At 61.8% G+C, this 57,671-nt stretch carries 48 protein-coding genes (1 of these 48 running past the window's edge); 16 read left to right on the top strand and 32 right to left on the bottom strand.

All coding sequences use genetic code 11. The annotated features are described in order from the left end of the window. Together AAGD32_08170 and AAGD32_08165 are read left to right on the top strand one after the other, a co-directional pair. On the top strand, positions 1-530 hold the final stretch of the coding sequence (locus AAGD32_08170) for a hypothetical protein (protein ID MEM8874223.1). Its footprint begins 862 nt before the window's first position; only the last 530 of its 1,392 coding nucleotides appear in the window; its start codon lies off the left edge, out of view; the stop codon is at positions 528-530. A 33-nt stretch (positions 531-563) separates the two neighbouring features. Further along, a complete protein-coding gene (locus tag AAGD32_08165) occupies positions 564-1,082 on the top strand; it encodes a hypothetical protein (protein MEM8874222.1) in 519 nt (172 codons plus the stop codon). 33 nt (positions 1,083-1,115) lie between these two features. Here the strand turns inward: AAGD32_08165 and AAGD32_08160 are convergent, their stop codons facing one another. The 3 genes from AAGD32_08160 to AAGD32_08150 all read right to left on the bottom strand — a co-directional run bounded on the left by AAGD32_08160 (position 1,116) and on the right by AAGD32_08150 (position 5,320). After that, positions 1,116-1,859 carry an SDR family oxidoreductase gene (locus AAGD32_08160; GenBank protein ID MEM8874221.1) on the bottom strand — a complete coding sequence of 248 codons (744 nt, stop codon included), beginning with the start codon at positions 1,857-1,859 and terminating at the stop codon, positions 1,116-1,118. Between the two features lie 2 nt (positions 1,860-1,861). Further along, positions 1,862-3,271: a DUF4038 domain-containing protein gene (locus AAGD32_08155; protein MEM8874220.1), complete on the bottom strand. Its 1,410-nt coding sequence runs from the start codon at positions 3,269-3,271 to the stop codon at positions 1,862-1,864. A gap of 99 nt (positions 3,272-3,370) precedes the next feature. After that, the gene (locus AAGD32_08150) at positions 3,371-5,320 is read right to left on the bottom strand and encodes a hypothetical protein (GenBank protein MEM8874219.1); all 1,950 of its coding nucleotides are present in this window, start codon (positions 5,318-5,320) and stop codon (positions 3,371-3,373) included. A 346-nt stretch (positions 5,321-5,666) separates the two neighbouring features. Here AAGD32_08150 and AAGD32_08145 point away from each other — a divergent pair, with 346 nt between their 5' ends. Genes AAGD32_08145 through AAGD32_08125 form a run of 5 tightly spaced genes read left to right on the top strand, consistent with a single transcriptional unit; the run spans position 5,667 to position 8,841 of the window. After that, complete coding sequence (locus tag AAGD32_08145) at positions 5,667-6,791, top strand: NAD(P)/FAD-dependent oxidoreductase (protein MEM8874218.1); 1,125 nt, start codon at positions 5,667-5,669, stop codon at positions 6,789-6,791. Next, the gene (locus AAGD32_08140; GenBank protein MEM8874217.1) at positions 6,788-7,021 is read left to right on the top strand and encodes a hypothetical protein; all 234 of its coding nucleotides are present in this window, start codon (positions 6,788-6,790) and stop codon (positions 7,019-7,021) included. The genes AAGD32_08145 and AAGD32_08140 overlap by 4 nt, the downstream gene beginning before the upstream one ends. A gap of 1 nt (position 7,022) precedes the next feature. Continuing rightward, complete coding sequence (locus tag AAGD32_08135; GenBank protein ID MEM8874216.1) at positions 7,023-7,610, top strand: hypothetical protein; 588 nt, start codon at positions 7,023-7,025, stop codon at positions 7,608-7,610. Continuing rightward, positions 7,610-8,467, top strand: coding sequence for a hypothetical protein (locus tag AAGD32_08130; protein ID MEM8874215.1), 858 nt, complete (start codon positions 7,610-7,612; stop codon positions 8,465-8,467). Before AAGD32_08135 ends, AAGD32_08130 begins: the two co-directional genes overlap by 1 nt. Further along, positions 8,464-8,841, top strand: a complete 378-nt coding sequence (locus AAGD32_08125; protein MEM8874214.1) for a transcriptional repressor — start codon at positions 8,464-8,466, stop codon at positions 8,839-8,841. The genes AAGD32_08130 and AAGD32_08125 overlap by 4 nt, the downstream gene beginning before the upstream one ends. Before the next feature lie 135 nt (positions 8,842-8,976). On the opposite strand, the gene AAGD32_08120 is transcribed toward AAGD32_08125, so the two are convergent. Further along, positions 8,977-9,888, bottom strand: coding sequence for a hypothetical protein (locus AAGD32_08120; protein ID MEM8874213.1), 912 nt, complete (start codon positions 9,886-9,888; stop codon positions 8,977-8,979). Positions 9,889-11,127: 1,239 nt separating this feature from the next. Beyond that, positions 11,128-12,147 (bottom strand): cobalamin-independent methionine synthase II family protein, encoded by a 1,020-nt coding sequence (locus AAGD32_08115; protein MEM8874212.1) that lies wholly within the window; start codon positions 12,145-12,147, stop codon positions 11,128-11,130. A 247-nt stretch (positions 12,148-12,394) separates the two neighbouring features. Between AAGD32_08115 and atpD the strand changes: the two genes are divergently transcribed. The 3 genes from atpD (at position 12,395) to AAGD32_08100 (ending at position 20,075) form a co-directional block, all read left to right on the top strand. Continuing rightward, positions 12,395-13,831, top strand: coding sequence for a F0F1 ATP synthase subunit beta (gene atpD / locus AAGD32_08110; protein MEM8874211.1), 1,437 nt, complete (start codon positions 12,395-12,397; stop codon positions 13,829-13,831). Between the two features lie 161 nt (positions 13,832-13,992). Beyond that, positions 13,993-17,451 (top strand): hypothetical protein, encoded by a 3,459-nt coding sequence (locus AAGD32_08105; protein ID MEM8874210.1) that lies wholly within the window; start codon positions 13,993-13,995, stop codon positions 17,449-17,451. Between the two features lie 230 nt (positions 17,452-17,681). Continuing rightward, on the top strand, positions 17,682-20,075 hold the full coding sequence (locus tag AAGD32_08100; GenBank protein MEM8874209.1) for a S8 family serine peptidase: 2,394 nt from the start codon (positions 17,682-17,684) through the stop codon (positions 20,073-20,075). 98 nt (positions 20,076-20,173) lie between these two features. Here AAGD32_08100 and AAGD32_08095 read toward each other — a convergent pair whose 3' ends face one another. The 11 genes from AAGD32_08095 to AAGD32_08045 form a co-directional block, all read right to left on the bottom strand. Beyond that, positions 20,174-22,462, bottom strand: coding sequence for a CARDB domain-containing protein (locus AAGD32_08095; GenBank protein ID MEM8874208.1), 2,289 nt, complete (start codon positions 22,460-22,462; stop codon positions 20,174-20,176). A gap of 100 nt (positions 22,463-22,562) precedes the next feature. Beyond that, positions 22,563-24,569 carry an ABC transporter ATP-binding protein gene (locus tag AAGD32_08090; GenBank protein ID MEM8874207.1) on the bottom strand — a complete coding sequence of 669 codons (2,007 nt, stop codon included), beginning with the start codon at positions 24,567-24,569 and terminating at the stop codon, positions 22,563-22,565. 125 nt (positions 24,570-24,694) lie between these two features. Further along, a complete protein-coding gene (locus AAGD32_08085; protein MEM8874206.1) occupies positions 24,695-25,312 on the bottom strand; it encodes a hypothetical protein in 618 nt (205 codons plus the stop codon). Between the two features lie 60 nt (positions 25,313-25,372). Then, positions 25,373-25,786 (bottom strand): DUF721 domain-containing protein, encoded by a 414-nt coding sequence (locus tag AAGD32_08080; protein MEM8874205.1) that lies wholly within the window; start codon positions 25,784-25,786, stop codon positions 25,373-25,375. Positions 25,787-25,856: 70 nt separating this feature from the next. Continuing rightward, entirely contained in the window at positions 25,857-26,978 is a 1,122-nt protein-coding gene (dnaN, locus tag AAGD32_08075) for a DNA polymerase III subunit beta (protein MEM8874204.1), read from the bottom strand. A gap of 455 nt (positions 26,979-27,433) precedes the next feature. After that, positions 27,434-29,629 carry a heavy metal translocating P-type ATPase gene (locus AAGD32_08070; protein MEM8874203.1) on the bottom strand — a complete coding sequence of 732 codons (2,196 nt, stop codon included), beginning with the start codon at positions 29,627-29,629 and terminating at the stop codon, positions 27,434-27,436. Positions 29,630-29,638: 9 nt separating this feature from the next. After that, a complete protein-coding gene (locus AAGD32_08065) occupies positions 29,639-29,782 on the bottom strand; it encodes a hypothetical protein (protein MEM8874202.1) in 144 nt (47 codons plus the stop codon). Positions 29,783-29,985: 203 nt separating this feature from the next. Next, on the bottom strand, positions 29,986-30,222 hold the full coding sequence (locus AAGD32_08060; GenBank protein MEM8874201.1) for a hypothetical protein: 237 nt from the start codon (positions 30,220-30,222) through the stop codon (positions 29,986-29,988). A gap of 19 nt (positions 30,223-30,241) precedes the next feature. After that, on the bottom strand, positions 30,242-30,511 hold the full coding sequence (locus AAGD32_08055; protein ID MEM8874200.1) for a 4Fe-4S binding protein: 270 nt from the start codon (positions 30,509-30,511) through the stop codon (positions 30,242-30,244). Between the two features lie 161 nt (positions 30,512-30,672). Then, a complete protein-coding gene (gene arfB / locus AAGD32_08050) occupies positions 30,673-31,116 on the bottom strand; it encodes an alternative ribosome rescue aminoacyl-tRNA hydrolase ArfB (GenBank protein ID MEM8874199.1) in 444 nt (147 codons plus the stop codon). 50 nt (positions 31,117-31,166) lie between these two features. Beyond that, positions 31,167-31,256: an SEC-C metal-binding domain-containing protein gene (locus AAGD32_08045; GenBank protein MEM8874198.1), complete on the bottom strand. Its 90-nt coding sequence runs from the start codon at positions 31,254-31,256 to the stop codon at positions 31,167-31,169. 230 nt (positions 31,257-31,486) lie between these two features. On the opposite strand from AAGD32_08045, the gene AAGD32_08040 reads away from it, so the two are divergent. Together AAGD32_08040 and AAGD32_08035 are read left to right on the top strand one after the other, a co-directional pair. Further along, entirely contained in the window at positions 31,487-32,044 is a 558-nt protein-coding gene (locus AAGD32_08040) for a sigma-70 family RNA polymerase sigma factor (GenBank protein MEM8874197.1), read from the top strand. Beyond that, complete coding sequence (locus AAGD32_08035; GenBank protein ID MEM8874196.1) at positions 32,041-32,532, top strand: transmembrane transport protein; 492 nt, start codon at positions 32,041-32,043, stop codon at positions 32,530-32,532. Before AAGD32_08040 ends, AAGD32_08035 begins: the two co-directional genes overlap by 4 nt. 437 nt (positions 32,533-32,969) lie before the next feature. Here the strand turns inward: AAGD32_08035 and AAGD32_08030 are convergent, their stop codons facing one another. The 5 genes from AAGD32_08030 to AAGD32_08010 form a co-directional block, all read right to left on the bottom strand. Beyond that, positions 32,970-34,034: a prepilin-type N-terminal cleavage/methylation domain-containing protein gene (locus AAGD32_08030; GenBank protein MEM8874195.1), complete on the bottom strand. Its 1,065-nt coding sequence runs from the start codon at positions 34,032-34,034 to the stop codon at positions 32,970-32,972. Positions 34,035-34,087: 53 nt separating this feature from the next. Then, positions 34,088-34,543 carry a hypothetical protein gene (locus AAGD32_08025; protein ID MEM8874194.1) on the bottom strand — a complete coding sequence of 152 codons (456 nt, stop codon included), beginning with the start codon at positions 34,541-34,543 and terminating at the stop codon, positions 34,088-34,090. Positions 34,544-34,709: 166 nt separating this feature from the next. After that, a complete protein-coding gene (locus AAGD32_08020; protein ID MEM8874193.1) occupies positions 34,710-35,399 on the bottom strand; it encodes a hypothetical protein in 690 nt (229 codons plus the stop codon). Between the two features lie 105 nt (positions 35,400-35,504). Then, a complete protein-coding gene (locus AAGD32_08015) occupies positions 35,505-36,575 on the bottom strand; it encodes a prepilin-type N-terminal cleavage/methylation domain-containing protein (GenBank protein ID MEM8874192.1) in 1,071 nt (356 codons plus the stop codon). Between the two features lie 77 nt (positions 36,576-36,652). Then, positions 36,653-37,090 carry a hypothetical protein gene (locus AAGD32_08010; protein ID MEM8874191.1) on the bottom strand — a complete coding sequence of 146 codons (438 nt, stop codon included), beginning with the start codon at positions 37,088-37,090 and terminating at the stop codon, positions 36,653-36,655. A gap of 204 nt (positions 37,091-37,294) precedes the next feature. Here AAGD32_08010 and crtI point away from each other — a divergent pair, with 204 nt between their 5' ends. Then, complete coding sequence (gene crtI / locus AAGD32_08005; protein ID MEM8874190.1) at positions 37,295-38,872, top strand: phytoene desaturase family protein; 1,578 nt, start codon at positions 37,295-37,297, stop codon at positions 38,870-38,872. A gap of 68 nt (positions 38,873-38,940) precedes the next feature. On the opposite strand, the gene AAGD32_08000 is transcribed toward crtI, so the two are convergent. The 7 genes from AAGD32_08000 to AAGD32_07970 all read right to left on the bottom strand — a co-directional run bounded on the left by AAGD32_08000 (position 38,941) and on the right by AAGD32_07970 (position 48,491). Further along, positions 38,941-39,516, bottom strand: coding sequence for a phosphoribosyl-AMP cyclohydrolase (locus AAGD32_08000; protein MEM8874189.1), 576 nt, complete (start codon positions 39,514-39,516; stop codon positions 38,941-38,943). A gap of 226 nt (positions 39,517-39,742) precedes the next feature. After that, positions 39,743-42,277 (bottom strand): DUF4132 domain-containing protein, encoded by a 2,535-nt coding sequence (locus AAGD32_07995; GenBank protein MEM8874188.1) that lies wholly within the window; start codon positions 42,275-42,277, stop codon positions 39,743-39,745. Positions 42,278-42,280: 3 nt separating this feature from the next. Continuing rightward, complete coding sequence (locus AAGD32_07990; protein ID MEM8874187.1) at positions 42,281-42,679, bottom strand: hypothetical protein; 399 nt, start codon at positions 42,677-42,679, stop codon at positions 42,281-42,283. A 41-nt stretch (positions 42,680-42,720) separates the two neighbouring features. After that, a complete protein-coding gene (locus tag AAGD32_07985; GenBank protein MEM8874186.1) occupies positions 42,721-44,499 on the bottom strand; it encodes a hypothetical protein in 1,779 nt (592 codons plus the stop codon). A gap of 97 nt (positions 44,500-44,596) precedes the next feature. Next, entirely contained in the window at positions 44,597-45,646 is a 1,050-nt protein-coding gene (gene thiE, locus AAGD32_07980; GenBank protein ID MEM8874185.1) for a thiamine phosphate synthase, read from the bottom strand. A 53-nt stretch (positions 45,647-45,699) separates the two neighbouring features. After that, positions 45,700-46,170, bottom strand: a complete 471-nt coding sequence (locus tag AAGD32_07975; protein MEM8874184.1) for a toll/interleukin-1 receptor domain-containing protein — start codon at positions 46,168-46,170, stop codon at positions 45,700-45,702. Between the two features lie 29 nt (positions 46,171-46,199). Continuing rightward, the gene (locus tag AAGD32_07970) at positions 46,200-48,491 is read right to left on the bottom strand and encodes a COR domain-containing protein (protein MEM8874183.1); all 2,292 of its coding nucleotides are present in this window, start codon (positions 48,489-48,491) and stop codon (positions 46,200-46,202) included. An 88-nt stretch (positions 48,492-48,579) separates the two neighbouring features. Here AAGD32_07970 and AAGD32_07965 point away from each other — a divergent pair, with 88 nt between their 5' ends. After that, entirely contained in the window at positions 48,580-49,644 is a 1,065-nt protein-coding gene (locus tag AAGD32_07965; GenBank protein MEM8874182.1) for a site-specific DNA-methyltransferase, read from the top strand. An 8-nt stretch (positions 49,645-49,652) separates the two neighbouring features. Here AAGD32_07965 and AAGD32_07960 read toward each other — a convergent pair whose 3' ends face one another. The 3 genes from AAGD32_07960 to AAGD32_07950 all read right to left on the bottom strand — a co-directional run bounded on the left by AAGD32_07960 (position 49,653) and on the right by AAGD32_07950 (position 52,822). After that, complete coding sequence (locus AAGD32_07960; protein MEM8874181.1) at positions 49,653-50,219, bottom strand: hypothetical protein; 567 nt, start codon at positions 50,217-50,219, stop codon at positions 49,653-49,655. A 63-nt stretch (positions 50,220-50,282) separates the two neighbouring features. After that, positions 50,283-51,215 carry a hypothetical protein gene (locus AAGD32_07955; GenBank protein ID MEM8874180.1) on the bottom strand — a complete coding sequence of 311 codons (933 nt, stop codon included), beginning with the start codon at positions 51,213-51,215 and terminating at the stop codon, positions 50,283-50,285. An 83-nt stretch (positions 51,216-51,298) separates the two neighbouring features. Continuing rightward, on the bottom strand, positions 51,299-52,822 hold the full coding sequence (locus AAGD32_07950) for an NADP-dependent isocitrate dehydrogenase (protein MEM8874179.1): 1,524 nt from the start codon (positions 52,820-52,822) through the stop codon (positions 51,299-51,301). Positions 52,823-52,890: 68 nt separating this feature from the next. Between AAGD32_07950 and AAGD32_07945 the strand changes: the two genes are divergently transcribed. Further along, positions 52,891-53,205: a winged helix-turn-helix domain-containing protein gene (locus AAGD32_07945; GenBank protein MEM8874178.1), complete on the top strand. Its 315-nt coding sequence runs from the start codon at positions 52,891-52,893 to the stop codon at positions 53,203-53,205. A 242-nt stretch (positions 53,206-53,447) separates the two neighbouring features. Next, complete coding sequence (locus AAGD32_07940; protein ID MEM8874177.1) at positions 53,448-55,790, top strand: hypothetical protein; 2,343 nt, start codon at positions 53,448-53,450, stop codon at positions 55,788-55,790. Positions 55,791-55,874: 84 nt separating this feature from the next. Here AAGD32_07940 and AAGD32_07935 read toward each other — a convergent pair. Beyond that, a partial coding sequence (locus tag AAGD32_07935) for a hypothetical protein (protein ID MEM8874176.1) occupies positions 55,875-57,671 on the bottom strand: 1,797 nt, incomplete at its 5' end.

Below are 57,671 nucleotides of genomic sequence, written 5' to 3'. Positions count from 1 at the left end.
AAACAATTGATAGCACCTTAGATTTTTTCGATATGGCCACAGGTGAACAGCTTGGCCGCGATGATGCCCTCCAACAAGATTTCTTCCTAAACCAACCTGATTTCGATCCTGTTTCGGTGTGGAGCGATGGACCGGAAATTGACACTGGTTGGGATCCGATTCGAACAGCAGATAGACCCACTGCCACAATACGGCAAGATGGAAGCCGAGGACGAGTTGTGGACACCCACCGATTCGGTGTTCCTTTTGTTCAAGCCCTGTTTGCGGGTGGCGTACAAGCTGTGTACGCTAATCTTGCAGCTGTGACACGAAAAATGGTGTTTACCGCTGGCAAATGGGATCCTGCCACCGAAGAGTTTGTTGATGGAAAATTCACCGAGCACTCTTGGCAGTACAGATTCAGCAACTTCGATTCAGAATGGCTGGTCAACGACGATCCACCCAGACCTGAGCACATCGCTAAAGCCGCGATCTCGTTGAAAGGCCCCGGGAAAATTGTAAATGTTCAAGGTGTCCAGAACTGGCCCTAATTGCATTTTCGCAGAAGCGCGAGGACCAATCTAATGATCAACCTGTTGTTCTTAGCAATAAGTTTGTGTACGCCCTCTGATGTGGTGATATCTTTTGAAACCTCCGGTCCAAGGCCTCTCATTCACGTGTTGATCCTAAATTACGCACACCCCAACAAAGATGACACTGTGTGCGTATTTGGCGATGTCCGTCGTTCACCCCATCCAAGCTCAAAATTATTAAGACAACATCAGAACAAGCCACCCATCGAAGGCCGATCAGTTCATGGTCTTACAACGATAGCTTTCTACTATTGCTCCGAAGATGTTGAATTTCTTAATGCGATTGACCTGCGAGCAACCGGTGAGCTAACTGGTGTTCACAACATTAGCGCTGGCAACATCGCATACTTACGTCTCCCGGCTTTCCCGGACCAAGAACCGATGGGCCGTGGAACAACACAAATGATCAGAGCTAATCCCGATGGCTCTATCAAGGTAACACAGGTGTGGTGCCTGTCGTTAGCAAAAGAAAAGATACTCGGATATGCCCGTTCGTTGGTTGGTGTTTGAAGGGACCGCGGCACAAGTTGATTTCCGCTATCTTTACACGGGCCGCAGCGTCGCCATGCCGCCGTCGATGATGAGGGTGGTTCCGGTGACGTTGCGGTTGTTGGGATCGGCGAGGTAGGCCACCGCAGTGGCGATCTCGGTGGGGGTGATCATGCGGCCGGTCGGTTGGCGGGCTTCGAGGCTTCGGCGGTGGGCGGCCGGGTCGTCGACGCGGGCGATCAGCTCGGCCATGAACGGCGTGTCGACCGTCGCGGGGCTGACCGCGTTGACGCGGATGTTCTCGGGAAGCAGGTCGACCGCGAGTGCCGCGGTGAGGGATTGCACCGCGCCCTTGCTGGCGGAGTAGACGGCGCGTTGTGGGATGCCGTTGGTCGCGCTGCAGGAACTCATCAGCACGATCGACGCCGCGTCGGACTCGCGCAGCCACGGCAGCGCGGCGCGGACCACGCGGAACTGGCCGAAGACATTCACATCGAACGTACGTTGCCAGTCGGCCTCGTCGTTGTCCTCGATGGTGCCGACGAGGCTCACGCCAGCGTTGCCGACGAGCAGGTCGAGTCGGCCGTGTTGCTTGGCGAAAGCGTCGATCGCGGCGCGGACCTGTTCGCCGTCACGCACGTCCGCAATGAGCGGCGCGCATCCGTCGGGCACATCCGCGCCGACGTCGAGCGCGCCGACGGTCATGCCCCGGTCGCGCAGGTCTTCGGCGATCGCTCGCCCGATCCCGGACGCGGCACCGGTGACAATCGCGATGCGTTGGCTGTTCGTTTCGCTCATGGTCAGATCGCGTCGATGATGATGAAGCTGTCGAGGTCGGTCCGCGGCACGTAGAACAGCATGCCATCTTCAACCCGCGTCGCATAGGTCGCGCCGGTGTCTTCGACCCTGGGCATGTCGAAGTCGAACGTGTCGACAACGTCGCCGCTGGCGGGGTCATGGGCGGTGAGGCGTAGGTGCTTCGACGCGAGGCCGGAGACGTCGAGGTAGAGCAGCTGCCGCACGGGCATGTAGACGTAGAGGTACGAACCGTTCGTACACCTCGCGACGCGGATGTGGCTGACCGGGTCGGTGTTTTCCTGCGCGGCGAACGGGATGCCCACGCCCATTGGGTCGGCCCAGGCGGGTTGCTGGGTGTAACTCCGCAGCAGTTCCTGCGCCGGTGTGCGTGTGAAGTAGCTGCGCGAAAGCAACGTGTCCTTGAGCAGCTTCAACTGTCCGCTGCCCGGCTCGCCGAGCGCGACGTCCCACGTCATCATCGACTCCCCCTCGGCGCCGTGCACCTTGTCACCCTTGCGATGCACCTGCCGTATCGGCTCGCAGCCGTAGGTGTGCCCCGCCGCCCCGGCCAGCACGCTTCGGTAGTACGCCTTGCGCACGTCGTACGCGCTGAAGACCACGTCCATCTTCGGCTGCAACCCGTGCCATGCAGTCAGGAACATCGGGATGCGTTCGTAGTTTGCCTCGAGGTCGATCACCGGCTTGGTCGGCCGCTCGGCATGCAGCCGCTCGATGTGCAGGTAGTTGGGGAAGTTCGGCTTGAAGTGGCTCGACTGGATCGCGTTGAAGTCGAGCCACGGCTCGCTGTGGAAGATCGCCGATGAGCTTTGTCCTTCGGGGTGGAAACTGATCAGGTGATCGGCGCTACGCCCGCTGCGGATGCCGTCGGCCATCGCGCGGATCGTGTCGGCCTCGGCCTGCGTGCGGACCGGGCTGTCGCCGCCGAGAATCCAGATGACGTTCTCGCACTCGCCCAGCGCGTCCGACAAGCCGCAGCAGTACTCACGCGCCGATGCTCGGTCCATGATCACCGGCCCGGCCGAGTTCGAGTGCTCGTTCCACTTGTCCCCCCACGTCGGCAAGAGCCCCATCGTCAGCCCGTACTCCGCGGCGATCTTGGTCACGCGCACGACATGCGCGACCCAGTCCGGATTGAGCCGAACCGCCCGCATGTCGTCATCGCTCGCGAACGGCTTAACCCCCGCGACGTTCGCCGTGTTCGGCTTGAAGAGATCCCGAAACACACACGCCTGTACGACGGTGAAACCCTTCGAACTTCGGTCGACAAAGAGCTTGCGTGCATCGTCCTCGGTAAGCTTGTTGAACAACAACCACGCCGTGTCAGCAAGGTAGAAAAACGGGGAGCCACCATCGCACAAAAAGTGACTCCCTTGATTAACGCACAATCGCATGCCCAAACAATAGCACAACGAAAGTTGTGCGGTCCATCTGGTCATGCGACCGTGCGTATCAAATCCGATGGACCTGATCAGAGATTTTCCGCGACGCCGTTAAGATAGAAAGTCAACAAGCTCTTCGGCTTCGAGTTGATCATCAGAAAACAAGCTGATCTCAACTGGCGATGGGCTAGGCAAAAATGGGGTTTGAGAGACGAACGCCGCTGCTTCTGTTCCTTCAAATCGAAATTTGAAGTTATCTAAAGCAGCATACACGCCATACCCGCCGGGTAAAGGGTTATCACCTTGCTGGAAGTTGACTTCAATCTTATCTACTAAAATCTGAGATGCTGGCGGAATCAAATACAACTGGGGATCAAGCTTACTATTCGGTGCAACTGCAAGAGCGTCCAACGATACTGGCTGCCCCCCGACAGGAAAGATTGTAATAACGGCATCAGCATATGCGTTGGGATTGTACCGATTACCGAGCAAATCAAATGATTCAAGTATGAAAGGAACATCATCAGGTCGCGTGATACGAATGCCGCGACCAAAGTTAATAGGATGTAAGACCTGATTACCACTCGCGTAGCCATCCGCTTCGCCTAAGATAAGGAGATCCTCATCTACATTAGTGGGCGAACCATCAAAACTCAGAAAGGTGAATCCATCTTCCTCATATGTCTCAAGTTGCTCCGTATAAGAACTAAACTCAACGGTAATCGTTTCGAGAGGCGGCTGCGCCGCCCTGTAACGGAACAGCACCTTTTCACCTGGCCCATTAAACACAGGTGCGCCTCCAGTTGAAACGATGACCCTATCAAAAGCATCCGTCAGGATACGAGATTCGAGACTCCCGCTATCAGCTTCGGCAACGACCCCGGCAATGTTGAAGCTTGGTGTTACATCATCTAAATAACTCGAGTCGATGATTCCCGTGGCACCATCTAATTTCACAGTAATGAGTCGATTCCCAACTCCAGCATTACCAACTGAAATATAGATATTATCATCGGTAACCGCAATATCCACTTCTCCGCTAAGATTACCAAGTGTAGCGCTGTGATTTTCCAGCACAAAGCCACCAAAGGTTTCGTCCCGGATACCGTCAGCGGAAAATTTTTGTACAACAAGCGTCGATTGGATCGCCTGCGAATCCCCAACCCCGGCGACAACAATGCTCCCATCTGGAAGTGTTGCGATCGACGGCATTCGTAAATTTTGAACCTCGATAAACTCTTCAGAGCCAAACGGGATGGGCTTCAAATCGGTTCCAAATCTCTGGATAAACGTCCGTGGAGCATCACCGGGAGTTATCGCGGAAAAATCGATATCTCCGATCGCATATATGATGTCACTATTTGGATTCACAGGATCTGACAATACCGTGGCATCGAAAATTCTTCGAATGTTGGTTCCACCACCTGGTACGATATGGCTTTGAATGGCCGCACCAGTTTCAAAGTCAAATGATGCTAGTCCTGTTGATGATCCCAAGGTTATACCAGGACCAAAACTGCTACTTTGCCCAATCACTACAACCTGCAGTTCACCGTTAGTACGTTGAAGTACAAGTTCCTCGGGATTAATTTGCCCGGCACCAAACTGGCGTTCCCCAAAGACGGAGCTTTCACCATCCGGCGACACACGTGACATACTCATAGCCCATCTGCCATTTCTAAACTCTTGAATAGCAGCACCGATTATGAGGGAGTTGTCTGGCGCAACCTCAAGTCCAGCCAAACGAACGGCATTGGGTGCTCCTTCCCATTCAACGAATGTAGTTCCCGATCCATCACCGAAGCTTGAATCATTGCCACCGGCCGGCACCCCAGCACCAGTCAATCTTTCAAGCTGAAAGCCATTAGACTTTTGAGTTAGAAGAACAACGTCATTACTACGTTGCAGTTCGGTGTCAATCAGAATTTCTCCATTTGAACTATCTTCGACTCGGCCGTTTACTCCCCATGAAGGATCCCGGCCGCCTGAAGACAGCAACCTACGTTCTTCGAGTTTTTCAACAAACGACAACCCCGAAACTAACTGATCATTAGTCTTCATAACGACTCCGAAGTAGTGTGTCTGGAATCGCCCACGAGCGGTTCGCGAGTCCTCGATTCTTTGACGTTACATTTTTGACGCCGCACTTACAGTGATGTTTCGGCGATCAGCGAGATTTGGTTACTTCCCAGTTCTTGCCAACTATTTGTCAAACGATGATTGATGTGCATGGTTTGCAGGAGTTATCACCAAGGGGCGGCAAAGGGGGCATTCCTATTTCTCCGCCTTCATTCCCGCGCCGGCGTCGTCGCCTGCGGGTGGAGATGGCGAAGAAACAGGAATTTCCCCTTTGGACCGGTGCGCTCCGCGTTGACCGGCGGAACACGGTCACTACCGTGTTGGCAACGTGATGCCAATAAGTCAGGACGTGTATGACGCGGTGGTCATCGGCGGCGGTGCGGCCGGGGTGGGGATGGCGGTCGCGCTCAGGGATGCGGGGCTGACCAACTTCGTCGTGCTCGAACGGCTGGTCGTCGGGGCGTCGTTCGTAGCGTGGCCGAAGGAAACGCAGTTCATCACGCCGTCGTTCCCGACCAACTCGATCGGCATGCTGGACCTGAATTCGATCGCGCTGGGCGTCTCGCCGGCGTTCAGCCTCGAAGTCGAGCACCCCACCGGCAAGGCCTACGCGGCGCACCTCCACTCGGTCGTGAAGCACTTCGAGCTGCCCGTTCGCGAACGAACCAAGGTGACGCGTGTCGAGAAGGACGGCGACGCATTTATCATCGACACCGAGGACTCGACGCTGCGTGCGAAGCATGTCATCTGGGCAGGCGGTGAGTTTCAGTCCCCCCGGCTCAACGGCTTCCCAGGGGCCGAGCTGTGCATGCACACCGCACGGGTCGCCAGCTACGAGAAGCTTGAAGGCGACAACTTCATCGTCATCGGCGGCTACGAGAGCGGCGTCGATGCGGCGTACCACCTGGCGTATGACGACAAGCGCGTCCGCCTGTTCGACAAGGGCTCCCCGTGGAAGGGCGAAAGCTCGGATCCGAGCGTCGCACTCTCGACGTTTTCGCTGGAGCGGATGCGCTACGACTTCTTCGAGGAGATGGTCGAGCTGCTGCCGAACTCGCCGGTGGCGTCGGTCGCACAAGTTGGTGACGCGTATGAAGTGACCACGTTGGACGAGCGCGTGTTTCACACACCCCAGCCGCCCCTGCTTGCGAACGGATTCAAGGGAAGTCTCAAGCTCGTGGCCGATCTCTTCGAGTTCCGCGAGGACGGGTTCCCATTGCTGAATGAGCAGGACGAATCGACACGCACGCCGGGCCTGTTTCTGTCGGGCCCGATGGTGCGGCACGACAACCACGTTTTCTGTTTCATCTACAAGTTTCGCCAACGTTTCGCCGTGGTCGCCAAGACGATCGCGACGTCGCTCGGGCTGCCCGCCGAACATCTGGAAGAGTATCGCAAGTGGGGCATGTACCTCGACGACCTGTCCTGCTGCGGAGAGGAGTGTGTGTGTTGAGCGACGAATCGGCTGCCATCACCGCTTCACCGACCGTTTCGACGTCCCCGGCATGGGTGGGCCGGGTGCTGCGGATCGAATGGCTCGGGCAGACCACGGCCAGCCTTTGCTGGATCGTGAGTGTGTTCGTCTACGGCATCAGCTCGGCCGGCGACGTGCTGCAACTGTGCGCGGCGTCGGCGTGGCTGCTGGCCAACATCGCCGCGGTCGCGACCGCTCGGGACGGATGAGATGATCAAGCCCCGCCGGCACACACGCCGTAACGCCCAAAAGCAGGCCGCCTGCTTGTTGAATCAACAGATTTGGTGCTTCGGGCGTGACATCATGCGTCCCGAGGGGAACTGGCTCATCGAGCTCGGCTTCGAACGCTTCGAACCGCCCGCCAAGCTCGAAGGCTGCCCGAGCATTTACATGCTGAACTTGCCGGAAGGTCGGTGTGTCGTGCTGCGCGGGTTCGGTATCTTCTACGGCGATCCGCAGCGCGGCGTCGTCTTCCTTCAGCGCTACGAGTTTGCCCCGAGATTCACGCCCCATGCCACGCTCAAGCGCATGCCGTGGACCGTCGCGGACGTGCGGGGGTTGCGGGCACCGACCGCGTGCCGACGGACAGTTTGTGCGTCGTTGACGGTCGATGCGATTGATTGGATGCGGTCGTACGAAGCGGACGTCATCGAGCGTCTGGGCCTTACGTACCGCCGATCGACGCTGGCCAACTGGGACAACGACAAGCGACCGGTCATGGCGGCCGAAGCGATGGTGCCGGCTTGGCGTAAGCTCAGTGTTCTCATGGCGGATGATCTACGTTGGAGGTCGGACTGATGGACACCTTCGGAACAACGAGAACGCACCGCATCGCCGCCCGCATGTGCCTGTTCATCGCGTTTGTGCTCGGCGGCTGCACCGTACCTCCGCCCGGCATTGCGAACACGGACGGCACCACGCTCGACGCGCCGGCGATCGACACGCTGTCGTTGTTGCGTGAAGCCGCGGATCACGAAGCGTTGTTCACCCTCGCCGGCGGCCTCAAGCCGATGAGCAGCGGCATCTGGCGAGGGACATTCCTCGTCGACGATCCGGATCTGAGCGAAGTCCGCGAAGTTCGAGCCGCGCTCGCGCCGCTTCGCAATGACGTCTGGTACGCGGATGTTCAGGTGTACGACGAGCCGTACGACGGCGAGCGGTTCGCCGATGCGTACGTCGTTCATCGCGCCGCCCTTGCCGGCATGATCGAGCGGTACGAATCGTTCTGGAGTCCTTGGGGCATCACCCCCGACACGCACCCGGCCGAGGTCGTCGCCGTCGTCGATCGAATGCCCAAAGCCGACCGCTGGCGCGGCTACGGCTACCTTTTCGGCTACCCAGCCGATGCCGTCGACTTCTTCGTCGAGGCGGGCATCGCCGCGGACCAAGGCGGTGACGTCGGCCCCGGTAAGGACCGCCGCTTCATCCACATTCGGACTTACGCCGAAGCCCAAGGCCGTTTCACCTACGCGGTGCCGCTCGAGCACGTCCTGACCGACGCCGACAAGGCGCTCGCCGACCAGGCACGTTGGATTCTCGAGGCATACACGCAACGCCGTACACGGATGACCGACGTGCGAAACGCACTGACGGAACTGCGGCGACTTAACGAGCGTTTCGACGCCGCCGTGGTCGTCGATGGAGCCTCCCGATGAAACGGCGCGACACCTCCCAGCAACGTGCGATCCGAGCCACGATGGACGCGGCGGGGCGTCCGCTCTCGGTCAATGAGATCCACGAGTTCGCGGCCGAAGACGTACCGACGCTCGGCCTGCGCACCGTCTACCGCGTCGTGAACCGCCTGCTCGACGACGGCGTGATCGCGCCGGTCGTCGTCCCCGGCCAGCCCGACCGCTACGAACCGGCCGAGGTCGCCGCCAGGCACCATCATCACTTCCGCTGCGAACAGTGCGACCGCGTCTTCGACGTCGACGCCTGCCCCGGCGGCCTCGACCGCATGCTCCCCCCCGGCTTCCAACTCACCGGCCACGAACTCACCCTCTGGGGCCGCTGTGCGGAGTGCATTTGATCAAGCGCCAATGAGGCAAGATCTCTCCGTGGTCGCGGGTAACCCACGTTGACACAAACCCATTGTCAAATCGTACTTGGTCGTAACCCCGACCACGCACGCGAAGCCAGCTACACGCGATTTACGCATTCCAAATCATTCTGTCAGTAACAGGATCATTTCTTCATCCGTCACGCGGCGCGGCCCGTCTTCCACCTGCTTGGTCACGTTCAGGCGCCGATCAGATACTATAACAACGCCTTCGGGTACTTCTAAAAATCGCTGACGCTCTACTTTGCGTGGCGATGAGGTCTCAACGACAACGACCTGTCGAAGAGCGTTGCCGTCGATGGTACGAATTGTTTGTCGAATAACCCTTGGGATACTGTCAAACTCGTCTGTATGAAATTCCAAGGCTTCGGTTTTCACCTTAACTTTTGGCGTGGTCACTTCCAACGACGCAATCCGACAGCGGCCATCGACGATCGCACCTTCAACCGAAACGACTGTCTCCCCAAAAGTGTTTTGAATCTCGAAATGGTTGTCACCAAAATCAACAAACTCCCACTCTTCATACCTTGGGTAATCCAACGGGTGATTCAGAAACATCGGGAGAAAGAAGCCGTGCGGCTGGACGAAATTGTCCCTGTCACTGATGACAAATGAGGATCGTCCGGACTGGGCCCATTCCATTTTCAGCTCGGCTCGCTCGCCGGTAAAGCAAGTACCCCACGAACTTGGTCGGTCATCGCCTTCGCGTTGTCCGAGGAGATCGTTGTTTGTGCCGGATACGAGCCAACTAATCGGCGTCGAAGACTGTATACATCTGTCGCCACCGCCTTGCCCAATAATTGTTTTCCAGTCGCCGGAGTACCGGTCAAGCTGTTTGACCGTTTCCGCATTAGCGCTTGCCTGAGGAAGATCGCCGTAAAGCACTGCCACTACCGCGTCAACTTCCACGGCATTCTCGACAAGTCTCGAAAGAGAGGTACTCAAGTCATTTGACCTGACCAAATCAGTACTTACAGCGGCCACCAATAAAAGTAAAGCGTGGATTGACAAGTTCATGGCTTATTGGGCAATTGCTGAAACACAGGGATCCAGAACCTCTTGTAATTGGATTACCCACCAATGTCGCGCACCCATTTTCGCCCTGGCTGGCATAACGTTGAACCAAAGCACAAACGGCCAATGCGTCTTGGCCCGCCACCGCATGGGAACAGCCATCGTCCGCGATCTTGTTTTGGGTACACCCGTAATAGGTTACCGGTGTATCCTTCGCGTGATCGGTATCCAAGTAGTCAAGCTCGTAGCATCCCTCGGTGGCACAATGTTGGCCATCCTGACATCTAAAATTTAGATCCGGAAGCGGCTCATCAAATCTGGGCGGAACACCTTGGGACAAAGCGACGGTCACTACCGTAACTGATGCTACAACCGCGACACAGACGCTTGCTGAGATGGGTAAGTTCACGAATGACTTCCTTTCAATGGGTTATCGCGAAATGTTGACGACACCATCACCGAACGGCATTTGGTGTATCCCTTTTGGTATCCCGACAACGTTAACTTTGATCCCGACAGTCACGAGGCCTTCGCCATCGTCGTCGACTACCGGGATGTGACCGATACCTTTGTCCCAGCGGAGTTCCGAAGGCAGACCTCGCGCTAACGACGGGCCGCAAACAACCGTGAGAGTAACGAACTCAGAGCCTGCTGGTACGACCAACGCGTCGGGGATCAAGGTGTACGCGGGAGGCAAAACTGTCAGACTGATTGGCAACACGAATGTCTCGGATGTGCCATTCCCGACAACAGCCAGCCGCAATGATTTAGACTCCGCACCCGATTGCGATCGACTCGGCCGTGATAACACATCAATACTGGCACTGGATCCTGGAGAAATCGTAATCGGAAAAATTGTCGTTGTCGTGGCAATACAGCTGCAATCTGAAGCAGCACTCAATACGGTGACTTCTGATTTTCTGCGATTTGTAAGTGTCACAGTGCGATAGACCCGGGCACCCCCAGTGATTTGCCCGTACTCGATTTCATGCGGTATGAACTCAAGATCGTTAGCCCTTGGGCCGTCGACCGTAACCAGAACAGATTGCCCTGCAAGAGTTCTCGTCGATGGCGAGCTTGCTTCTTGATCGCAGCCAATCAGGATAAAGCTACAGATGATTAACAAAACCGCCAATCGATTACACACCATTCCCTTACGATACTGTGTACAGGCTATTTTGCAATCAACGAAGATAGGTGGGCGAATCTTCTCAACGAAATGGAGCCTGCTTACGAGTCGGATCAAGACAAGCCGAGATACTTATTCCGACCCGCGACGAGGGCGGCCATTTTTCGATCGGCGATGCTTCGTTTGAGCATCCAGAAACCGCAGTCGGGGTGGACATAGCCGACCCGGCCATCCCCTAAAACTTTCTCGGCGTGTTCGATACTTCGGGCGACTTCATCGGATGTTTCAATATGGTTGACCTTGACGTCGATCACGCCGAGGCCGAGCTTGATTTTCTTGTCCACCGCTCGCAGGGCGTCGAGGTCTTCGGCCGGTCGGTGGGCCAACTCCAACACGACATGATCACAGTGAAGGCCTGACAAGAAATCGGTGAGTTGCCGCCAGTGGCCGGCCTGGATCGTCTGTCCGCCATAGTTGCCAAAACAGAGATGGACGGCCCGTGTGGTGCCGGTGTCGATGGCGTCGAGCACGCGATTGATTGCTCGAAGGGCCATGGGTGCCTCATCAGGGTTGCCGGGGACATTCGCCTCATCGACCTGAACACAAGCGGCAGGAAGGCCGGGAACCTGACCGGCGAGTACATCGGCGATCGCCATGAGCATCGTTTCGAAGCCGCCATAGTGACGGTCGAGCAGAGTGCGGGCGAGCATGTATGGGCTGGTGATCGTGAACTTGAAATCGCCCCCCGCCACATCGGCCGCACGGCGACAATCGCTCAACAGGTCCAATCCGCCCTCGCCCAACGGGCCTTCAACGACGGCCGCCGGCCTGGCCCGAAACGCCATCGGTCGCAACGCGCGGAACGCTTCGGCATCACTTCGCCCCATGCGCGATCGCACGCCGTCCATCGGTCGCACGAAGTACTCGATCATCCCGTTGGTGTCGGGGTGATCGACGTCAAAGCGGTACAACTCGCCGTCAGTAGGCAGGTCGATGCCGGCTTGGCGTTGGGTGTCGAAAATGACCCGCGTCGCATCGACCAAAGCCTCCTCCGACGGTGCGGACGCCAACCAATGAGGAATGGGATACGAGCCGACGGTTGTGGTGCCAATACGCGGGGGTTCGGCGGCCATCATGACTAATGTAATTGGCCAACTTCGCAACACCACCGCGTCGACTCCCTGGATGACGGCTTCGGGAATGACGCCAACGGTTACGCGGGTTGGTCGCCCACAACGCAGTTTTGAGGGCAAGGTTGCGAGTCGTCATTGGGACGACCACCCACGCGCACGACAGCCGTCTTTACGCCGGTTGAGACTTCGTACCACGGCGGTACAATCGCAGCCCTTTTCTTCGACACCCACAGGAGCCACCTGCACCATGTCCGTTACCGACGCACCTGCCGCTGCCGGCAAGATCGCCCAAGTCATCGGCTCGACCTTCGACGCCGAGTTCGACGAAGGCCACCTGCCCGCCATCTACAACGCCATCAAGATCTCCTACGAAGTCAACGGCGAGGCGAACACCCTCACCGGTGAAGTTCAACAGCACCTCGGCGGTGGCAAGGTCCGGGCCGTCGCGCTGGGCGGCACCGACGGCCTGCGGCGTGGGATGGAAGTCTCCGACACCGGTGCTCCGCTGACCGTGCCGGTCGGCCTGGAGACGCTGGGTCGCGTGTTCAATCTGTTGGGCGAGCCGATCGACAACCGTGGCGAGGTCAAGACCGAGCAGTCGCGTCCGATCCACCGCGAGCCGCCGGAGTTTGACGAGCTCACGCCCAAGGCCGAGGTGTTCGAGACGGGCATCAAGGTGGTCGACCTGCTCACGCCGTTCATCCGCGGTGGTAAGGCCGGCCTGTTCGGTGGTGCGGGTCTGGGCAAGACCGTCATCATCCAGGAACTCATCGCCCGCATCGCCCGCCAGCACGGTGGTTATTCGGTGTTTGCCGGCGTCGGTGAGCGCACCCGTGAAGGCACCGACCTGTGGCTCGAAATGCAGGAAGCCGCCATCGGCGACACCGGCAAGAAGGTCATCGACCAGACGGTGATGGTCTTCGGCCAGATGAACGAGCCCCCGGGCGCCCGCCTCCGTGTCGCTCTGACCGCGCTGACGATGGCGGAGTTCTTCCGCGACGAGACCGGTGCGGACACGCTGCTGTTCGTCGACAACATCTTCCGCTTCACGCAGGCGGGTTCGGAAGTGTCGGCGCTGCTGGGTCGTATGCCGTCGGCCGTGGGTTACCAGCCGACGCTTGCGACGGAGATGGGTGAGCTGCAGGAGCGGATCACCTCGACCAAGGGCGGTGCGATCACGTCGGTGCAGGCCGTGTACGTGCCGGCCGACGATGCGACCGACCCGGCCCCGGCCAACGCGTTCGCCCACCTCGACTCCTTCATCTATCTCGAGCGTTCCATCGCGGCCAAGGGCATCTACCCCGCCGTCGACCCGCTCGCCTCCAACTCCCGCGCTCTGGACCCACAGATCGTCGGCGAGCGTCACTACGACGTCGCCCGCCAAGTCCAGACGATGCTGCAGCGCTATCGCGACCTGCAAGACATCATCTCGATTCTCGGCGTGGACGAGCTTTCCGAGGAAGACAAACTGGTCGTGAGCCGGGCCCGCAAGATCGAGCTGTTCTTCAGCCAGCCGTTCTTCGTCGCGGAGGTCTTCACCGGCTTCCCCGGCAACTACACGAGCCTGGAAGAAACCATCAGCAGCTTCGAACGCATCCTCGCCGGCGAAGCCGACAGCGTGGAAGAATCCAACTTCCGCTACGTCGGCGGCCTGGACGAGGCGATCGAGAAGAGCAAGAGCTAGAACTCCGTCAACCAAAGTGAAACCAAGACCGGCGTCACATCGACGCCGGTCTTTTTTGTGTGGCGTTAAGTCGCGAATCGATGCTCCGACAAAAGCTTGTAGGGGTTGGAAAAGCCGCTACGTTGGACTTGCGGTCTCTTCCACTTTAACTAGGGGTCATCTTGCAACACATTGTTCAGCAGTCGTTCCGTTTTCGCACCGACACGTCGGCCCATTGTGGCATCGAGCGGCTCGAATCCCGTCGACTCCTGTCGGCAACGTACACGGCCGTCCCGGGCATCAATGATTTGGCATACGACGCGTCGCGCGACAGGCTTTACGCAACGACCGACGGTGGCGAGGTCGTGCGGTACGACGTTCAGAGCGGCCAGGTCCTCACGCCGTTCTCCGAACCTGGTCAGCTTCTGGGTCTTGACATCACGCCCGACGATGGGTCGATCTTTGTCGCCAACGGCGACGAGAGGCTCTACCACCGGATGGATCTCGAAACCGGCGCGACGATCGACATCGGCTACACGCCATCATCGATCGAAAGCGATGCGTACGACGTGGCGATCAGTGACGGCGTGGTGTTTACGACAAGTCAGTTCGCGGGCAGCGGGTGGGTGCCTCTACGCGAGATCGACCTGGCCACGAACCAGATCACGGTAAGCAGCCGCGGCCTGTCGAGTGTTCGACAAAACAGCGGTCTGAGCCGGTCGGCCGACTACAGCGCTGCGGGCCTCTCGGAAAGCAACATCTCCAGCGGCCCGCTCCACCTTTACAACGCCGCCGCAAACGATTGGGACGCCTCGATCAGTACCGGCCAGTTTCTCAGCAGTCGATTGCACGAGATGAGCCGGGATGGCGAGTACTTTGCCATGCCCGTCGGCAGCGGGCTTTCGATTTTCGATGACCAACTTGGCGGCGTCACATCACTTACGTCCCCGGGCCAGAGCCTTGGCGGCTTCGCGTTCGACCCGCAGATCAATCGGCTGTACGTCACGTTCGGCAACGAACTGGCGGCGTTCGACACACTGACCTGGCAAGAGAAGTACCGCGTTCCGATCGGACGCACCATCAACGGAAGCGCACGGTTCGACCGTGGCGAGATGGTGGTCGGCGATGGACGGGTGTTCGTCAGCGACGGCAACGGGTTCGTGTCGGTCGAACTTCCGGTCTCCGACGGACAAGCCGCATCGTTTGTGGTCGAGGGCAACAGTCGGTTTATCCGGACCGGCGTGGAAGACAAATTCCGGGTGAGCGTATTCGACGCTGCGGGTGAACCGGCGATCAACTTCGCCGGCACCGTTTCGTTCGCCAGCACCGATCCCAACGCTGATCTGCCATTGCCTTACACGTTCGACGGCGACGACAATGGAACGGCCGAGTTCTCCGTGAGCTTCCAGACACCTGGTACTCACGCGATCTCGCTGCTCGACGAGAACAGCAACGTTGTAGCAACGGTTGGGGGCATTTCTGTGCACGTCCCCGGCGATGTTTCACTGCTGCCGATCGACGATCGCAACGGATTGGCTTTCGATGCCCAGCGCCAGCGGTTGTATGTCAGCACGAATCGCGGTGTCGTCAAACGCTACGACCTTGCTACCGAAACCCTTCTCGAACCGCTGGAACTCGGGGCCCGGCTGCTCGGGCTGGATGTGACGCTCGATGGCAACTACCTGGTCACGGGCGAAGCGGATTACGTGGGCGGCAGCGGGTTGTTCTACACCGTTGACTTAGACCAACTCGATGTGCTGGAGACCACCGGTGGCGATATCGAGCAGTCGTTTGACGAGATCAGTTACACCTATGACTTCGGTGAGGGCGGCATCTGGGATTTCGCAGCCACCGCCGACGGTAAGGTGCTTGCCGATGGTGAGTATCGTGGCAGCGGTTGGGTGCCCGTCCGTGAAATCGATCCCGTCACCGGAAGCTTCCAAATCCTCGACATCGGTTCCGGGTTTGGTGAGGTCCGGCAACGCACGGGTATGAGTCGCAGCGCTGATGGGACGCTCATCGCCTTCAGTGAAAGCAACATTTCCAGTGGGCCGATCTTCACCTACGACCCCGTCGTTGATGAACTGGTCGGCTCAGTCAACACCGGCACGTTTCTCAGCAGCGTCCTCACTGCCGTGAGCCGTAACGGCGCATACGTCGCGGCCGAACTCGGCGGGGGCATTCGAGTCTTCGACCGTGAGATGAACGTCATCACGAACCTTCCAGGCCGTGACGCCGGCCTGGCGTTCGATCCTGCCGCCGACTTGCTCTACGTCCACGAGGGCGGCACGATCTTCGCTTATGAAACCGCTACGTGGACCGTGGTCGACAGTGTCAGCTTGGGTGAGAGCTTCTCGTCATCGCTCCAGTTTGACGATGGCATGATGGAGGTCGCGCGGGACGGCGGGTTGATCTTCATCAATACGCCCACAGGCGTCCGCCAAGTCACATTCAGTACGCGAGCCATCGCGCCCGACGCAGTCGTACAGGAGGGCGGCAGCGCGACACTTATCGGAAACGCCGTAGTGGCCCCAGGGCTCGCCGTGAGTGAATACGCCTGGGACTTGGACTACGACGGGACCGGGTTTGATACGGATGTCGTCGGATCGTCAGCAATCTTCTCCGCAGAAAACATCGACGGTCCCGCTACCCGCACGGTCGCTTTGCGTGTGACCGATGCTGCCGGTTCGGTCAGTATCGCCGAGGCTACCGTTGACATCATCAATGTTGCACCAGTGTTGTCGGTCACCGGGCCGGCCAACGTCGGCCACTTCGAGACCTACACCCTCGCGCTATCAAGCACCGACGTCGCTGACGACACGCCCGTAAATTGGACCATTGACTGGGGCGACGGAAGCATCGACACGCTCCCCGGCAACGCGACATCGGCAACCCACACCTACCAATCCGAAGAGGCGTTCCAAATCACCGCAAGCCTGACCGATGAGGATGGCACCTATGCCACTGAGGGTCCATCGGTCCTTGTCGCCACGGCACCGACGATTGTCCGAAGCAGCTTCAACTTCGACGCGCTGCCACACAGAGTCGAAATCGCCTTCAGCGAATCGGTCGCGGACTCGGTCGATGTCGGCGACGTCACGATTCGGAATCTCGATTTCAACCTGGTCGTCAGCACCAATGACATCGAGTTGATCTACGACGAGACGACCCAGACGGCATCGTTTGGCTTCATCGGCGGCATCAACGCCGGTGGCGAACTGACCCCCTTGCCCGACGGGAACTACAGCGTGTCTCTCGCTGCGGGAAGCGTCGAGGACGCAGTGGGCAATCTCTTGCAGGAAGATCTGAGCTTCGGCTTCTTCGTCCTCGCCGGCGACCTCGATCGCGACCGTGATGTCGATCTCTTTGACGCGATCGATCTGGTGCGCAACTTCGGCCGCACCGACGATCCGCTGTTCTCCGAGGGCGACCTTGATTACGACGGCGATGTCGATCTCTTCGACGCGCTCATTCTCCAGCGAAACTTCGGTTCGACCCTCCCAGACGGCACAGAACGACGCGGTGGAGTACCGCTGGTTTCGCTGTTCGCGAAGGAGGAGCCGAGGATTGACGACCTCTCGGAAGCCGATGACGACGGTTTACCGCATTTCAAAATCACGCTTTTTGATTTTTCGCGGTGATCCTCCACCTCTCCGACGGCGTATTTGAGGTACACTTTCCGGTCTGTATCCCATGATGGCCGCCGGCCCGGCAGGCTTGACGGAGCAAATGTACCTCACCGCTTTTTCCAGGATCGACTCTTATGGTTTCCAAATTGATTTCCCGTGCTGCTGCCCGCGTCGTTGAACCGTTTGAGCGGCTTGAAGATCGCCGCCTCCTTTCCGTCTCCCCTGCGGTTGACGCGGTCGACTTGGAGAAATTCTCAGACCTCCGCGATGTGCCGGCCACGATCCTGCCGGTCGTTACGCCCGACGCCGGTCGCGACACCAATCCCTTTGACGACGTCATTGACCGCGCATGGAACGACGTAAGTGACCTGACCCAATACGACCAAGTCACGCTCAATGGCACCAACGATTGGGTCATCCGATCCGACAGCACGCTCGCTCAACTCGGTCGGGCCATCCCCGACGCGGCCATCGAACGCAGCGGCATTCTCAACGACGCGTTCTACGTGACATTCGCCGACCCGACCGTCGCCGTCGAGCGACTTGACGGTGCGGCGGGTGTGAGTCAGTTCTACCCGTCGGTCGTTCAGGAACGTTCCAAGCGACTGATCCCGAACGATCCACAGTTTGGCCAGCAATGGCACCTGCGTAACACCGGCCAAGGCGGCGGCGTGGCCGGCATCGATGCCAACGTCACCGGCGCGTGGGACATCACGCAGGGCGCCGGCGTGGTCATCGGCATCGTCGACGATGGCGTGCAACTGACCCACCCTGACATCAGCCCGAACTACCGCACGGACCTCGACCGCGACTTCAACGACAACGACAACAACCCCTCGCCGCAAGGCAGCTTCGACTTCCACGGCACGCCCGTCGCCGGCATCGCTGCGGCCCGGGGTGGCAACGGCGTCGGCGTCTCGGGTGCCGCACCCCAGGCCCAACTCGCCGGCCTGCGTCTGATCTCCGACTTCGAGCCCGACTCGGTCGAAGCACAGGCCCTGACCTGGAACAACGACGACATCGACATCTTCTCCAACAGCTGGGGGCCTGCAGACTTTGCCCACCTCGAGGGACCCGGCCCCCTGACGGCGGCCGCGCTGGCCAGCACCGCGACCACCGGTCGTGACGGCCTCGGCGGCATCATCACCTGGGCCGGCGGCAACGGCGGCAACTCCGACAACTCCAACTACGACGGCTACGCCAACAGCCGACACACCATCGCCGTCGGGGCGATCAACAACTTCGGCGATCGGGCCTCCTACTCCGAGCGCGGGTCCAATCTACTCGTGGTCGCCCCGTCCGATGGCGGTAGCCGCGACATCGTCACCACCGCGATCAACTCCGGCTACACCAGCAGCTTTGGCGGTACTTCGGCAGCCACCCCGCTAGCCTCGGGTGTGATCGCCTTGATGCTCTCGGCTAATCCCAACCTGACCTACCGCGACGTTCAGCACATTCTTGTACAGACCGCCGAAACCGTCGACCCGTCCGACAGCACCTGGCAGACCAACGGTGCCGGCTTTACCGTCAGCGAGGCGTATGGCCACGGCAACATCGACGCCCTAGCCGCCGTACAAGCGGCTCAGACCTGGACCAACGTCGGCCCCGAAGTCGGTTACACCACCGGCAACCTCGTGGTCAACCAGACCATCCCCGACAACAATTCCGGCGGCATCACCGCCCAGGTCAACGTCGAAGCCGGCCTCGTGGTCGAGCATGTCGAAGTCTACTTCGACGCTTCCCACTCCTTCACCGGCGACCTCGAACTGATCCTCACCAGCCCCGACGGTACCGAGTCGTTCCTGCACCGCACCAGCTTCGACAGCGACAACTATACCGACTGGACGTACAACTCGACGCTCCACTGGGGCGAGGAGTCCGATGGTGTCTGGACGCTCAACGTCCGCGACCGGTTCAACGGTGACGTCGGTACGTTCCAGAACTGGAGCCTGAATCTCTTCGGCACCCAACCGTCGGAAGTTTCCGCGCCGGTGCTGACCGAATCGTCCTTCCGTCGCGGGCAGTCCGCCCAGTCGTTGTTCGAGTTCGACGCCAACGTCAACATCGACAACGCGGTGTTTGAAATCATCAACACCTCGGGGGGTGAGACACCCAATGCGAGCGACTTTGCCCTGAACTTCTCGGGTGGCCTGGTGACCGCGACGTACGCCCCCGACGGTGTGCTCGATGCACTGCCCAACGGCAACTACATCGCCACACTCAGCGGCGTCGCGGCGGCCGATGACACCAGCGTGGTTGCCGATCCGGTCACGTCGAACTTCTACTTCCTCAATGGCGACACCGACGGTGACCGCGACGTGGATCTGTTCGACGCGCTCAACCTCCAACGCAGCTTCGGTGACACCGACAACCCACTATACAGCGACGGTGATCTCGACTACGACAACGACGTGGACCTGTTCGACGCCCTGATCCTCGTCCGCAACTTCGGTGAGAATCTTCCGGAGCCTGCCGGGTTCGGCACGGGCGGAGCGCGATTCGCCTTGGGTGGTAACGACGCTCGGTTCGGTACGTTCAACGGCGGCAATGTCTTCGCAGGCGCGTCACCGAGTAACAGCCTGTTCGGCAATAGCGGGCGCTCCGAGAGCCGTGGCCTGGCCCGCGAGTTGATCTGATCGACAACCAAGAGTTGTAACGCACAACACCGGCCGCGGAAGTAACTTCCGCGGCCGGTGTTTTCGTGTGATGCCATGGACGCCTCACCAATCGGGCATCACAGCAGTCCGGCAGCCAATCGCCCTTCCGCACGCGAACCGCCACGACCACCGGCGAAGAGCGACTCCGCCTCGCCGCCGCCCGGCAGGTTCGCACCGAAGTTGCGTTGGAGGATCAGGGCATCGAACAGGTCCACGTCGCCGTCGTAGTCCAGATCGCCGTCGGAAAAGACCGGAGCGTCCGTGCGGCCGAAGTTGCGTTGGAGGTTGAGCGCGTCGAACAGATCGACGTCGCGGTCGCGGTCGGTGTCGCCGGCAAGGACGAAGAACGACAGCGTCGCGTCGGCCGACAGCGGATTGCCCGCAAGATCGGTAACCCCGGCATCATCGACGGTCAGGACGTAATCACCGTCGGGCAATGGTTCGAACCAGAGCAACCAGAACGAGCTATCACCGCCGTAGTTGAGTTCAAACTCGGCCTCGATCGCATCGCCGCTGGCCAGATCCACGAGCGTCAACGCATCCGGGTCGATGGTCGGACTGATCGGTTCGGAGAAGAAGAACTGGGCGGTGTGAGCGAACTCGAACGTGAAGAACGACTGCGTGGCGAAGGGAGCGACCGTGTCTTGCGGCGCGACGATCTGCATGTCGTAGGTGTTGACCGCACCGTTCCAGCCGTACACATGGACGTAGTAGGTCTCGCCGGCAATGACGTTGGCGGTCATGCGCTCGTTGGAGTTGCCGCTGAGACCGGTGTCGAGGTCGTTGCCGTCGGCGTTCTGAATGGCGGCGTCGATGTCGCCAACGTTGCCGTCGAAGAACAGATCAACCACGACCTGCCCGGACTCGGCGGCGACGAACTTGAAGTAGTCATCGTCCGTGCCGTTGTGGATGGTGAGGTTGGCCTCGACGGCGGTGCCGAGTGTACCGAGGTCGGTCGCGGTGGCCCGGGATTCATTGCTCTCGAATCGGTCGGGCACGTTCGGCGACGGCTCACCCTCCCCGATGACGAGGATGTCATTGACGAAGCCGGTGTTGTTGTCCTCGCGGAACTCGGCGACCGTTTCGCCATCGTCGGCGATCCAGCCGATGGTGTAGTTGCCGTCGGCGAGTGTTGCCGGGATGGTGCCGGTCCACTGGATGTCCGCCGAGGTGTAAGGGTCGATGCTGTCGACAACGAGCGAGCCGATGAAAACGTCGCCGCGTGAGATCGTCGTGTTGGTCGAGGCGTAGATGCCAACGCTCATGCTGCCGGTCGGAAGCGTACCGACGTTGCGTAGCTTGAAGTCGGCGGTGAGCGTGTCGCCAGCATCGGCGGCGTAGGTCGATAGCGTGGAGGTCGACGTGGCGAGTTGGTTGTCGTGGTCCACGACGTCGGCCCGCTCGGTCGGTTGGGCGTTGGCGGTGTCCGTCGCGATCCAGTTGTTGAGGTCGTTGAACTTCTCGGCATCGATGCGTGCGCCGGAGTTGAAACCCCCGCTCGGCCCCGCCCCGCCGTAGCCGTGGACGGCCAGGATCATCGGTGTCTCGTCACCTGGCAGCCATTCCCAAACGCCCGAGCCGGAGGAGCCGCCGGCAGTGTCGAGCGTGCCGTTGTAGTAGACCTTGGTTTCGTCCGCGAAGCCGATGGGTCCGGACGCGGTCCATTGCGTGCCGAACGGTTTATCGCCGGGGTACTGGAGGATGGTGACCTGCCGACCGTTGAGGTCGGATACGCCCTCGTAATGGCGATAACCGAAGTACCCGGCGAAATCACCGACCGAGCGATCGAGCGTGATCAGTGCCCAGTCGTCCTCCCATGCGCCTTGATTGAGCCACGAGTCGTACACCCGGACGCTCACGGCCTCGGCGGTGCCGAACGGTCGAGCGCTGCCGTTCTGCCCGAGCGAAACGCCCATCGCGCCCAAGTCACGCAACTGTCCGCCGGACGTCACGCAATGGCCGGCCGTGAGAAAGTGGAACGGGCTGATCATCGCCCCGCTGCAGCCGATGTTGGTCCGGCCGACCGCACTGAACGGGAAGTCGGTCGTGTTGGTCACACGGACGCGATCGTCGGGGCTCTGCACCGAACGGGGCGTGAAGTACTCCTCGGCCGCGGTGCCGGTCGGATCGAAGCCCGGCATCTCGCCGCCGACGGTCGGCTTACCGGCGGCACGATTCACGAACTCCGTCGGTGACCCGAGCGAATCGAGCAACCCGCCGAGCCCGTCGAAACCCTGGCTATTCAAGAATGCGTCGAGCCCGGCATCGCTGCCATCGCTCACGCGGAGCGACGATCCGTCGGCGAAGAATTCCGTGTAAGCCGCCAACAACCGACGGTTTTCGAGGGTTTCGATCAGACTGCGCATCGTCCGAGCGTACCACATTTGACCGCACGATCGACGCGATTGCCTGCGAGTTTGGAATGTCCGTCCGGCGTTGGTGAGGTCGATGACACGACTGTGCGAATCATTCGTTGACCGACGCGTCGGGTCCGAACTGCTGACGGACCAATCGGGCGTACAGCCCGCCCTCGGCAACAAGCCCGTCATGGCAGCCGCTCTCCACAACCCGGCCTTCCTTGAGCACGAGGATCCGGTCGGCGTTGCGAACCGTGCTCAGGCGGTGGGCGATGATCAGGCTGGTACGGTTTTCCATGAGCCGTTCGAGCGCTTCCTGCACGAGCCGCTCGCTCTCGGTATCGAGGGCGCTCGTGGCTTCGTCGAGGATGAGAATGCGCGGGTCCTTGAGGATGGCACGGGCGATGGAGAGGCGCTGCTTCTGTCCACCTGATAGTGAGACGCCACGCTCGCCGACGCGGGAGTCGTAACCGTCGTCGAGCTTGCTGATGAAGTCGTGGGCGTTGGCGGCCCGGGCGGCGGCGATCATCTCGTCGTCGGTCGCGTTGGGCTTTCCGTACTTGAGGTTGTCGCGGACGCTGCCGGAAAAGAGGAACGAATCCTGCTGCACGATGCCGATCGCGCGGCGGAGCACGTCCAAGCGGTAGTCGCGGATGTCGACGTCGTCGATCTTGATCGCACCGTGATCGACGTCGTACAGCCTGGGCAGCAGCGAGACGAGCGTCGTCTTCCCCGCACCCGACGGCCCGACCAGCGCGACCTTCTCACCCGGCGCGACGGTGAAGTCGAGGTTGTCCAGAACCCAGTCCCGTTCGGTGTTTCGGTTGAAGTAACGATCCTGTGCGGCACGTTTCCGCTCGGCGTACACATCGGTGCCACGCCTGCGTTGTCGCAGCCGACCTTTGTCGACGAACTCACGCCGTTTCTGCCGACGCGCGTCATGGACCGCTTCGCCGCGCAAGTCACGTGGGTTGTGCCGCTCGGGCAGGCCTTTGCTTTCGTCGGACTCGTCGTGGTAGTCGAAGAAAACGTTTTCAAAACGCAGCTCCCCGCGCGTCGGCTCGGTCGCAACGGCGTCGGGCCGCTCGGTGATCCGCGGCGTGATGTCGAACACCTGGAACACCCGCTCGATGCTCGCGGCGGACTGTTGCCAAACGAGGTTCACGTCCGCGAACCGGCGCACGGGCATGTAGATCACCGCGAGGTAGCCGATGAACTTCACCACGTCGCCGGGCGTGATATCGCCGCGGAGTGCGAGGTAGCCGCCGTACCCGATGACGACGATCTGGTTCAGATGCACGAGCAGTTCGGCACAGCTGGCAACGAACTGGCTGAGCTTTTGCACGCGGACGTTGCGGCCGTAGTGGATCTCGGCGTCGACCGCGAAGGCGGACTGCTCGCGGTCTTCCGCCGCCGAGGTCTTGACCAGCGCGATGCCCGCGAGCCGCTCCTGAACGTTGCCGCTGATCCGGCTGAACGAACTCTGCACCAGCCATGACGCGCGACGGACGCGCGGGTTGAGAAACTTGAACAGCAGGATGTACGGCGGGATCGCCAGCATCGACGCCAGCGTCAGCCGCCAGTCGATGTAGAGCATGAACCCCAAGCCCACGAAGATCGACGCGGTGTCCATCGCGACGTTGATGACGCCGCCGTTGATGATCTGAGACGCGTTGGAGATGTCGCCGAGCAGGCGCGAGGCGATGCTGCCGGAGCGTTCCTTGGAATAGAAATACAGACTCAACCGGTGCAGGTGGTTGAACAAATCTTGACGGACGTCGCGGATCACGCGAACGCCGAGCATCTGGGCGTAGAACCCGCGCCCATACCAGGTCACGCCGTGGAGGACCGAAATGATCACCCCGGCGACGACGAGCCAGAAGAGCCAGCGATTGCGACGATCCATGCTCGCGGCCTCGAACGCACCGGTCGCCGCCAGCACGTCCGTGGCCGTGCCGATGATCCACGGGAAGGCGTAGATCAGGACGAACTTGAAGACCGCAAAGCCCAGCGCGACGGCGAGCAACGCCTTGTAGCGCAGGGCGTACGCAAAGAATCGGCGCATGTACTGCTCACGGCGTGGCGGTGCGGTGAGCGAGCGGAGTTGGCGGAGCATGGGGCACGTGGGCGCAACGACACGCGCTGCAAGGGAACACCCACGGCAGCGAACCTAACAACGTGCACCGACGGATGCGCGCGAAAGTGAAAATATTCTGGAACCCTGTCGCCATTGGATGACGATCATTCGGTCATCTCGACTTCTTTGGGCCAGAGTACAAAGCCACGCTTCACCATGATCGGATTGAAGTTTCGATCAATGCTCTCGTACTCGATGACAACCTCAATCGTGGGCGTGCCGCCGGGCGGCAATGAGACGTTCGCCGTATGTTGGCTGAAACCAGGGTGTTCCTCTTGGAATGCTTCTTGGCCGACAGGTTTCGGGGCAAGCTCATTGCCCTGGTCGTCATAATGCTCTTGGAACAGCCCTTCGTCGGTCATCAGGACCCAGCCAGCCTCGGCAGGATCCGTCACACCGTTGGGTAATGGGTTGCTGTAGCTCACGGCGGAGTCGGCCGAACCGACGCGTATCCAAATCACGGCCGGAAGCGGTCCATAGATGCTCCCAGACCTCACTGTCACTGCCACTTCATTTCCCGAAGACGGTTCGTCCGGATCGAAGAACCAAGTGAGACTACTCTCGTCCCCGAATGGCTCGTCGTAGAACTTCCAATCGAACTCTTCATCGAAGTCCTCGGTGTGATCGCCACTGGAGTCCGACGAACGGCGTGGCTCGGGCTCGCAACCGAGAAGGCTCAGCGTCAACATGAAACACGCCAGCAGCCAATACGGTTGCTTCATACCCGGAATCTATCCGAGAGAGAATCCGCCAACAAGATGATGCTCGATAACCCGAAGAATTTAGAACCGCGCTTCGCCGTTGCCGCCGTACCAGCGGCCGGGCTTGAGGGTGATCTTTCTCAGCTTCGCTGACGGGACCGCCGTCTTCAGTTCCTGCTCCACGCCGGCGAGCATCAGTTGCCGCAGTTCGTAGAGGTGCGGGGAGCTGTCGACCAGGACCGTAAGCGTGCCGCGGGTCAGGGATTCGAGGGCGCAGTGCTCGGCGAGTTCGGGGGGCAGCAGGGCTTCCCACGCGGCCGAGAGCTTGCCGAACTTGTTGTGCCGCGGACGGATCTGCCTGTTGAACAACGCCACGACCTCGGCCCCGAGCTTGTCGGTCTCCTCGGCGCGTCCCGCGTCCGCTTTCGCCTTGTGCAAGCGGGTCAGTTCGGCAACTTCGGTGGCGCGGTCGTTGAACATGGTTGTTTGACGCATCGGTGGGAGTCCGTTCCCGTTAGATTGAGCTAGAGCCGTGAGGGGATTCCTTCCGCCTCGTCAACGTGGCTCACTGCAGATTAACCGGCATGATCACGTACAGGAACCCCTCGCCCGCCTTGAGCAGGCCGGGGCGGTTGGCGGCGCTGAGCTCGAAGCGGACTTCGTCGGTGTCGACGACCTTGAGCGCGCTTTCGAGGAACTGGGGGTTGAAGCCGATCTCGACCTCGTCGCCCTCGTAGTTGCAGGCGAAGTTGACCTTGGCCTCGCCGGAGTCGGGGTTGCGGGACGAGAGCTCGAGGCCGCCGTCCTTGAAGTGCATCCGCACGCCCTTGGACTCCTCGTTGGTCAGCAGCGAGGCGCGCCGCACTGCCGAGAGGAAGTCGGCGGTCGCGGCGGTCATCGCCTTGTCGTTGTCCTTGGGGATCACGTCGCGGAACGGTGGGAAGGTGCCCTCGACGAGGTTGGACGTGAGCGTCGCGTCGGCGGTGTGGACGAGAATGCGGTTGTCGCGGAGCTGGATGCCGACCATCTCCTCGGGATCGCCCACGAGCTTATCGACCAGGCTCATCGCCTTGGTCGGGACGATCGGGTCGGGGGCCTTGTCCTTCTTCGCCTTTGCATCGCCGGAGACAGGCGTTCGGGCCAAGGCGAGGCGTCGGCCGTCGGTGGTGACGAAGGTCAGATCGCCGTTGTCGATGAGCACGAGCGTGCCGTTGAAGGCGTAACGGGTGCCCTCGCGCGCCGCGGCGAACAGCGTCTGGTGGATCAGCTGCCGAAGCGGCCCGCCGGCGACGGAAAAGTCCGGATCGCCCTCGAACGTCGGCACCTCGGGGAAGTCCTTCGGATCCTGCGTGAAGATCTTGAACTCACTGTCGGCCCCCTTGATCACCGCCTGTTTGTCGACCAACTCGATGCTCAGCGTGTCATCGACGGACTCGCGGACGATGGCCTGGAGCTTGTCGGCTGGCAGGAGCGTGGAGCCGGGCGTCTGGACATCGACGTGCGTGTTGGTGTAGCGGACGGCGATCTCGAGATCGGTGGCGCTGAGGGTAAGGTACGCGTTGCCGCCTTCGTTGTCGGCGTCGAGACGGATACACTGGAGCACGGGCTTGGGCGTCCGAGCGACCACCGCCGTCCCGACCACGCCCAGGGCTTCGACCAACGCTCCGCGATTGCAAATGACCTTCATGGGGATTCCTGCTTCGTTTTCGGTTTATCCACCCCGGAAGGTGGGTTGGGCATCCTAGGTGTTCTTTGCCTCTCTCCCAAAATTAGAAAGGCCTCAGCAGTAGTAGGCGCTGGCGCGATGTGGAACAACTTTGCGCGCGCTCGGCAAGTGCCTGCAGGTGAGGGGTTTGCGAGCGGGATTATCGGAGCCTGGCCGTGTACAACCTGTCGCGCTGGGTGTCGCGCAACATCGTGGCATCGTGACCGGACGCCTCGGCAGTGTCGGGCGTGGGTCCGGTTGTCACGCCGAGTTATCGGGCGCGACATCGGCGCGACAGGTTTGCGGGGCGGTTTCCACCGGGCGCGAACGGGGGTTGTCGCGCCGCCCGGGGAAAGCCCACGCCTTCAGGCGTGGGTCCGCCGGGTCGAACGTTCTTGCCGGCCCACGGCTGAAGGCGTGGGCTTTCAACGGCATGATCACCGGTCCAAGTCCTTTCGCCGCAACCGCAACGCATTGCCGATCACGCACAGATCGCTCAGCGCCATGCACGTCGCGGCGATCAGTGGGTTGAGCAACCCCGCCGCGGCGAGCGGGATCGCGGCGACGTTGTAAACGAACGCGAAGAACAGGTTTTGGCGGATGCAACGCATCGTCGCTTTGCTCAACCGGATCGCGCGCGGGACGCCCAGCAGCGACTCGCCCATGAGCACCACGCCCCCGGCCTCGGCGGCCACGTCGGCCCCGCCGCCCATCGCGATGCCCAGGTCGGCCGCGGCCAGGGCCGGGGCGTCGTTGACGCCGTCGCCGACCATGGCGACGGGGTGGTCGCGCTTGAAGGCTTCGACGGCGGCTGCCTTGCCGTCGGGCCGGACGCCGGCGCGGACGTCATCAATGCCGGCCTCTGCGGCGATCGCCTCGGCAACCCTTTGCCAGTCGCCGGTGAGCAACACTGTCCGCAGGCCCATCGCGTGGAGCCGGGCGATGGCGGTGGGACTGTCGGGTTTGATCGGGTCGGCGAGTTCGATGTGGCCGAGATGCACGCCATCGACCGCGACATGCACGGCGGTGCCGTCGGTGTCGGGGGCGTCGATGCCGCTTTCCCGCAACAGCTCGGCCGAGCCGACGAGCACGGCCGTGCCAGCGATCGTCGCGCGCACGCCGAGGCCGGGCACGTCCTCGAACTTGTCAGGTGACGCGAGCGAAAGCCGACGCTGTTTCGCCTCGGCAACGATCGCTTTCGCCAACGGATGTGCGGAGAACTGCTCGGCGGACGCGGCGAGTTGGAGCAAGTCTTCTGTTGAGCGGCGACCGAAGGGAGCTTCTGCGGAAAGCTCCCTTCGATCGCCGCTCAACGAGACATCGGTCACGGCGGGCTTGCCTGCGGTGAGCGTGCCGGTCTTGTCGAGGACGACCGTCCCGAGCTTCTCGGCACGTTGCAGCGAATCGATGTCGCGCAGGAGGATGCCGCGCTTCGCCCCGAGGCCAGTGCCGACCATGAGCGCCGCGGGGATCGCCAAGCCCAACGCACACGGACACGCGATGATCAGCACCGAGCAGACGGCGTTGGCCGTCCGGGCCCACGTCACTCCCGGCTCCCAGCCTGATGCGTAGCCGACGCTCACCCACACGACCCCCGTCACCAACGCGATGCCGATCACCACCGGCACGAAGATCGCCGAGATCCGATCGGCCAGCCGTTGCACCGGCGGCTTGGACGCCTGGGCCTTCTCGACGAGCTTGACGATGTTCGACAGTGCCGTCTCGGCACCGACGCGGGTGAGGCGGACGGTGAGCGCGCCGTCGGTGGCGAGCGTGCCGCCCAGGACGTTGTCGCCCTTTTGCCGCAGGACGGGAACGGACTCGCCGGTGACGAGCGATTCGTCGATGCCGCTGCGGCCGTCGGTGACTTTGCCGTCGGCAGGGACGCGCTCGCCGGGGCGGACGATCACGAGATCGCCGCGGAGCAGTTCATGGACTGGTACATCGTTCCCATCAGCACGATGAGCGATGTCGGGCGTGAGTTGGAGCAGCTCGCGGATCGCGTCGCCGGCCTTGAGCCGAGCGCGGGCTTCGAGCCAATGCCCCAGCGAGATCAACGCCAGCAACCCCGCCGCTTCCGTGAAGTACAGGTGGGGCGTGTCGACGAACAGCCCGATGACGCTGTAGCCGTAGGCGACGCTGGCACCCATCGCGATGAGCACGTCCATGTCGGTCGTGCCACGACGTAGTGCGGCGAAGGCGTTGCGGTAGAACGCCGAGCCGATGAGCACGATCGCGGTGGTGCCGACGGCGAACATGAGCCAGGGCATCCACGCCGGGTGGTAATGGTTGAAGTGGGCGATCCAGTGGAAGGTTTCGGCGGGTGCCCAGAGGCACAGGCCGAGGATCGCACGGTTACGCCAGCCGTTGGCGTGACGGAGTTGGCGTTGAAGCCGGTCGGCTTCGTTGGCCGATCGGCTCGCGGTGTCCTCGACGCTCGCCCCGAACCCTGCGGCCCGGATCGCCTCGGCCACCCGCTCGGCGATTGCCGGGTCGGCCACGTCCAGCTCCGCCCGCCCTGCCGCCAGGTTCACCTGCACCGACCGCACGCCTTCGATCCGCGCCGCCTTGTCGACGTGGGCGACGCATGACGCACAGGTCATTCCTTCAACCGAAAGCGCAGCTTCGGGCATGCAAGAAGTTTATCCGACCGGCTCACACTCGGCCGCGATGGCATCGCCGATGGCGTTGATGACCGAGCGGAGGGTGAGATCGTCGAGGCGACCGATGGATGCTGAAAGAATTCGGTCGAGTGAGATGGTTGTGATCGATTCGCACTTGGCCACACATTCACGATCTAAGCCGAACTCCCCAGCACGGAAGCTCACGTTGTTCGGAAAGCTCCGGCGAGTTCGACGCCCTGTGTAGTGAACGGCACGACCACCAGCTCATCACCACGGTTCAATGGCTCACATGAAACGACGACCGCTGGTCGGATTCCTGCAGCCTCGAAGTCGCAGATGTAAATCTCACCCTGCTCGAACACCGGCTACTCCCAAGGCTCATCGGCGAGCGTCTCACCGGTGAGACGGGTGCCGGCATCGCCGAGCGCAGCGTCCTTCTCCGGCGTGTCGTTCCAATCCGCGAGCGTGGCTGGTCGGCCTAGTCGACGGCTGGCACGGGAGATGCGGAAAACCGTTTGGCCCTGATCATCCACCACACGCACGGGCTCATCCCCCGCAGCTCGCAAGGCTTCGGCTTGCTCTTTGGTCAGTTCCAGCACCATGGCACCATCGTACCAAAACCTACCCCTCTTGATCCCGGAAGTACTTCGCGTTCTTCTCGATGAAGTCGCTCCATTCCTCGGGCAGGTCTTCGGCGGGGAAGATCGCCGTTACCGGGCACTCGTCGACGCACAGGCCGCAGTCGATGCAGACGTCCGGGTCGATGAACAACTGATCGGCCGACTCGAAGTCGTCAGCCTGATCGGTCGGGTGAATGCAATCCACGGGGCACACCTGCACGCAGGAGGTGTCCTTGGTACCAATGCACGGTTCAGCGATGACGTGGGCCATGAGTCGGGTGTTTCGGGTAAAGCTTTGGGATAGGGAATCGGCGGCAGTATAGACATGGACCATCGGCCCGAGCGACGGTTTGTGTTAAATCGGAATTGGCTGGAAAGCGTTGAAACGGCACTTTTCGGCGATTCGGGTCGCTTTGTCGCTTGGACGAGCGATCACCCGTCCCTGCCTACCCGGCTGCGCAGGGCCTTCTTTTCCCCGACCCGCTTCTTCGCTTCCAGGCGGCGGCGTTTGCTGGCTCGGCTGGGCTTGGTCGGCTTGCGAGGCTTGGGGGCGACCAAGGCACGCCGAACCAGGTCGCGGAGCTTCTCCAGGGCCGCATCCTTGTTGGCCCCCTGGCTGCGGGTGGACTCGTCGCGGAGGTGGATCTCGTCGTCGGCCGTGAGTTGGCTACCGGCCAAACCACGCAGACGCGTTTTCGCCGCCCCGCTCATGCCTAGCAACGACTCCACCGCGACCCACAGCTCCGCGGCGGTGTTGAGCTTGTTGACGTTCTGCCCGCCCGGCCCGCTGGACCGCGAGAACTGCCAGCGCACGTCCGCTTCGGCCACGGTCACCCGGGGCGCGAGGCGGATCGTGTTGGGCGTCTCGTCGGCCACGGCTGGAGGTTAGCCGCGATCACGGTTGAAAGCAGTGGCGTTCGACACCGTCAAAAGCGGCCGGTTCGCAGGCAGCAGTTCTTGAAGATCTTCCCGCTGTTGCACGGGCAGGGATCACTGCGGCCGAGCTTCTCGAGCAGTTCCTTCTCGCCGGCATCGGTTTCGATCCGGCGGTACTCGTCGTTGCGTGTCCGGCGGACCTGTGTCTCGCTCGGGTAGCCGCGTCGGCGTTTACTAGTCCGCTCGAAAGCAGAAGTCGTCGTGGTCGATTTTGCGTCGCATGGGAACTCCTTGTCGGATGTTGGCCAAGCGTAGGGAACCAGATTGCCCCATGCCGCGACTGTGGGGGTGTGATGCGAAGGAAACCGTCGTGACCGAACTGCACGATCCGAAACACACGCGCCGGCTTGTGCTGCGGTGTCAGCTTGGCGAGCGGGAGGCGTTTGCCGAACTGGTCGACGCCTGGCACCCGCGGCTCTGGCGACACCTGCACCGCACGCTCGGTTCGACCGACGCGGCCGACGAGGTGTCTCAGGAAGTCTGGCTTCGGGTGGTGCGGACGATCATGCGGTTGCGTGAGCCGGGGGCGTTCCCCGGTTGGCTCTTTCGCATTGCCCACGGGAGCATGACCGATCGACTACGGCGGCAGTACCGGGCTGCGGCTCACCTCGCCTCCGCCGAGCCGACCGATGTCACCGTCGACGTGCCGGCCACGCTTGAACCCGACGAGGTCGAACACCTGCACGCCGCACTGGCCGACCTCGAGCCGGCCCACCGCGAAGCACTGGGGCTGTTCTACCTCGAAGGGTTCGATATTCGGGAAGTCGCCGACGCGCTCGGCGTTCCCGTCGGCACGGTCAAGTCCCGCCTGCATCGCGGCCGATCGGCCCTGCGTCACGCACTCGAACAACAAGGAACCACGCCATGAACGATCTCACGAACGACCCTTCCCCCACCCTCTCGTCGACCGACGTCCTGAACGGCCTCGGCAACACGCTGTCACTCCGCCGGCGATTGGTCTACACGGCAATCCTGTGCGTGACGACGCTCGCCGCGACCGGGTTGACGTTGCTTTGGGCGACCGAGCCGGACCGCTTGCCGGCCAGAACACAGGCGGCGTTCGCCATGCTGATCGCGATCAACCTCGGCTGGTCGGGGCTGAGTGTCTGGGTGCTCACGCGGCGAGAGCCGCTGTTTGCGTCGGACCGCGTGACGGCCGGGTCGATGGGGCTGGCGTTCGCGATGGTGTTCACCGCTGTGGCAACGCCGATCGGCTTCACGACGCGCGGCGTCGCGGCGGGCTTGGCCGCCGGGCTCGCGGGGCTGGTGCTTTGCCTGATGGGCGGCGGCGTGTTGATTTCGGCGGTGCGACGTCGGTCGGCATTGTTGCGCGAGCTCGGCCGGACCCAGGGGTGAACCCGTGGGCGTTGGGCGGGCGCATAAAAAATCCCCGGGTCGTTGCGAGACCTAACTCCGAGGAGTCAGGGTCACAAGACCCGGGGGAACCAACCGCGCTCCATGATTTCCGAGTGGCCGCTCCGGCCACCCATCGTCGCCAACATGGCGATGACAAAAACCACCATGGCAAGTGATGTGCCGAAGCAAATTATTCCGGCCAGGTTTGTGAATTTTCACCGAAGATCGTTCATGAGAGCGTGGAAATGGCGAAAATTCCTGGAGAGTTTTTGACGTCCGATTCCTGCGCCCGCTGCACAAAAGCTCGGCAATGCGCGCCCGACGAGCACCACCCCGATCGGCCGCACAGTGTTTACGCAGCACGGGCCGACGAGAAAACGCCGTCGCGGTCCGAGGATCGCGACGGCGTTTGGGTTGGTCCGAGGTGCCCAAGCGACTCAGCGGATGGTGATTTCAGTCTCGCCGCCGAAGTAACGTTCGATGACGTCGGCGTTGGCATCGCTGGCGAAGAACGTCGAGCCCTTGGGCAGGCCGAAAGTCGGGTTGGCTGCCTCGATGTCGTTCAGCGTTTCGGCATGGCCGTCGAAGAAAGCGAAGTTGGCCCGGTAGGTGCCCGCGGCACTGCCGCGCTCGCCGCCGCCGTGGCGGGCCCACATGCGTCGGCCGTCGAACTCGCTCCCGAAGAAGCGGTTGCCCGGGGCATCACCGCGGGGTCGGGCCGAACTGGAGCGGTGGAACGCGCCACGGCCGGCCATCGCACCGCCGCCGCCGCCGTTGTAGTCGAGGTTGTAAGTCGGCTGCGGGCGATCCGAGCGGTAGAAACGGGCCCCTTCGCCGATGTACGTCTTCTCGGAGCCGGAGCCAACCTTGGCGGTCTTGGGTGAGTAGCCCGAGGGGAGGATCACGCCGTCGTAGCTGTATGGAATGACCTTGCCGAAATCGCTGGCACCGAACACGTCGATTGGGCTCTCGCCTTCGGGGTAGAGCAGGAAGTGGATGATCGTCGAGTAGGACATGTGCTGGACCGCACCGAAGTCTTCACCGCCGGCCCCGGTGAACGCCGTCGCGAGCACTTCGCCGTAGCTCGGGCATTGGAAGACCTCGATCTCGGTCATCATTTCGTTGTAGCGGTCGCGCCGTTTGTCGAAGGTGTCGAGCCGATCGTCCTTGAACTGGTGGCCCATAACGCGGGCCAACGGCGACATGTAGTCGAACGACTGAATCAGATCCCAGGTCAGATCCTGGCTCGCGTCGGGGTCCAGGAGCAGTCGTGCCCCGGTGACCGCGGCACTGCCGGCGATGAAATCATCGTTCTCCGAGGCGTAGATCTGCATCGCCTGCGCCGACTGGCGAAGGTTACTCAGGCACTTCACCGAGTTGGCCGACTCGCGGGCCGATTGAAGCGATGGCAGCAGGATCGAGATCAACAGCGCGATGATCCCGATGACGACCAGAAGCTCGACGAGGGTGAACCCGGAGCGGGTGGTTTTGGTGTTGGACATGAAATTTGGATTTGAAGAATGCGGTGGATGGAATAGGAGTTGGGTCTTATGTGTCATGGAGCGCGGTTGGACTCGAACTCGGTCCGGGTCGGCGGGGGCGACTGGCCGGCGACCGCGCGGAGGTTGAGGTTGCGGACGAGTCGGTCGCAGTCGCCGCAGAAGGTCGGCTCATCAATGCCGGCCTTTTGCTTGACGAAGACGTAGCTCGGCTCGTCGGCGATGCCGCCGTCGGCCGTCCAATAGCAAAGCTCCGCCTCGTAGCCGGTGTTGCGGCCGCTATGGGGCGAGGAGACGGGGAAGCGGTCCCCGAGTTGAAGCTCGTGATGGAACGTCTCGCCCGTCTCGGCACAGATCATCAGGCGGTGTCGTGACATGTCGCCGATTTCGGAGCCGCTGGCGATCATGCCCCAGGCGTTCCAAGCCATGACGACGAGTGAGACGCCCAACAGGCCGGCCAGCGCCATCATGCCGGGAGTCGATTTCAACCGCTCTCTGAACTGCTCGAACATCCGCAAGTATGTAGCCGATGACCGTTTGCATGACGTGAGCGGTTTGTTTCAGGTGTGTGACGACCGTATAAAGACTCCATTGCAAAATCCCCGCGACGCTCGGAGGAGCACCGCGGGGCGAGTTGGATTTGCCAGACCGTGTGAGTTTTACAACATTACTATTTCGCTACTTCCTTCTCCGTCTCAGCATTGTGAGTGCCATCGCTGCACCGGTTAAACCAATGGACGGCTCCGGAATCAAAGTGACGAATGACGAGCCTATACCATATACATATGTCAGCGTGACATTGCCAGAGGTTGATGCTGTATTCGTGAGATTGGTAAGCATCATTCCGGCCACAGTCTGCTCGGTTTCAAGGCGGATTTGGAACGAAGTATCCGTAGCGAACTGGGAGATGCCATCTGTCCATGTTTCGGAAGGTGTGTAGTCCCAAGCAAAATCTGTCACAAATGGGTCGATGGTTGGCTGCGTGCCAACGAACAAATCGACCTCGTCTAAGCCGTCTGGATTTCCTGATCCTGTTGCATTTCCAATTGACCACGACTGCCTTACCTCGCCGTAGATGCCATCGACATACCCAGTCGGGTTACCACCAAAGTTCCAAGTGAAATTAGCATTGGAACTTAGGTCAATGCTCAAAACAACTGCATCTGGTGCACCTCTTTTCCAACTGTACCTATCGAAAGTAATGGTTTGGTAGCCGAAGTTGGCAGTATCGTCATCGTAAACGCCACCGAGCCCATCCTGTATGGTGAATTCGATGTCTCGAGACTGGGTGATTTGGGTGCCTAGAACGGGAATCGAACCGGCAGTGCAAGTCAGGATAACAGCAAGCGCGGGTTTTGGCTGGAACACGACTATCCTCTCGGCGAGTAGATGAAGAAGCACGTTGCGATGACCTTCATCGCAACGTGCTACAGTCTAGCAATCGCCTGTGATAATCGGACTTTAAAAGCCGATTTATTTCGCGATGTAAACGCCCTCTACGCCATCGTAGTAGGTGTCGATGACATCTTGCCACATCTGGTTCCCAGCGACGTTGAGGCTTGTACCTTCAGGAACCCACATATTGGGATCTGCACCTTCGAGGTCGCCGAGCGTTTCGACGTGCCCGTCGAAGAAGCCAAAGTTGGCCTTCATGACGCGATCGCCGGGATCGCCGCCGTGGCGGTAGGCATAGACGCGGGCATCGACTCCGTCGTCACCACCGCCTGAACCCGGAGCGTTCTCCCGGTCCCAAGCGTTGGAAAAACGGAAAGGCGCACCCTGATCGGAGAATGCACCGCCGTAGCTGCTGTACGGGCTCGTGGAGAAGTCTGGTTCAATGGTAGAGCGGGAGTAGCGGGCACCATCGGCCAAGTACATCTTATCGCTGGCACCGCCGATACGGGCGATTTGTGGGCTGTAACCCTGCGGAACGTTCCAATCGGTGCGGGACTTGCTTCGACCTACGCCATTGCCGCCACTGTTGCCGCCGGTGTCGTTGTGCTTGAGATGGAAAACCATCGAAGTGTTGTAACTGACCAACGCGCCAACCTCGAAGTCAGCTGCACCGCCACCGAACGGCACGGCGAGGAACTCGTTTTCGGGGCAGTTGAAGATTGACACGTCGCGCAGTTGCTGGAATCGCTCCGAGCGATCAGCAACGGTCGCACCACGGTTGAACTCAATGCCCAGTACACTGGCAATTGGGGAGATATAGTCGAACATCCCCACGAGATTGGGGTAGTTGTCGTCGCCGTATTCTCCGTTGGCATCGGAGCCGACGGAAATCGGCGTGGCTTGTGGGTCCACGTAGCTGAAGCGAGCGGAAGTGTTGGGCCCCCCCGGGAAGAACCCATTGTTCTCGGCGGCGTAAAGTTGCATTCCCTGCAAGATGCTGCGGATGTTGCTGGAGCACTTGACCGTGTTAGCCGATCTGCGGGCCGATTGAAGCGACGGCAGGAGAATGCTAATTAGCAGCGCGATAATGCCGATAACGACGAGTAGCTCGACGAGTGTGAATGCCGATTTACGTTTGGTGGTGTTCACAGTAACTCCCAGTGGTGACAGGGTGGATTGAGGTGAAATCTTCGTGGTGGTTGGCCCGTTATTGTCGCCAGTGACGATCAGCGGTTTTCAAATTGTTCGCGAGTCGGAGGAGCATTGGAGTCGACGTTGGGCCGTGGGTTGTGCCGCAGGACGAGTCGGTCGCAATCGGTGCAGAAAGTTGGGTCTGTAATGCCGATATCCTCGTTGAGCAACACGGGGGTGGGGTCTTCCTTGATCTCGCCACTGCTGGTCCAGTAGCAGAGTTCGGCTTTATACGCGGTGCGCTCGCCGGTGAAAGGACTCTCAAGCGGGACCCTGTCGCCGGCCTGAAGCGTGTGGCGAAACGTTTCGCCAGTCTGGCTGTCAATGAAGATGCGGCCATTCGCTGCGGCTGCGGCACTGTTGCCAGTGAACCCAGTGATCGACCAGGCGAGGTAGCCGATGGCACCGATCACCAGCACCGTCGCGGCGATTTTGCCCGCAGGGGATTGCAGGAGCTCTCGGACTTTTTCCATCTCGAATCTCCGGTGTCGGATTCAAACGGACTTACGGCAGACGTGATCGAGATGATCATGTTGGCTACCACCAAATGATGTCCCAGATGCGGGACGCAGCAGCGTAGGTTGCCCCAGCAATGGCAAGTGTGAATGTTCCATTAACGGATCAAGTCCGGTGAGCGTGTGAAGCCCCTGCGGGAGCTATCATCACACATCGGGGCCATGACGTACAGACAAAATGCCCTACGCGACACCCTGCGCGACCGGTCGGTCGTGGTCGTCGGGGGAGGTGTGGGTGGCCTTGCGGCGGCGGTCCGGTTGGCGTGCCGGGGGGCCAGGGTCACGCTTTTCGAGCAGCAACCACGGGTCGGGGGCAAGCTCAACCAACGCGTCGTGGTCCACCCCGACCGGCGGGACGACTCGCCTTTCCGCTTCGACACCGGCCCATCGTTGCTGACGCTGCCTCTCGTGCTCGCGGACTTGTTTTTCGCTGCCCGGGAGGACGTGCGGGATCACATTGACCTGATCCGGCTGGACCCGATCAGCAAGTTCGTGTGGCCCGACGGGCAGACGCTCACCACCCACGGCGATCCGGACGTGATGGTCGAACAGGTGCGACGGCTCGCCCCGGAGGATGTGGACGGTTGGTGCAAACTCATGAACAAGGGCCGGGGGATCTGGGAGATCGCCGGCGAGGATTTCCTCGGCCACGCCCCCGAGCAACTGCTCAAACGCCCCGGGCCGCCCTGGAAAGGGCTTTCCCTGTTATCGGTCCCGTTACGCATCGGCATGCACCGCCGGCTCGGCCCGGTTGTGGATAAGTTTGTGAAGCACCCACGGTTGCGCGCGATGCTCTACCAGTACGCGACCTATGGCGGCGGCTCGCCGTGGGGGGCACCGGCGGCCCTGCTGAGTGTTCCACACGTCGAACTCGGGCTCGGCGGGTTTTACGTCAAGGGCGGGATGTATCGAATCGCCGAAGCGTTGCTCGGGCTGGCAGAGCGGCTCGGGGTCGAGGTGCGAACGTCGGCTGCCGTCGAGAAAGTGATTGTGAGCGACGCGGCCTCCCGGGGAGTCGTGGTCGATGGCAAAGAGCACATCGCCGACGCGGTCATCGTCAATGCCGACGCCGTCACCGCTTACCGCAATCTGATCGCCCCTGCCGATCGACCCCATCGCACCGATCAGCAGTTGGCCAGCTTCAACCCCGGTGGCAGCGGCATGGCCTGCCTGCTTGGCACCGACCGCCGATTCGGCGTGCTCGAGCACCACACCAAGTTCATGCCCGACGACTACGAGGCGGAGCTGCGGGCGATGTTCGACGCGAAACGCATCCCCGGCGACCCGTGCATCTACGTCTGTGCTTCCACCCGTAGCGATCCCACGCAGGCCCCCACCGGCTGTGAGAATCTGTTTGTGCTCAGCAGTGCCCCGAGCCTCTGGGGCGGCGGCGAGCAGGTCGACTGGTCCAACAACGGCCAAGCCTATCGCGACCGACTCGTTGCCCGACTCGAACAGTTTGGCATGACCGGTTTGGCCGACAGCGTCGTGGTCGAAGACCGCTTCACCCCGCCCCGGCTTGAAAGCGAGTACGCCGCCAACGCCGGCAGCATTTACGGCATCGGTGTCACCAGCCGTCGCCAGTCTTTCCTCCGTCCCCCCAACCGCGACCCGAAGATCAAAGGCCTATTTCTCGCCGGCACCGCCACTCACCCCGGCGGCGGCATCCCCTTGGTCGCCATGAGCGGAAAGATCGCCGCGGAGTTGTGTGCGGAGGGGCTGGGTGATTCCGGTCGATGACCGGTTTCAATCAACGTCCCGCACATGTCTGCGGCGATCTTGGATGTTCAAACTGCGTTGTCGCCTGATTACTCGGCCGAGAACGGCAGCGATGAGTGGTGCAGGTTGATGAGCAACTCGCCGTCCTCGTCAAGGACGTAGCCGAAGCTGTACTCGACCTTGGTTTCGGAGCCGTCGGCCTTCTTGAAGTAGTAGTTGCCCATGGCGGTGGCGCCGTCGGTGCCGGTCCAGACGCCGTTGCTTTCCCAACGGACGTTGGTCCAGCCGGAGATCGCGAAGCCCTTGTCCTCGGTGCCCTTGGCACCGATGAAGTAGCTCAAGGCCTCATCGAAGGTTTCGCGAAACTGATCCTCGGCGGCGAGGGTCGGCTTAAACATGACGGCGGTCTCGCCGTAAGCGTAAAGCTCTTCGATGTGCTGGCGGGCGCGAGCTTCGTAGTCGCCGCCCCCGGTGTGGACTGCGGAGATCGCGACGATGCCTTGGCCCCACTCCTTCTGGGCTTCGAGCACGGCTTCCTTGGAGATGGTCTTCGCTTCGTGCGAATGGGCCTTGCCGTGATCGTGGGCGGAGACTTGGCTGACATAGCCGGCGCCGAGGAGCACGGTGGCGGCGGCAGCAACGACGAGAGATTTCTTGTGGTTCATCGGAATCGAGGGTCATGGCGGAGGCCGTGTCAATCAGGACACCCAAGCCGACCGCCGTTAGCGAGAGATTGACGAGCACCCAGTGTGCTCATGCGACAGAAACGTGTGTACGACTGTGTCGAAAATACGGTGCAAATCGAGTACCGAATCAGTGCCACCTGAAGCGATTTCGCAATTTCGTGAATGCGTTTTCGTGTGAAACGGATTCACGTGGCGTTTCCGGGATTCACCGTCCAATCTGACTGAGAATCGTGCGATCCTTAATCTTGTCGTCGGCCGCGAGCATCAGGGCTTTACTCAGGATGATCGACAGCGTCCGGTCGCCCTCGAAGGGGAGGAAGTCGGTGCCGGTGTCGGCCTTGCCGCCGGGGACGATGCAGAGGTACTGGTCGTTGGGCTCCATGAGGATGTTACCGCTGCCGAGGTGGATCTTGTAGGTCCGCTTGGTGCCGGTGACGCGCAGCCATTTGTCGGTGACCTCGGCGACGTCGCGGATCTTGAGCCGGGGCACGAGCTTCTCGAGCACCGCTTTGCGGGTCTGGGCCGTGGCACCGAGATCGCCAAAGGAGTAACTGTGCCAGTACCCGGCGTACCCCTCGGCAGTGCCGTGGTCGAGCCATTCCGGATCATTGCCGACCGACGACACCCCGACGAACAGATCGACGTCGCGCATCACCTCGCTGAACACGACCGGCGGCACCGCATCCAGCGCCATCGGTTCGCGTTCGGTGATCTCGTAGAACCGCACCTGGTCGGTCGTGAGGATCGCCGCACCGCCGCCGTACGCCGTGGTCGGTGCGTTCTCGATGTTGGCGACGTCGGTCCACCACTCGGCGCGTAGCCCGAAACTAGGGATAATCCGATGCGGATGGACCGCGCCGCAGTTGTCCCAGAAACCGAGGTAGTCGGCCTTCCACCCACGCTGTTCGGCGAGGGCGCGGAACTGCGTCTGGCGGATCAGGTGCGAGGCGAATCGGTTGGAGTAGGTCGCGGTTTCACGTTCCGCGTCGGTCAGCTCGTACACCTCGCGGTGTGCCTGCTTGAACGGCTGGGTGATTTGCTGCTGTTCGATCTGTTCACGCCACGCGACCACGTCCCGCATCGGTCGGCCGATCGGATGCGAGAGCGTGACTTCGCTGCGTGCCTTGGGCTTGACGGTCTTGCCGGCGACATCGTGCGCGATGTTCTTCGCGTCGAACATGACAGCCAAGCCGTCAACGTCCCAGATCAACGACCGCGCGAGCCGACACGCCAATCCGTGATTCAGGTAGCGATCGCGGAACTCCGCGAGCGTCCAGCTTCGTTGTTCCAGCGGGGCGGCTTCGAGCCGACGCTTCACCGCGCCGAGCAGTCGCGCGACTTCCTTCGCTTCGGCTTTGAGCGTCTTGAGCTCGCCGGCGTGTTTCTTGCGCAGCGCGGCGGGTGCGGTCTTGGTGAGTTTGCCCTTGTCGTTGCGGAAGCGCAGTGCGACATCGGTGCAGCGCGGCTCGCTCGCGTGCAGGGTCACGTTGCACGAGCCGAGCTCGATGCTGCGGACCGCATCGACGAAGCCATGGTCGGCGAGTGACGCTTCCTCGAGCGTGTCGCGGCTGACGCCGACGTCGGCGGCGATCTTGTCGAGCCGCGGCTCGATGTAGGCGGTGGTCTGGCGGTGCTTGACGTTGTCGGCGATCGCACGCAATCGACCGGCGGCGACCTCGGCGGGCCATTGCATCAACGCATGGATCGCGCCGTTGCCGGCTTGCACGCAACGCCGACCGATGCCCGGCACTTTCGCGTGCGCCGCTTCGGCCAATAACTGAAGTGCCGGCGGCAACGCGTCACCTTCGGCAATGGCTGCCGCGAACCATGCGAGGCCGCGGAGGGCTTCGCCGTTTTTCACCTGGATGACGATCGGCTTGCCTCCCTCGCGACTGAGTGCCAATGCCGGCAGCCACGTCGTTGCTCGTTTCGTGAACTCGTCAACGCCAACCGCGTCGAGCAAAGGCTTGGCATGTTTGGTCCAAGCTTTGGTGGGTTTGTCGCCGTTTCCGCTTGCGGCATGCACGAGCAACGCGTGCCAGACACGCTGCCGATCGTTGGGCATCTTCGAAATCTCCGACAACGCCAGCTCCGCCCACGCGTCTCGTGGATCGATCGGCCAATCGGGCACTTCGCCGAGGTAGAGATCGAGCCGCTCGACGATCTTCCACTCCTTCTTGGAGCGGTGATGCTGCAAGTCGTCGCGCAGGCTCCGGACGGCACCGATCATCGACGCGGGCGCGCGGTTGCCGTTTTCGATGCAGTGTCGGTCGATGATCTTCACGATCGGATCAATCTCGATCTCGTATCGGCCCCAGTTCTGTTTCGTCGACCAGTCCATCAAACGGGTGAGGCGATCCCCGCTCCACGGCACGTCGATCTTCAACAGTTGCACGTCGGCGTTGGCGACGAACTGCTCGAGCGGGTTGTACGTGGTGGTTCGGATTCGATCGTTGCCGTGCATGATCTCCATGCCGTTGGGGAACATGTTCGAGCGTTTGATGTAGTAGCCGCGCGACTCGGCCTCGGCGATGGCCTCGGGGCGGGGGAAGCTGATCGTCTCCGGCTCGGTCAGCACGCGGAGGATCGCGTCCATCATGTCCTGCGGCTTGTCAGTCGCGAGCTTGGTGACCCATGACAACTGCGCGAGCCGCTGGGTCGATAACGATTGTTCAAAAAGCGATTGGGCGAGGTCGCGCGCGTTCGTCGGTTGCAGCGGCGGCAAAGTCTGTCGTGCCATGGTTCACCCGCCCATCAACGGCGTGAGGCGTACGAAGCTCACCGTCGTGTCGTGACGCAGCGTGAGCTGCTCGTCGAGGCTCTCCGCTTGTCGATCATCGATGAGGATGAAGAAGCCGTTGCGGTCGAAGGCTTCACACGCGGCGTCGAACTGTTTCTTCCAGTCGATCTCGCGCGACGGTTTTGCGCCGTTGAGCGTTTTCTCGTGCGGGGTCGGGGTGACCAGACCGTTGAACTTGCCGTGGGCGTCGGTGCGCTTGTTGCGGTTGTGGTCGTCGACCTCTTGGTACACGCGGCTGCGGATCAACTCGCGGACGGTGAGCGTTTCGTCGAGCAGGTCGAGCGTGAGCTCGTGGGTCGTGTCCCCGGTGGCGGTCTCGTCACGGACGGTGAGCGTTGGCATCGGCGAAGTTTGAAGTGGGTCGTGTGAAATGTGAAGTGAAATCAATCCACCAAGTCGCGCATCGTCGCGATGTCCCAGATCAGGTACACGCTCAGCACCGACCACACGATCGCGACGGCGATGAGCTGTTCCCACTGATGAATCACCGCGAGCATCGGTAGCAGGAACGTCGAGAGCTGCCAGAGCACCGCGACGATCAGGCGGACGATGTCGCGGACGGCCATCGTGTCGTCGCCGGGCTTGGCGAACTCGCGCGGCCACAGGCCCCACGGGCGGATCTGGCGGTGGAAGCTGCGCAGCGTGCTTTTGGCGACCGGCTCGGTGATCAGCGTACCGAGGATGCTGAAGGCGACGGAGATGCCGGCGATGAACGCGATGGTCTGCCAGTCGTTGAGCGTGAGACTGAACGCCTCCTGGTAGAAGGTGACGAGCGTCGCGCCGAAGCCGCCGATGATGCCGAGCACGAAGCCGACGCCGTTGAAACGCGCCCAGAACCACCGCAGCGCGAACGGCACGAGGAAGGCCGGGAACAGCGCGACGACGATGTTGGTCCACACCGCGAGGATGTCGGACTGCCGTGCGATGGCGAAGTAGATGACAAGGCCGAGCACGACGATCCCCGCACTCGCGGCGTAGCCGACGTAGACCTCTTCCTTGGCGTTCTTGCGGCCGAAGGAACCACCGTGCCCGCCGTAGCCGATGCGGTCGTTGCGCAGGCCCGAGCCGCGCAGCGGGTTCCACACGTCCTTCACCACGTAACTCGCCCCTGCGTTGATCGTCGAGTCGAACGTGCTCATCGACGCCGCGAACAACGCCGCGATGATCAAGCCGCGGATGCCGGTGGGGAACACCTCGTCGCCCGTGAGCAATGCCGCGAGAATGTTCTCCGGGTCGTCCTCGCCGATGCCGGCGTTGAGCGCCAGCACCGCGAGCCCGAGCACCATCGGCCAACGGAACGAAAACAAAATCACCCACAGCGCCGACATCTTCACCGTGTCTTTGTCACTGCCCGCCGCGTAGTAGCGCTGGGCCATATACGCCGACCCACCGGAGCCGCCGAGGCCTTCGAGCAGACCCTTGCCGATGAAGAAGATCAGGAACAGCCAGAACATGCTGCCGAACGTTTCGTCGTCGAGCGACAGCTGTGGCCAGGCGGTGTTGGTCGCGGCCCCGGGCCAGCTTTCGAGCAGCTCGGGCGTGACGACGCCGAAGGCTTTGACACTGATGAAGATCGCCGCCCCGCCGATGAGGAACGCCTGGAACACGTCGGTCCAGATCACGCCGTACAAACCCGCCGCGAGCGTGTAGGCGAGTGCGACAAGCGCCATGAGCACGGCGGCCCACTCCGGCGTGAGCGGCGTGAACTGCGCGATGAACTTCGCCGCGGCCGAGAGGAAGAACGTCACCATCGCGACGGTGATGACCAGGTACGTCAGCGCCGCCGTGATGCGCGCCGCCTTGCCCGCCGCCCCGTCGCCGAAGCGCAGCTCCATCCACTCCGCGGTCGTGGTCACCTTCGAGCGGCGGTGCCACTTGCCCATGAACGCGAGCCACACCGCGATCGGCAGCACGACCCCGCCGCGCGTCTCGATCCAGAACCCCTGCAGCCCGTACGTGTAGATCAGCGTGATGATGACGACGGTGCCGGCGACGTCGAGGTTGCTCGACATGCCGGACGCGCCGAGTGCCCACCACGGGGTTTTGCGGTTCGCGAGGAAGTACGAATCACCGCCGGCCGCGGCTCGCTTGGCGAGGGTAGCGCCGATCAGCAGAAGGCCCAGCAGATAGCCGACAAGGATCGTGTAATCGAGCGGCTGCATGGGACCGACCGTACTGCAGAACTGCGTTGCGGAGCAACGCAGCTAAGCGTTCTCGATTGAGTCGTGTGTCTTTGAGCTGTACTGCTCCGCACCGCGGCTACGCGTCCTTGATTGCGTCACGTGTCTTGTAGCTGCGTTGCTCCCCAACGCGGTTGGCCGTGTCGAGTAGCGACGTGACCGCTTCGCCCGGATCATCCGCTGCGCACACCGCCGCCGTCACCGCGATCGTATCCACGCCCGTCTCGAACACGTCTGCCGCGTTCTCGAGCGTGATCCCCCCGATCGCCACCGTCGGGATCGGCAGCTTCGCGGCCTCGCATGCAAAATCCAATCCCGGCAGAAAGTCGCGCGGCTTTGTCGCGCTCGGATACACCGGACCGACGCCGACATAGTCCGCACCGCTGTCGATCGCGTGTTGAATCTGCTCGACGTTGTGCGTGCTCAGGCCGACCAGCCGGTCGGGGCCGACGATGGCGCGGACGTTGGTCACCGGCAGATCGCTCTGCCCGACATGCACGCCGGCGCCGGGAACGAAGCGGGCCACATCGGCGCGATCGTTCACGACGAAGTGTACCTTGGCCGCCGCGCATCGCTCGGTCAGCCATGCCGCCCGCTCGGCTAGCTCCCGCGTCGGCAGCTCCGGCTCACGCAACTGCAAACACCCAGTCCCCACGTCGATCGCCGCTTGTGCCACGTCCCGCCACGGCCGCCTGCAGATCGCCTCGGTGATGAGCACGTACACCCGCACATCACCAAAGGTCGGCCGGGTGAGCAGGGCGGTGACGCGTTGCTCGATGGCGTAGAACCGGTGCCTCAGCTGCTCGGCGAGTCGGGCGTTGCCGCCGGTGGTTTTCAGACCCTCTTCGATGACGCGGAGCGCTTCGGTGACACGCTTGCTGTTGGCCGTGACCATCTCGGCCGTCGTCCCGGCGTCGCGCTGCGGCGTGCCCATGCCCACGTCCGCCGACGCATCCCGTGCCGCGATCATCTCCGTGGTGTGCAGCGTCGAAAGCTCCCGCCGAATCGCCCGCACGTCAGACGCCACCCCCGCATCATCCCGCACGAACCGCGCCCAATCCTCCACGACCCGCAACCCCTCCCGCGCCCGGTTAAGATTGGCATCAAGCATGCGAAGCGTGGCATTCACGGCGGGAGTCTATCCGCCGTCAGTCGATGGCATCAGGCTGCGTTGCTGTCCATCTATGTGACTGATTTTCTCCGGGATGGTCGGAGAACGCGTTCGACGGCATCGAGCAGCCCGGTCCGGATCGGCTTGAGTGCCATGTCCAACTCGCCGCCTTCCTCCTTGTAGCAAAGCCAACTCTTGCCCCACGCCGGCAACGGATTGAACGGCTTGTAATCCTGAATGTCGCGGTCATCCATCTTGATCAGTAGCAGCGGGATGATGATGGTCTTCTTGAGTTTTTCGCGTTTGAATGCCGCCGGTTGCTCAACGGTCTTGATATACGTTGATGATTTGAAGTTGTAACTCAACAGGCAAACGAACACGTCCATCGCTTCGAGCTCGGTCCGAATCTCGTCGTCCCAGCGATCTCCCGCATGCAGTTCATTGTCGTGCCAGGCATGGACGGTTCTGGTGGGGAGTTGGTCAAACTCCAGAAGCGGACGAAGCCGCTGAAACCAATCGCGGTCACGGTGCGAGTAGCTCACGAAGATGCGGGCATGTTTCCTTCCGCGTTTCATTCGTCACCCCCGAACTCGAACTCGTCGTCGCGGGATTGGGGTTCGAGAACGCCGATCTTCTCAAGCGTTGGGCGTGGCACCCATGCCCCGTCGTAGTCGTGTTGCTCGACGACTTTGAGACCTTCGTACACCTCGAAAAGTCCCTGCAACGTGCCGCGCACCATCGAGAGAAGTTGCTTGGCGTCGTCCGTTTCGCCGACGACCGTGACGTAGACGTAGCGCTCTTCCGGGGTGGTCCAGATTTTCCCCTTGGCCCCGGCGTACCGAAGCATCGCGCCGCGGCGCCAGTGAAGATGACCAGGGATCAGCGTGAATGTCTTCGCGATGAACCACGGGATCAGCGGGGCGGGGACGACCTGGAACTCGTACCGCAGCTTGGACTGGTTTTCGCCCGTTGGGTCCTGCGCCTCGTCCGGCGGATGGACCGGCAGGAGTGACGGGACAAGGTGCGTGTGCGTTTCGGAGTCGAGCGGGTAGCTCAGGTGGAACGTGTCCATGAGCCGAAGCAGAAACTCTCGCTTTTCAAGCGGGTAGTCCGCCGCTCGGAGCATCTTCCAAGACTCCGCTTTGGCGTAGATGTCCTCCAGCGAAGCAAGACTGACTTGGCCGTCTGGCGCGAGGGGCTTGTTGTACTCGGCGGGGAGTTTCTCGTCCTTGTCGTTGGCACGGAGTACCGCATAGATGCCGTTGGCGAGCCAGTCGGGTCGGAGCACGCTGGTGTCACGCAGCCGGGGGTCGTTTTGGTAGTTGAGCGCGACGCCGAGGTCGTGCAGGTCCTGGGAAAGCCATTGCTGTTGCTGCTCATCCTTCTCGCCGCGTTCGCTGCAAATCTCTCGATAGCGGGCATAGTCGACGAAGCTGTCGGGCATGTCCTCGAGATAGCGTTTGATCTCCGCCCATTTGGTAGGGAACTTTCGCCGGACGCTATCCATCGTCGGGCCGTCGATGGCTTGTGTGATCGCCTTGCGGAGCTGTTCGATCCCGGCTTTCTCCTCATCGTCTGCCGAGCATTCGGTGCTCATCCAGCCGAGAATCGGCCCGTACTCCTTCTCAATGCTCTTGCGGTCGAAGAACCGCTCGCGCCCATCGCTCTTGTTGAGCACAACGATCACCGGCGCATCGTCCGCATAGCTCCGGATGAGTTGCAGCCAATATGTTGCATCCCGTTCCAGCATGTCGTCTCGCTCTCCAAGCACGAGCAGGTACAAGCTCCTCGCGGTCATAAAGAACTCGTGCATCGAGTGAAGGATGACCTGCCCGCCGAAGTCCCAGACCCGTGATGTGACTTCGCCCGTCTCGCCCTTGAACGCGAGATCCGAGATGGTGATACCATGCGTCTCCGGCTCGTCTGGGTTGTAAGGTTCTCGGTTGAGCCGCTTGATCAACGTCGTCTTACCCGCACCGCCACGCCCTACAACGATGAGCTTGCACTCCTGCAACGGCTCACCGTGATGTACGACATCGAAGTAGTATTGCAGAATGTGACGGGGAGATTTCGCAATCACATTGCTGATTGCAACGTCGTAGTAATCCGGACCAAGAACCTCGTTTGGAACGCCGAGACCCGGATTCTCCTGCAAAAAGAGCCATTCTAGCTCACCTAGCTCAAGCAGCGTCTTTGGCAGTGACAGGAGGCGATTGTCCGAGGCACTTAAGTTTCTGAGGCCATGGAGTCTAGAGATGTCGGCCGGCAGACTGGTGAGCAGATTGCTATTGAGGAACAGCGATCGCAAAGCGGAGAGTTTGGCAACTTCTGGTGGTAGCTTGGTGAGCTGATTGAAATCGAGGGCGAGCGTTCGCAAAGCGGAGAGTTTGGCAACTTCTGGCGGTAGCTTGGCGAGCTGGTTGCCGCCGAGGAACAGCGTGTGTAGTGCGGTGAGTTTCGTGATCTCTGGCGGCAGCGTGTTGAGATGATTTACGGCGAGGTCCAAGTGCTGGAGCGTGGTGAGCTTTGCGATCTCTGGCGGCAGCGTGTCGAGTTGGTTGTGGCGGAGGTCCAGGCTTTCTAGTGTGGTGAGTTTCGTGATTTCTGGCGGCAGTGTGGCGAGACGGTTGCGGCTGAGGACCAGCTCCTGCAGCTCGGTGAGTGACTCGATCTCTTCCGGAAGGGCGGTGAGTTGGTTGTTACCCAGATCAAGTCGCCTTAGCCATGGGAGCTCTTCAATTCCCGGCGGCACCGTAGCGAGCCCCAGACCCGCTAGGTCTAACTTGGCTAATCGTTCACGTTTCGCAGCCGTGATTCGTCGCCGAGCCTTGTCTGTACCTAGATGCCGTCCGCTCTCACTCATCGACATGACTGTATGATGGGCTGCAGACGTGCGATATGGTTTCCGGTTTCAATCAAGCACCTGCGGCTTATCGGACGATGCACCGATCATGGTTCGTTCCACGAAGAAAGCCCCGATCGTCCCGGCCGACCGCAAGCAAGCCTTCAACAAGGGCTTGCGGAAGCTCAAGGAAAGTTCACCGGATGTGGTGGGCCGAATCGTTCCCGAACTGTATGATCCGTCCGGTAACGTGAAGCCCGACCAGATCATCCCCGGCGACAGCCTCGAACTGCTCAACGCGGCCAAGCCGGGGTGGGCCGACCTGTGCTTCGCCGACCCGCCGTTCAACATCGGCTACCTCTACAACGGCTACGAGGACGAGAAACCCGCCGAGCAGTACGTGCACTGGTCGACCGACTGGATGAAGGCCGTGCATCGTGCGCTCAAGGACAACGGCAGCTTCTACCTCGCCATCGGCGACGAGTACGCAGCGGAGCTGTGCGTCGCGGCCAAGAGCGTCGGCTTCAACCTCCGCAACTGGATCGTCTGGCACTACACGTTCGGCCAACAGCCCAAGCAGAAGTTCGCCCGCAGCCACACGCACATCCTTTACTTCGTCAAGGACGAGAAGAACTTCACCTTCAACGCCGACGCCATCCGCGTGCCGTCGGCCCGGCAGCTGATCTACAACGACAAGCGGGCGTCCAAGAAGGGCAAGATCCCAGACGACACCTGGTACCTGCGTCCGCAAGAAGCGCAGGGTGACTTGTTCAACCAGGACGACGACGTCTGGTTCGAGTCGCGGTTGTGCGGGACGTTCAAGGAGCGTGAGGGCTGGCACGGCTGCCAGATGCCGCTGGCCGTGCTCGAGCGGATCGTGAAGGTCAGCTCCAACCCCGGTGATGTCGTGCTCGACCCGTTCAACGGCTCGGGCACCACCGTCGTCGCGTCGGCCCTGCTCGGTCGCAAGTACGTCGGCCTTGAGCAGAACGAGGAATACGTCGGCTTCGCCCGCCGCCGCCTCGCCGCCGCCCTCGAAGAGCACGGCGAAGGCAACGACAGCATCGACATCAGCAAAGCCGCCCCGACCGGCCGCGCGAGCAAAGTCGAAACCGAAACCGACGCCCTGGGCCGCAAGCGCGTCCCCCGCCGCAAGGCGAAGGTTGCCGGCTGAGCCGCGAATCAGCGCTCCGGCCGGTCGGCAGTGCGAACGCGTGGATCGGCGTGATAGCGCATGAACGTCTCTCGTTCCTGCGGCGACAGGTCTCTGGATAACGCGAGCCAAGATCGGCGTTGGACGGCGATGTTGCGAAGCAGTGCCGCCTGTTCGGCCGTGAGTGTTTTCGGGTCGAGTCGACCAACAAGTATCTCTCCGGCAACGCCGAGGTCGATCAAGCGTCTTACGGCCGCACGGCGGGTAATGAAGTCGTGGGAGTCCAACTTTTCGATCAGCCGGCCGACTGCCACCTGATCGATCGAGTCGAGCACCAACGCGTTGAGCAGCGCACTCTGTTCGTGTGGCAGCACGCTTACCAGTTCGACCAAGTTCGGCCACAGGCCGGCGTCGAAGAGAAGCCGTTGCAACATCCCACGCGTCTCGTCGGGGAGCAGCATTGGCGTGGGCGGATGGAGTGTGCCAAATGACGAGACAACCGGATCATGCACCAGCCGATCGATCGTGTGGCCGCGTAGCACGTCACCCACGGCGTCGCCGTCGAGATAGCCGCTGAAGAACAGGACCGGAGGCATGTTCGCCGGGTAATCGTCGGCCAAGTCGTTGTATGCCGTGGTCCATGGCCCGACGCGCCCGAATCAGATCCGCCGATCCATCGGTGGCGGCCATTGCTCGTGCATCGCCCCAAGTACTCGTGTCGTGGCTTCATCGTCGTCCTCGACGATGAAGTCGATGACATCGTTAGGTGTTTTCGTGCCAGCGATGAATGGCTCGGGTTGATCGCGGAAGATGACAAATGCCTCGCCGGCCGACGGATCGCGGGGTGCGGTGAGCGTGATCCGCGCGTTTTGCCCCGTGTGGCTGTCGCGATAGAAGCGTGTGAGTTCCCACGTTGGGAAGTCGCCACCGAGCCGCCAGCCCGAGGTTTTGCGTAGCGCCCAGACTTCGCGCGCGTGATTGGGCACCTGCTTGATGTCGAAGAGCAGCGGCTGGCCCGCGTCGAGGGCATCACCGTGGGCGGCCAGCACGCGCGGCGGTGGGGTGATCCGCAGTACCGGCACGCACGCCTCATCACGTCTCGCGTCCACTAACTCGTGCCAGGTGATCGGCGCACTCCAGATTCGGAGGTTTTCGCCGCCCATTGCTAACAGTGGCACGCGGTAGAGTGCCGGAAGGGCATTGACGCGTTGAGCAAAACTCTCGTCGAAGTCGGCAAGGACCGACTCGGCGGCCTTTACAGCTAACTCCTGCTCCGGGTGATATCGCGGTACGACGACCGTTGTCTCATCGATCTCGCCAAACCTGTCATCGATGATCGGAAGAAGGACCGGCAACACGCTCGACCCGGCGGGGACCTCCACGGCACCCAGCGGCATGATCCGATCCACCCCGTTGAGCGCGTTGCCGGTCGGCTCGATCAACACGAATCGGTCGACGTCGCTTGGCGGAACATGCAGGACGAAAATGGTTGGGCAGCCATTTTCGTTGACGGCCAACCGTGGCGTGATGTTCACGGTATCGCCCACGCCCGCCGACAAAAGCATGGCCCAAACCCAAGAGGCGATTGACATGCCAAGAGCTTAACGCGTTGAAAGCTCAACGCCGAAGGCCACGTCACACGCGGCCTTCGGCGTCTTGTCGCATGAAGTTGGGACTACTCCCCTTGCCCCATCGAGTACGCCGGCTTGCCGTCGAGCTCGTAGAGGTTCTCGGTCTTTACCGCGTCGAGGCCGGCGACGTTCAGCGCGGCGAGTAGGGCGATCACGCGGCCGTTGTCGAAGGACTCGCCGCCGGCTTTGAAGCGGCAACGCCAGTGATCGGTGCAGAAGGTTTCGCTGCGGCCGGCGGGCCAGACCTTCACGCCACGGTTGGTGATCATCGTCAGCTCGATCGGAAGCTTCGCCGACGCGGCGCGGAGCTTTTCAGCGAGCGTGTCGGGATTACGGTCGTCGGCGTTCCAGTGGAGGAACACGTCAACGCCAACGAGCGTCTTCGCCGCAGGCTCGGTGGGGCGGACCGCATCGTCGGCGGCTTGGCCCGGATCGGAGTCGATGGCCGGTGCGGCATCGCTCGTGGCCGGTAGCTGCTTCGGGGCTTGGCCGAGGCGGGCGATGACCGCGTCGGCGAAGGCGACGGTGCCGATGGCCGGCTCGTTATGGTGCTCGCCCCGCATGTCGGAGGTGTGGATGCCGCCCTCGACGGCGGCGAGCCAGGCGTTGTGGACGCGGGCGGCGGCATCGTGCTGGCCGAGGTGACGAAGCATCATCACGCCCGCCAGGAGCAGGCCGCTCGGGTTGGCGATGTCCTGGCCGGCGATGTCGGGAGCCGAGCCATGAATCGCTTCGAACATCGCGCAGGTCTTGCCGATGTTGGCCGAGGGTGCGAGGCCGACGCTGCCGGCGACCTGTGCCGCGATGTCGCTGAGGATGTCGCCGTAGAGGTTCATCGTGACGACGACGTCAAACTGTTCGGGCGTGTCAGCCATGCGGGCCGCGCCGATATCGATGATGAAGTGATCGCTCTGGATGTCCGGGTACTCGGCGGCGACTTCGTCGAACACCTTGCGGAACATGCCGTCGGTCAACTTCATGATGTTGTCCTTGGTCATGCAGGTGACCTTCTTTCGACCATTGCGGACCGCGTAGTCGAAGGCGTACCGAATGACCCGCTCGCAACCAGGGCGGCTGACGAGCTTCAGGCACTGCACGACCTCGTCGGTCTGCTGGTGCTCGATGCCGGCGTAGGTGTCCTCTTCGTTCTCGCGCACGATCACCACGTCCATGCCCGCGTGCTTGGTACGGACGAACGGGGCGTATGCGACACACGGTCGGACGTTGGCGTAGAGGCCGAGCGTCTTTCGGGTCGTGACGTTGAGGGACTTGTACCCGCCGCCTTGGGGCGTGGTGATCGGCGCCTTGAGGAAGACGCCGGTCCGCTCGAGGGAGGCCCAGACTTCCTCGCCGATGCCGGAGGTGATGCCGGACTTGTAAACGGCCTCGCCGATGGCCACTTCCTCGATCTCGAGCTCGGCCCCGGCGGCTTCGAGGATGCGGAGGGTGGCGTCCATGATCTCGGGCCCGATCCCATCGCCTCGGGCGACTGTGATCGCGGTGCGGATCGGATCGGTATTGGATGGGATGGAATCTTCGAGTTGCACGGCGGAGGAGTTGTTTTGCATGGAGGGGAGGGTATGCTGTTTCAGGAAGTTGAAAGCACGAACTTTGTTTCATGTTTTAAGCCGTGGCCATGTCGACGTCAACCAAGAAGCCGAAAAATGTTGAGAAGGCCGCTGAGAAGGCGTCCTGGACGTTCCTGACCAATCACGCGCATGTGCTGCTATGCCTCGCGCAAACGCCCGATGCTCGCATCCGGGACTTGGCGGTGGATGTCGGCATTACCGAGCGGGCGGTGCAGAACATTCTCGCCGACCTGCAGGCCGAGGGAATTATCACCGCCGTCCGAGAAGGTCGACGTAACCGCTACACGATTCACGGCAGAAAGCCACTACGTCACCCGGTCGAGGCCCATCGCAAGGTTCGCGACCTGATCAACCTCGTCTAAGCATCGCCGTCCGGTAATCGTGGCCCGTTTACACCGGAGAGCACGGTTGGCAGAGTTCGCCGGTGACGCAGACCGACCTAATTAGGGGTTTCGCAAGGTTTCGGTGTCGCGAGACCTTGGCGGATTCCGATGCGCGTTTACGCTGTTGTTGAAAAGGGGGCCGGCGTGCTGGCGTTCGCCATCGTCGGAACACTCGTTGCAACGGGGCGAAACGCCCCATCGGATGTCCGGAGTATTCAATCATGCGTAAAGACCCACGTCGTTCCCTGACGTCGGCCGCCTGCACGGTGGCCATTTCCGCACTCGAGTCCCTTGAATCGCGCCGCCTGCTTGCCGGCCTTGACTGGCAGGAGGCGGTTTTGCCGACCACCTCGCCCACGGGCACGCTCATCGACTCGGCCACCGCAGTGGATGTCGCGCCCGACGGTAAGATCGTTGCCGCGGTCAACGCCGACAACGGCGGCGGCACCGCCAGCGTCCCGTACCTCGTCCGCTACAACACCGACGGCACGCTCGACACGACTTTCGACGGCGACGGCATCTCGGCGCTCAACCTGTTCACGGTCGATGGCGACGTGGCCGAGGTCGACGTGCTCAACGACGGCTCGATCGTCGTCATCGGGACCGACCGGTCCACGGCCAGCAACGAAATGCTCATCGGCCGCGTCAACGAAGATGGTTCGCTCAGCGCGAGCTTCGGCGCGACGGGGTCGGTGACGACGCCGTTCGGGGCGTTCATTGGCGCATCCGCGGAAGGCCGCACCGTCGTCGCCACGCCCGACGGCGGTTTCGTCGCGGCCGGCTCGATCAACCTCGGCGGCGACGACCAGTGGGCGGCCATCAAGTACACCAGCACCGGCACGCTCGACACCGCGTGGGGCAACGGCGGGGCGATCTTCGCCGGCACGCCCGGCGTTCCCGACGCGATTGTCGATCTCATCGGTAATGACGACGGCAGTCTCACCGCGCTGATCAGCGCCGGCGGTGCTCCGACGATTCAGCTGCTCACGGCCGCTGGCGGCAATGCGGGTGCGTCGACGTTTACGGTCAACTTTGCGTCCACCGCCGGTTTCGAAACCGATGCCGCCGGCAACTTCCTCATCGGTGGAACCACGCTCTCGGGCCTTGCGCTCGGGGCTGACACGTTTGCCGCGATCCGCGTGACGCCGTCACTCGTGATCGACACGACTTACGGCATCGGCGGCATCGCGACGCAACCGTTCTACAGCGGAGCGACCGGTGCGAACGCCTTCGCCTTCGGCACGACACTCACGCCCGACGGCGGCCTCGCGATCGTCGGGGCGGGTACGTCGAACTTCATCGTCGACACGCTCAACGCCACGGCGGTCGCGTTCGACTCCGCGGGCACGCCGGACCTCACCTTCGGTGACGCCGCCACGCCCGGCGTGTATCGCTTCCCCGGTACCGCCACCGACTTCGACGTGCTCGCGGCGACCGTGGCGACGGAAGAGGGCTTCGTCGCGGTCGGCAACGACCAGACCGGCCCGGCCATCGACTCGCTCGTGGTGTCGTTCACCGACACGACGATCGAGCAGCCGGTCGATCCGATCAGCTACGACGAGAACGGTCGGCTTGTGATCTCCGGCACCGCCGGCGACGACATCATCGAAGTCAGCGGCTCGGGCGCGACGCTCGACGTCACCGTCAACGGCGTCACGTTCAGCAGCGTGCTCTCGAGCAAGCGTCGGTTCTTCATCGAGGCTGGTGACGGGAACGACAACGTCAGTCTCATCAACCTCACGCCTGGTGATTTCAAGCCACGCGTCGACGGCGGGCTAGGCAATGACACGCTCATCGGCTCCGACGGCAACGACACGCTTCGCGGCAACGAAGGTGACGACGACCTGCTCGGCTTCGGCGGCAACGACAAGCTCCGCGGCCAGGACGGCAACGACTTCATCCTTGGCGGCGACGGCGACGATTCGCTCTTCGGGAACAAGGGTGAGGACACACTCATCGGCGAAGCGGGCGACGACTCGCTCAAGGGCGGCCGAGATGATGACGACCTCCAAGGCAACGACGGCGACGACACGCTCATCGGCGGTGGAGGCAACGACATCGTCGACGGTGGCGTCGGCTTCTTCGACCGGCTCTATGGCGACAACGGCCAGGACCTGCTCCTCGACAGCGATGGTGTTCTCTCGGCATACTCCGGTAAGGGCGATGACGTCGTCGATCTGACCTTCGCGGCCGGCTGGACCAAGTCACCCACCAGTGACCAACGCCGCAGTGATGGCCGCATCATCGCTGGGTACGGCGATGACATGGTCCGCGTCCACACCGAGGGATCGCCGATCTTCTACAACATCAAACTCGACGAACTCGACAAGCGCAACAAGCGTGACGGCGACGATGTGATCGTTCTCACCGGCAACTACAACCCGGGCTCGGTCATCGACTTCGACAGCCCGTTCGGCACCGGCGGCAGCAACTACCGGCCGGGCACCGATCAGGCGTTCTTCGAGAACGGCGGGATTAACAGCGGCGGCGACACGCCGTCTCTCTTCGCCACGGCCGAAGACGCCGACGCGTTCGTCAACGCTCGGATCGACGAACTGATCTGACCGGAGTGAGCCGGTTCGACGACGATCGGCCGGGAGGGTTGCCCCTTCCGGCCGATTGGCGTTGGCAGGTTGGCGGGCGAAACCTCACACTTGGACGCGGGCGATCTCGCGGCGGCTGAACAGGTACCAGCCGATGAGCAGCGTGATGCCGGTCCAGCCGAGGCTGACCCACAGCACGGTTTCGCCAAGCTCGGAGAAGAGAATCACTTGGCCGTCGGCGAGGTTGGCGGTGACGTCGAGCCGACTGAACGTGCGCAAGATCGAGGCGAGCAAGCTGGTGAATCCGAGCAGGCCGGTGTAGGCGGCATCGACCGCGCCGATGCCGGTCTCGGCATTGCCCGCCGCGACGACCGTCGCGATGGCTTGCCCGCCGGCCGCGAGGATGCTTACCGCGAGTGCGAGAATCGACGCGACGGCGAAGCTGAATACCGCACCGCACACCGTCCCGAGCGCTGCAAGGAAAGCAAGTCGCAACCAAAGCACCGCACCGGCACGCATGATGTTGGGGCCGAAGTCCCCCACTTCGTAGAGCACCTGCAGCCCTTCCTCGGGGGCGAACTTGACCGTACGCGGTCGTGAGCCGGTGCCGATAGCGATTTGGCCGTCGTCGGTCGCGGTGAAGTTCGCGAAGATCACGTTGAGCGTGCCATTGTCGTCGATCAGCGTCGCCGGGATTTCGTAGACTTGTTTCTGGTCGACCAGTGCGGTGATCGCGTAGGGGATCTCATTGATGAACACGGTGAGATCGACCGGATCGCTTCGGTTCAATGCCGTGATTTCGACGTGGTAGCGAAGTTGAAGCGTCGGGAGCTGCGCGAAGGCTTCGGTGCGGGCTTCGGGGTCCTCGATCGCGTCGGCTGCCGCAGCGGCGGCGTCGGCCTGGGCCTTGAGCTGTTCGAGTCCCGTGAAGCTGTACAGCCGTCGGTCGAGCGGGCGGATCTGCAGCCAGTCGCTGCGGATCTGGTTGACCGCTGCCGTATACGCTTGGTTGATCCCGCCCGATGCCGCGACGAAGTCTTGAAAACCTTCCGGGTCATTTTGCTGATAGGCCTCCAGTTGCTGCGTGGCGATTTCGGCGAAGTCCATGCCGGGGTCCGCGTCGGTCGTTCCGCGTGCGGTGAGTACCTGGCTGCGGACGGCGAGTCGGTCGTAGCGGTCGGGTTCTCCGCCGCGGAACGTGCGTTGCTGGATCGACGCTTCGGAGCCGTACATGACGCGCGGGATGTACCACAGCACCCCGACGACAACGATGACCAGCACGACGTTGAGCAGCGCGACGCCGGCGAACTTGCCCACGAGATAGCCACCACGACCGATCGGTTTACTGAACACGTCAAACGCCCGTTGTTGCTCCATGTCCTTCGCGACGTTCCAGCACGCAAAGAGCACGGTCAGCAGCCCGAGCACGACGCTTGCGACGACATGTCCGTAGGTGAGGTAGCTCTGAATCTGATAGCGCAGCGGTTGATCGGCGCTGAGGACCAGCGGCATCCCGCAGAGCAACACGAGCAGGATCGTCGTGAAGATCACCACGACGTTGCTCCGCAGCGCTTCGTCGATCGTGAGACGGGCCACGGCGACGGCCGGGTGGATCGGACGCAGGGCGATGCGCAGGAGCTTGATGAGCAGGTAAACCGCCCAGCCGCCAACGAACGCAGAAAAAGCGAAGCCCGCCAGGCGTGAGAGCGGTCGTTCGCCGCCGCCGAAGACGTGCGACAGGAAGCCGCCGCCATCGGCCTGGAAACCAACGGCCAACATCAGTCCCGCGGAGACCAGCAACACGCCGAGTGGAGTGGCGATGCGCTTGATCCCGGCGTCACGGCTGGCGCGCGAGCGTTGACGTTGTTCAATGGCAGTGAGCTGGGTCATCGCGGCCCTACT

The organism is Planctomycetota bacterium, assembly GCA_039182125.1.
In the GTDB taxonomy this organism is placed as follows: Bacteria; Planctomycetota; Phycisphaerae; order Tepidisphaerales; family Tepidisphaeraceae; genus JBCDCH01.
This window is presented reverse-complemented; position numbering and strand designations above follow the sequence as displayed.

What these genes read in the sequence shown, in the direction of transcription:
- AAGD32_08165 (MEM8874222.1), top strand. Translation starts at nt 564, where the DNA reads ATGATCAACCTGTTGTTCTTAGCAATAAGTTTGTGTACGCCCTCTGAT.
- AAGD32_08160 (MEM8874221.1), bottom strand. Translation starts at nt 1,859, where the DNA reads ATGAGCGAAACGAACAGCCAACGCATCGCGATTGTCACCGGTGCCGCG.
- AAGD32_08155 (MEM8874220.1), bottom strand. Translation starts at nt 3,271, where the DNA reads ATGCGATTGTGCGTTAATCAAGGGAGTCACTTTTTGTGCGATGGTGGC.
- AAGD32_08150 (MEM8874219.1), bottom strand. Translation starts at nt 5,320, where the DNA reads ATGAAGACTAATGATCAGTTAGTTTCGGGGTTGTCGTTTGTTGAAAAA.
- AAGD32_08135 (MEM8874216.1), top strand. Translation starts at nt 7,023, where the DNA reads ATGATCAAGCCCCGCCGGCACACACGCCGTAACGCCCAAAAGCAGGCC.
- AAGD32_08130 (MEM8874215.1), top strand. Translation starts at nt 7,610, where the DNA reads ATGGACACCTTCGGAACAACGAGAACGCACCGCATCGCCGCCCGCATG.
- AAGD32_08125 (MEM8874214.1), top strand. Translation starts at nt 8,464, where the DNA reads ATGAAACGGCGCGACACCTCCCAGCAACGTGCGATCCGAGCCACGATG.
- AAGD32_08120 (MEM8874213.1), bottom strand. Translation starts at nt 9,888, where the DNA reads ATGAACTTGTCAATCCACGCTTTACTTTTATTGGTGGCCGCTGTAAGT.
- AAGD32_08115 (MEM8874212.1), bottom strand. Translation starts at nt 12,147, where the DNA reads ATGGCCGCCGAACCCCCGCGTATTGGCACCACAACCGTCGGCTCGTAT.
- atpD (MEM8874211.1), top strand. Translation starts at nt 12,395, where the DNA reads ATGTCCGTTACCGACGCACCTGCCGCTGCCGGCAAGATCGCCCAAGTC.
- AAGD32_08095 (MEM8874208.1), bottom strand. Translation starts at nt 22,462, where the DNA reads ATGCGCAGTCTGATCGAAACCCTCGAAAACCGTCGGTTGTTGGCGGCT.
- AAGD32_08090 (MEM8874207.1), bottom strand. Translation starts at nt 24,569, where the DNA reads ATGCTCCGCCAACTCCGCTCGCTCACCGCACCGCCACGCCGTGAGCAG.
- AAGD32_08085 (MEM8874206.1), bottom strand. Translation starts at nt 25,312, where the DNA reads ATGAAGCAACCGTATTGGCTGCTGGCGTGTTTCATGTTGACGCTGAGC.
- AAGD32_08080 (MEM8874205.1), bottom strand. Translation starts at nt 25,786, where the DNA reads ATGCGTCAAACAACCATGTTCAACGACCGCGCCACCGAAGTTGCCGAA.
- dnaN (MEM8874204.1), bottom strand. Translation starts at nt 26,978, where the DNA reads ATGAAGGTCATTTGCAATCGCGGAGCGTTGGTCGAAGCCCTGGGCGTG.
- AAGD32_08070 (MEM8874203.1), bottom strand. Translation starts at nt 29,629, where the DNA reads ATGCCCGAAGCTGCGCTTTCGGTTGAAGGAATGACCTGTGCGTCATGC.
- AAGD32_08060 (MEM8874201.1), bottom strand. Translation starts at nt 30,222, where the DNA reads ATGGTGCTGGAACTGACCAAAGAGCAAGCCGAAGCCTTGCGAGCTGCG.
- AAGD32_08055 (MEM8874200.1), bottom strand. Translation starts at nt 30,511, where the DNA reads ATGGCCCACGTCATCGCTGAACCGTGCATTGGTACCAAGGACACCTCC.
- AAGD32_08035 (MEM8874196.1), top strand. Translation starts at nt 32,041, where the DNA reads ATGAACGATCTCACGAACGACCCTTCCCCCACCCTCTCGTCGACCGAC.
- AAGD32_08030 (MEM8874195.1), bottom strand. Translation starts at nt 34,034, where the DNA reads ATGTCCAACACCAAAACCACCCGCTCCGGGTTCACCCTCGTCGAGCTT.
- AAGD32_08025 (MEM8874194.1), bottom strand. Translation starts at nt 34,543, where the DNA reads ATGTTCGAGCAGTTCAGAGAGCGGTTGAAATCGACTCCCGGCATGATG.
- AAGD32_08010 (MEM8874191.1), bottom strand. Translation starts at nt 37,090, where the DNA reads ATGGAAAAAGTCCGAGAGCTCCTGCAATCCCCTGCGGGCAAAATCGCC.
- crtI (MEM8874190.1), top strand. Translation starts at nt 37,295, where the DNA reads ATGACGTACAGACAAAATGCCCTACGCGACACCCTGCGCGACCGGTCG.
- AAGD32_08000 (MEM8874189.1), bottom strand. Translation starts at nt 39,516, where the DNA reads ATGAACCACAAGAAATCTCTCGTCGTTGCTGCCGCCGCCACCGTGCTC.
- AAGD32_07995 (MEM8874188.1), bottom strand. Translation starts at nt 42,277, where the DNA reads ATGGCACGACAGACTTTGCCGCCGCTGCAACCGACGAACGCGCGCGAC.
- AAGD32_07990 (MEM8874187.1), bottom strand. Translation starts at nt 42,679, where the DNA reads ATGCCAACGCTCACCGTCCGTGACGAGACCGCCACCGGGGACACGACC.
- AAGD32_07985 (MEM8874186.1), bottom strand. Translation starts at nt 44,499, where the DNA reads ATGCAGCCGCTCGATTACACGATCCTTGTCGGCTATCTGCTGGGCCTT.
- AAGD32_07970 (MEM8874183.1), bottom strand. Translation starts at nt 48,491, where the DNA reads ATGAGTGAGAGCGGACGGCATCTAGGTACAGACAAGGCTCGGCGACGA.
- AAGD32_07965 (MEM8874182.1), top strand. Translation starts at nt 48,580, where the DNA reads ATGGTTCGTTCCACGAAGAAAGCCCCGATCGTCCCGGCCGACCGCAAG.
- AAGD32_07960 (MEM8874181.1), bottom strand. Translation starts at nt 50,219, where the DNA reads ATGCCTCCGGTCCTGTTCTTCAGCGGCTATCTCGACGGCGACGCCGTG.
- AAGD32_07955 (MEM8874180.1), bottom strand. Translation starts at nt 51,215, where the DNA reads ATGTCAATCGCCTCTTGGGTTTGGGCCATGCTTTTGTCGGCGGGCGTG.
- AAGD32_07950 (MEM8874179.1), bottom strand. Translation starts at nt 52,822, where the DNA reads ATGCAAAACAACTCCTCCGCCGTGCAACTCGAAGATTCCATCCCATCC.
- AAGD32_07945 (MEM8874178.1), top strand. Translation starts at nt 52,891, where the DNA reads ATGTCGACGTCAACCAAGAAGCCGAAAAATGTTGAGAAGGCCGCTGAG.
- AAGD32_07940 (MEM8874177.1), top strand. Translation starts at nt 53,448, where the DNA reads ATGCGTAAAGACCCACGTCGTTCCCTGACGTCGGCCGCCTGCACGGTG.